The following is a 57,671-nucleotide window of genomic DNA, read 5'->3' on the forward strand; positions in this document are numbered from 1 at the left end:
ACGCGCCGCGCGGGCGATCGCCACGACCGCCTTCTCCAGGGCGTACTCCGGGTCGTCGCCGCCGCCCTTCACGCCCGCGTCGGCCTCGGCCACGGCCCGCAGCGCGTACGCGACACCGTCCGGGGTCCAGCCCCGCATCTGCTGCCGCACCCGGTCGATCTTCCAGGGCGGCATGCCCAGCTCCCGCGCCAGGTCGGCGGGGCGCCCGCCGCGCGCCGACGACAGCTTGCCGATGGCCCGCACGCCCTGGGCGAGCGCACTGGTGATCAGCACGGGCGCGACCCCGGTGGAGAGCGACCAGCGCAGCGCCTCCAGCGCCTCGGCGGCCCGCCCCTCCACCGCCCGGTCGGCCACGGTGAAGCTCGACGCCTCCGCCCGGCCGGTGTAGTACCGCCCGACCACGGCCTCGTCGATCGTCCCCTCCACGTCGGCCACCAACTGCGACACGGCGGACGCCAGCTCCCGCAGGTCGCTGCCGATGGAGTCGACCAGCGCCTGGCACGCCTCGGGCGTCGCGGACCGGCCGGTGGCCCGGAACTCCTGTCGCACGAAGGCCAGCCGGTCCGCGGGCTTGGTCATCTTCGGGCAGGCCACCTCGCGGGCCCCGGCCTTGCGCGCGGCGTCCAGCAACGCCTTGCCCTTGGCCCCGCCGGCGTGCAGCAGCACCAACGTGATCTCCTCGGCGGGCGCCGAGAGGTACGCCTTGACGTCCTTGACCGTGTCGGCCGACAGGTCCTGCGCGTTGCGCACGACGACGACCTTGCGCTCCGCGAACAGCGAGGGGCTGGTCAGCTCGGCGAGCGTCCCGGGCTGCACCTGGTCGGAGGTCAGATCGCGCACATCGGTGTCGGCGTCGGCGCTCCGCGCCGCCGCGACCACCTCCTGCACGGCCCGATCGAGCAACAGCTCCTCCTGCCCCACGGCAACCGTCACCGGGGCAAGGACATCCTCGTACGCACTCTTCCTGGCCATCGCCCCAAGGATGACACGCCCCACCGACAGCGACGGCGAGCCGTCACCCCGCCCGGGCACGGCCCGCTCACGGCTCCTCGCGCCACCCCTCCCACTCGCCCGCGAGCGCGTCCAGCTCCGCCGCGTCCAGCCGCTCCTCCGCGTCCCGCACCGGCACCAGCCACTGCGCGTCCTCCGCGTCGTCCTCCCCGGCCAACGCGTCGCGCACCACCCGCAGGTCCTCCCGCACCCCGAACCGTTCCCGCAACGCCTCCACCGCCTCGTCCGCGGCATCGCGGTCCGGCAGCACCAGCACATGTCTCACATCACTCACGCCCCCATTCTCCCGCTCACCCCGTCGCGCCCTGCCGCTCGGCTCCCCGCACCACCGGCACCCGGTCCAGCACGATCCCGAACCACTCCCGGTACGCCGCCAGCACCTCCCCGTCCCGTGCCAACTCCCGCTCCTCGACGGCCCCGTCCCCCCGCGTCACCTTCAGCCGCCGCCCGCTCAACGTCACCCTCCCCCCGTCCTCCGTCACCCGCGAGCACACCAGCGACCGCGTGAAGTGCGACGCGGGCGACGTCCGGTGCCACCACGCGCCGGCCACGAAGTCCCCCAGCGCACGGGGCCGCACCTCCAGCCGGTACTCGGGCGTGCCGTCCCGCAGGACGTCGAGGTCCCCCGCCTCCGCCACCTCCCCCGCCTCCCCGACCTCCGCGATCCGGAAGACCCCGCCCGGGTCCACTTGCTCGCCCCGCTCCTCGAAGGCCAGCGGCAGGTGGCTGTGCGCCCCGAACCCCACGTCCGCCAGCCACACGCTCCCGTCCACCGCCCGCACCCGCAGCGCCATGTGGTCGTACGGCACCCCGAGCCGGTCCTCGTTGAACACCCGCCCCGCGAGCAGCGCGACCTCGTACCCGAGCGCGCCCAGCAGCGCCCCGAACGCCCCGTTCACCTCGTAGCAGAAGCCGCCCCGGCCCGCGCCCACCACCTTGTCCACCAGCCGGTCCTCCTCCAGCAGAATCTCCTCGCCGAGGTGGATCGACAGGTTCTCGAACGGCACGCTCCTGAGGTGGCCGAGGTGCAGCTCACGCAGGGCGTCGGCGGTGGGCAGCTCGGGCCGTTCGACCCCGATGCGACGCAGATAGGCATCAACCTGTGCGGAATCCATGCGGCCAGTCTCCCGCCCGCACTCCCGCGCCCTCAATCCACCGCCACCCGCAGGTCCCCTCCCTTCCCGCTGACCGCCAACGCCCCGTCGCGGTCGGTCCGCAGCACCACCGCACCCCCGGCCCGCAGCGCCGCGACCGTGCTCGGTGCCGGATGCCCGTACCCGTTGTCCGCGCCGCACGAGATCAACGCCAGCCTCGGCGCCACGACCCGTATCAGCTCCGGGTCCTGGTAGGCCGAGCCGTGGTGCGCCACCTTCAGCACATCCACCCCGCCCAGCAGAGCGGCGGCCGGCGACCGCAACAGCGCCTGCTGGGACGGGGGTTCCAGGTCCCCGAGCAGCAACACCCGCAGCCCCGCCGACCGCACCAGCAAGGTCACGCTGGCGTCGTTCGGCCCGTCCGGCGCCGGCGGCACGGGCACCGCGTACGGGTTCTGGCTCGGGCCCGGGGGCGGGGTCGGGGGCGCGGGTGGTGGCGGCCACAGCACCTGCCAGTCCAGCGATCCGACCCTCCGCCGCTCCCCGGCCACGGCCGTCACCAGCGGCACCCTCCGCCTCGCCGCCTCCTTCCGTACGAAGTCCACCTGGTCCTCGGGCTCCGCCAGCGCCGTCGTCTCGATCGCCCCGACCGACCGCCCCCGCAACACCCCGGGCAACCCGGCCACGTGGTCGGCGTGGAAGTGCGTCAGCACCAGCAGCGGGATCCGGGTGATCCCGAGCGCCGTCAGGCACCGGTCCACCAGCGCCGGATCCGGGCCCGCGTCCACCACCACCCCGGTGCCCGGCCCGGCCGCGAGCACCGTGGCGTCGCCCTGCCCCACGTCGCACATCGCGAACCGCCACCCCGGCGGGGGCCAGCCCGTGAGCACCCGCGTCAGCGGCGGCGGCTGCACCACCACCAGCAGGAGCAGCAGCCCGCACGCCCCGCACAGCCACGGGTGCCCGAGCAGCCTGCGCCCCACGACCAGCACCCCCACCGTGACGAGCGCCAGCAGCAGCGCACCGGTCCAGCTCCCCGGCCAGTCCACCCCGCTGCCCGGCAGCGCCGCCCCGGTCCGGGCGACCCCGGCGATCCACACGGCCGGCCAACCGGCGCACCACGCCAGCGCCTCCGCCACCGGCATCGCCACCGGTGCCGCCGCCAGCGCCGCGAACCCCAGCACCGTGGCCGGCGCGACCGCGCACTCCACCAGCAGATTGCACGGCACCGCGACCAGGCTCACCCGCGCCGACAGCACCGCGACGACCGGCGCGCACAGCACCTGCGCCGCCCCGGCGGCCGCCAGCGCCTCCGCGAGCCGCCCCGGCACCCCACGCCGGCGCAACGCCTCGCTCCAGCGGGGCGCGAGCGTCAGCAGCGCGCCGGTGGCCAGCACCGACAGCAGGAAACCGTAACTGCGGGCCAGCCACGGGTCGTACAGCACCAGCAGCAGCACCGCCGTCGCCAGCGCCGGGATCAGCGACCTGCGCCGACCGGTCGCCAGGGCCAGCAGCACGATCGCCCCACAGGCGGCGGCCCGCACCACGCTCGGATCGGGCCGGCACACCACGACGAAGCCCAGCGTGAGCACCCCGCCGAGCACGGCCGTCGACCGCAGCGAGATCCCGAGCCGGGGTGCCAGACCGCGCCGCTCGACACGGTGGGCGAGTCCCGGCGGTCCGATCAGCAGGGCGAGAATGATCGTGAGGTTGCTGCCGGACACGGCCAGCGTGTGGGCGAGGTCCGTCTCCTTGAACGCCTCGTCCAGCTCGGGTGTGATCCGCCCGGTGTCCCCGACGACCAGGCCAGGCAGCAGCGCCCGCGCGTCCCCGGGAAGCCCGTCGGACGCCTCGCGCAGTCCCGCCCGCAACCGCCCCGCCAGCCGCTGTGCCGCCGACGCCTCCCCCACCACCGACGGCACCGCCTGGCCCCTGACCCGCAGCACCGCCGCGAACCGGTCCCCGCCGGTGGTGGCTGGCGCCAACCGGCCGCGCACCCGCACCCGCGTCGACGGCAGCAGGTTCAGCCACGGGGACTCCCCCGGCCCCCGCGGGCCCAGCCCTTCGGCCCCGGACCGCCCCCGCCGGGCGACGTCCACCACGAGCAGCACCGGTGTCCGCGTCACGACCTCGCTGCCGCCCGGCACCTCCAGCCGGCGCACCCGCGCGTCGATCAGCACCGAGTCCGGCATCATGTGGTCCCCGCTGATCCTCGGCCGGCTCAATCTCGGATCACCGGTCAACTCCACCTCGGCGCTCACTCCGGCGAACTCCCGGGCCAGCCCCGGAACCGGCCCCCGCCGCAGGTCCGCCCCGTGCAGCGCGGCCGACCCGGCAGCCGCGGCCACGCACAACAGCACCCCGCCCACGGTCACCCTCGACCAACAACGCCCGAACTGGTGGATCGAGCGACCGGCTGCGTCCCCGGCCGACGAGCTACCGGCTGCGTGCCCTCGTGCCAGCAGCACGGCTGCCGTCACGAGGCACGCCACGACCAGCCCGGTCACCACCACGGCGGCCGCGTCCAAGGTGAGCGCGGCGGTCGCCCAGGCCGCGAGGGCGAGCGGGACCATGCGCAGGTCGACCGGGCCGTGATCGGCGTGCGGGGTGTTTCGGTTCCGGTCATGGGACACGGTTTCCTCGGCCGCTCCGACGTGGGTTCTGCTCGTGCCACCCATGTGCGTATCCGGGTCCGTGTCCCTACCCGTGTCCGTGTCCGTACTCATGGCCGTACGAGGTTCCGCAGGTCGGCGAAGCGGCGTTCGCCGATGCCGTTGACCTCGCGCAGCTCGTCGACCGAGCGGAAACCACCGTGCCGGGTGCGGTAGTCGACGATGTGCTGGGCGAGCACGGGTCCCACGCCGGGCAGGGTGTCGAGCTGCTCGACCGTGGCCGTGCTCAGCGAGATCGGGGCCCCGGGCGCGGCTCCCGCACCGGCGCCGCCCAACCCACCCGCGACCGAGCCCGCGACGCCGCCCGCACCGGCGCCCGCGCCCGACGGCGCCCCCGGCGCTGCCCCGGGGATCCCCACTGCGACCTGCTCCCCGTCCACGAGGAACCGGGCCCGGTTGAGGCTGTCGGTGTCCGTCCCCGGTCGCACCCCGCCGGCCGCCCGCAGGGCGTCGGCCACCCGGGAGCCGGCCGGGAGGCGGTGGATGCCCGGCTTCCTGACCTTGCCACTGACGTCCACCACGATGTCGGGCGAGCTGCTGGACTGCGGGGATGGCGGCAGGCCGCCCGTCACTCCCGTCGCCGAAGCGGTCGGCCCGGCGGACGCCTTGTCATAGGGGGCCACCGCCTTCACCACTTCCGGCGCCGACACGGTCTGGGTACGCCCGCTCCAGAAGTGCTGAACGGCGAAGACGACCGCGGCGGCCAGCACGACGGCCAGCGCCATCACACTGCGCCGCTCCAGCCCGTAGCCGGTCTGCATCCACAGCGGCATCCGCTCCCGCACCGCCAACCCGAGCCGCTCTCGTCGGCTGACGGCGCCTTCGGGGTCCGTCATCGGACCCATACCGGTGCCCGTGCCCGTGCCCGTTTCCGTGGCCGTTCCCGTGTCCCGGCCCGGGTCCGAGTCCGCGCCGACGCCCGACTCCGTCCTCCTGTCCGGTGGTTGCCGTCCGTCACCGTCCCGTTCGGCGAAGAGCACCCGCGCCCGTCGCCGGAGTTCGTCCGCCGAGGCGTGTCCGGGTCGCGCCTTCGCGGTGCGCTCCCGGACCGGTGTGCGGCGGTGGTGGGTGCGGCCGTCGGAGCCGGGCTGCCGGCCGGGGCCACTGGTCGAGGTCGTGCTGACTGTGCGTGATCGAAGAGCCATGCGACGAGCATGGAACACATCGCCGCTGCGCGATGATCTTGCTCAATTTCCGTGGACGGCGCCTCAGTTGTGGACAACTCCACCACTCTCACGGGTGAAAAGCCCGCGTGAAGAGCGCGCGCCAAGCAACCCACAGAAAGCCGCCGGCACGCTCACCGCGGCGAGACCACGACCCCCAGCAACCCGGGCCCGGTGTGCGCGCCGATGACCGCGCCGATCTCGCTCACGTGCAGGTCGGCCAGCCCCTGCACCCGGGTCCGCAGCCGCTCGGCGAGGGCCGAGGCGCGGTCGGGGGCGGCCAGGTGGTGGACGGCGATGTCCACGGGGGCGCTGCCCGCCCGGTCGGCGACCAGTTCCTCGAGCCGCGCGATCGCCCGGGACGCCGTGCGCACCTTCTCCAGCAGGTCGATGCGGCCGTTCTCGAGCTGGAGGAGCGGTTTCACCGCGAGCGCGGAACCCAGCAGGGCCTGTGCCGTGCCGATGCGTCCACCGCGGCGGAGGTATTCGAGGGTGTCGACGTAGAAGTAGGCGGACGTACCGGCGGCCCGCTTCTCCGCGGCCGTGACCGCCTCGTCCACCGTGCCGCCCGCCTCCGCCGTCTCGGCTGCGGTGAGCGCGCAGAACCCGAGGGCCATGGCGACCATGCCGGTGTCGACCACCCGGACCGGCACGGGCGCCTCGCGGGCCGCGACCACCGCCGCGTCGTAGGTGCCCGACAGCTCGGCGGACAGGTGGAGGGAGACGATGCCCGTGGCGCCGGCGGCCGCGACCTCGCGATAGGTCTCGGCGAACTGCTGGGGGCTGGGCCGCGAGGTGGTGACGGAGCGTCGCTTCTGCAGTGCCTGCGCGAGGGAGCGGGTCGAGATCTCGGTGCCCTCTTCGAGTGCCTGGTCGCCGAGGACCACCGTCAGCGGGACCGCGGTGATGCCGTGGCGCTCCATCGTCCGCTGCGGCAGGTAGGCCGTTGAATCCGTGACGATCGCGACATGGCGGGACATGAGCTGGAGGTTACCTGCCGTAGCGTGCGAGGGGCAGTCCGGCCTGTCAGGGCTTGACAGCCCTTGACCGGATCAAGTGGTGCTCTCGGGGCGCGGTTTCTTCTGCCAAGGGTAAGTGGGACGCGGTGCCGGTGGAGTGATCGCGGGCCGGTCCGGCTCCTGGGCCGCACGCGCGGTCTGCCGGTCGGGCCAGGTCTGGCTGTCGGTGGCGGGATCGGAGGCGGGAGCCTCGGGCCACGGCGGAGGTGCCTGCGCGGAGGGGGGCGTGGCACCCGGGGATCCCGGGAATCCCGTGGAGGCCGCGGCGGCGGGTCCGGGGTCAGCGGTGGTCCAGTGCCGCAGCGCGCCCGTCTCCACGTCGATCTGCGCACTGAGGGTGTCCAGGTCGTCGTCGGCGAACCGGCGGGCCCGGTCGCGGGCCGCCCAGCGCAGGTTGTCCGCGGACGCGGTGATCCGCTCGGTGCGTTCCCGCAGGCCAGGAAGCCGTGCGGTGAGCGTCGCCCGGTCCGGCTCGGTCTCGAGGCGCTTGAGCTCCTGGTCGAGTTCGTGACCGTGCGCGCTCAGGCGCCGGAACAGGCCGAGGGACTCCTTGAGGGACTCGTCGTCGACGGCGCCCGCGTGCAGGGTGTCCTGGGTGGCGCGCATCGAGGTGCGCAGCTTCAGCCGGAGCTGGGCGATCTCGCCGGCCGGGCCGAACTGGGCGAAGGACTTGGCCCGCAGGGTGTGGTCCTCCACGGTGCGGCGGGCCTGGGTGAGGGTGCGGTCCACACCGCGCTTGGCCGCGCCGACCGCCTTGATCGTGGCGTAGGTGCCGAGGGCCACGAAGAGCAGGAAGAGCAGGGCGAAGACGGTGATCACTGCTTCCACGTGCTCCTCCTCGGTGCCGGCGCGGCGCGGCCGTTGCGCCGCACACCGCTGTCCTCTCCCACGGTAAACGGGAGGGGCAGGCCCGAAGTTCCATGAGAACCCCGAACCTGCCCGTAGAAGCCCCTGGCCCGTCCCGTAGGGGACACCCCGGACGCCCGGTTCACGCCGGGCGCTCAGCACCCCCGGCCCCGGCCCCGGCACACGCGGCCGTCACGCCGGAACGATGTTCACCAGCTTCGGCGCCCGCACGATCACCTTGCGGATGTCCGCACCGCCCAGCGCCTTGACGACGTTCTCGTCGGCCAGCGCCACCTTCTCCAGCTCGTCCTCGGAGATCGACGGGGGCACCTCCAGCCGCGCCTTGACCTTGCCCTTGATCTGCACGACGCAGGTCACGGACTCGTCCACCACGTAGGCCGGGTCGGCCACCGGGAAGTCCTGGTGGACGACGGAGCCGGTGTGGCCCAGCTTGCGCCACAGCTCCTCGGCGATGTGCGGGGCCAGCGGGGCGACCAGCAGCACCAGGTCCTGGGCGACGGACCGCGGTACGGCGCCGCCCGCCTTGGTCAGGTGGTTGTTCAGTTCGGTGATCTTGGCGATGGCGGTGTTGAACCGCATGCCCTCCAGGTCGCCGCGCACCCCGTCGATGGCCTTGTGCAGGGCGCGCAGCGTGTCCTCGTCGGGCTCGGCGTCGGTGACGGTCACCTCACCGGTCGCCTCGTCGACGATGTTGCGCCACAGCCGCTGCAGCAGCCGGAACTGGCCGACGACCGCGCGCGTGTCCCAGGGCCGGGAGACGTCCAGCGGGCCCATCGCCATCTCGTACAGGCGCAGCGTGTCGGCGCCGTACTCGGCGCAGATCTCGTCCGGGGTCACCGCGTTCTTCAGGGACTTGCCCATCTTGCCCAGCAGGCGGCTGACCTTCTCGCCCTCGTAGTAGTAGGCGCCGTCGCGCTCCTCCGTCTCGGCGGCCGGCACGGCGATGCCGCGGCTGTCGCGGTAGACGTAGGCCTGGATCATGCCCTGGTTGAACAGCTTGTGGAACGGCTCCGCGGAGGAGACGTGCCCCAGGTCGTACAGGACCTTGGACCAGAAGCGCGCGTACAGCAGGTGCAGCACGGCGTGCTCGGCGCCGCCGACGTACAGGTCGACACCGCCGTGCGGCAGGCCCTCGCGCGGGCCCATCCAGTACTGCTCGATCTCGGGGTCGACCAGCTGCTCGGCGTTGTGCGGGTCCAGGTAGCGGAACTCGTACCAGCAGGAACCGGCCCAGTTGGGCATGGTGTTGGTCTCGCGGCGGTACCGCTTGGGGCCGTCGCCCAGGTCCAGGGTGACGTGGACCCAGTCCTCGTTGCGCGACAGCGGCGTCTCGGGCTGGGTGTCGGCGTCGTCCGGGTCGAAGGTGCGCGGACTGTAGTCCTCGACCTCGGGCAGCTCCAGCGGCAGCATCGACTCGGGCAGCGCGTGGGCGACGCCGTCCTCGTCGTAGACGATCGGGAAGGGCTCGCCCCAGTAGCGCTGGCGGCTGAACAGCCAGTCGCGCAGGCGGAAGTTGACGGTGCCCTCGCCGATGCCCCGGCGCTCCAGCCACTCGGTGACGCGCGCCTTGGCCTCGACCACGCCCAGGCCGTCCAGGGAGACGTCCTCCTGCGCGGAGTTGACGATCGTCGCGTCGTAGGAGACGAAGGCGTCGTCCCACGTGGAGGTGTCCGTGCCGCGGCCGTCGGTCGGCTCGACGACGCAGCGGATCGGCAGCTCGAAGGCGCGCGCGAACGCGAAGTCCCGGCTGTCGTGGGCCGGGACGGCCATGATCGCGCCGGTGCCGTAGCCCATCAGGACGTAGTCGGCGATGAAGACGGGGATGCGCTCGCCGTTCACCGGGTTGGTCGCGTACGCGCCGATGAAGACGCCGGTCTTGTCCTTGGCCTCGGCCTGGCGCTCGACGTCGGACTTGGAGGCGGCCTGCGCGCGGTAGGCGGCGACGGCGTCGGCGGGCGTGGCGTGGCCGCCGGTCCACGCCTCGTGCGTGCCCTCGGGCCAGGTGTCCGGGGTGAACTTCTCGACCAGCGGGTGCTCGGGGGCCAGCACCATGTAGGTGGCGCCGAACAGGGTGTCCGGGCGCGTGGTGAAGACGGTGATGCGCTCGCCGTCGATCGGGAAGTCGACGCGGGCGCCCTCGCTGCGGCCGATCCAGTTGCGCTGCTGCAGCTTGATGGCCTCGGGCCAGTCCAGCGCGTCCAGGTCCTCCAGCAGCCGGTCGGCGTAGGCGGTGATGCGCATGTTCCACTGACGCAGCTTGGCCTTGAAGACCGGGAAGTTGCCGCGTTCGGAGCGGCCGTCGGCGGTGACCTCCTCGTTGGCCAGCACGGTGCCCAGGCCAGGGCACCAGTTGACCGGCGCGTCGGAGGCGTAGGCCAGCCGGTACTCGCCCAGGACGTCGGCCTTCTCGACGGCGCTCAGCTCGCTCCACGCGCGCGGGGAGCCGTCGGCGGCCGGGACGGGGCGCTCACCGGACGCGAACTGGGCGACCAGGTCGGCGATCGGGCGGGCCTTGCCGGCCTCCGGGTCGTACCAGGAGTTGAAGATCTGCAGGAAGATCCACTGGGTCCACTTGTAGTAGTCCGGGTCGATCGTGGCGAACGACCGGCGCTTGTCGTGGCCCAGGCCCAGCCGGCGCAGCTGGGCCTTCATGTTCTCGATGTTGGCCTCGGTGGACACGCGCGGGTGCGTGCCGGTCTGCACGGCGTACTGCTCGGCGGGCAGGCCGAAGGCGTCGAAGCCCAGGGTGTGCAGGACGTTGTGGCCGGTCATGCGCTGGAAGCGCGCGTAGACGTCGGTGGCGATGTAGCCCAGCGGGTGGCCGACGTGCAGGCCCGCACCCGAGGGGTACGGGAACATGTCCATGATGAACTTCTTGGGCCTGGCGACCAGCTCCGGATCGCCCGCCAGGTCACCCTTGGGGTTGGGCGCGGCGTACGTCCCCTCGGCGTCCCAGAAGTCCTGCCAGCGTGCCTCGATGTCGGCGGCCAGGGCCGCCGTGTAGCGGTGCGGCGCGGCCACCTCTGCGGGGGCAGCGGAGTTCGTCTCGCTCATGATCCTCAAAGCTCCATCGATCGTCTCTGCCGGCGGCTGTGCGTTCTAGAAACGAAAAATCCCCTCGCACAGGAGGGGACGCCGCGCCGATGCCGACCACGATCCGTGCGGTGGTCGGGACTGATCAGCGCGGCCCGCTAAGCAGAAGGCGTACGGCACGCATGGCGCTAGGGTACCGCAGCCCTTGAGCAAGCTGCGACGCGCTTGCGTATGCCTGGGAGACACGTCGCTCTCGGGGAGGACCGCTGGACCCAGGTCGAGGATTACTTCGCGTAACAGCCGCTAAAGGACACCAGAACCGGCGCGCCGCCCATAGATGACAACGCAATGACTCAAACCTCCTACTGATCGGTATGGCGCCACTTACAGTTCGGCAGCGGGACCGCTTTCCCGAACCGCTTCGGAGTTGCCCCCATGAACCCTCGTCGTAGTACCACCTCGCTCCCCAGGCCGGGCCGATCGGCCTACGGGGTGGCGACGGCTGTCGTCCTGCTGCTCATACCCGCGGTCGTGTTGCTCGGAGGCGACTGGCTCCAGAGGTTCCTCGACTTCGGCGCGGGCGTGCTGTCCCTGGTCAGCCTCACCTCGTCGGTGATCTGGGGACTCGTCGCCCAGGACCGGCTCATCCTCAACACGCGCCAGCGGATCGTGGCGCAGGGCGTCCACCGGGTGACCGCGGTCGCCTCGATCGCGTTCCTCCTCGTCCACATCACCATCAAGCTGGCGCTGGAGCACACCGTCCTGATCGCCGCGCTGATCCCGTTCAGCCTGGGGGTCGAGGGCAGCGGCGGCCTGATCGGCCTGGGCTCGCTGGCGGCGCTGCTCATGATCTTCGTGGGCGTCACCGGCGCGCTGCGCAACCAGTTCGCCTCGCCCGCGCCCGTGGCGGCCCGCTGGCGCGCGATGCACATGCTCGCCTACCCGGCCCTGTGCGCCGCGCTGATCCACGGCCTGTTCGCGGGCCGCGCCGCCAAGCCGTTCTTCATGTTCGCCTACGAGCTGTGCCTGGTCGGCGTCATCGGCGCGCTCGCCCTGCGCGCCGCCCCGCGCCCGTTCAAGCGCAGGGTGGCCGACCGCATCGCCGCAGTGATCGGCAGCGAGGAGCGCTCCGCGCGCGAGGAGCTGCAGGACAGCCGCGCCCGGGCCGCCGAGAGCGGCTCCGGCCTGCCCGGCTACGAGAGCCGCGGCGGCCGCGCCGACCGGTCCGGCCGCGGGGACCGCTCCGGCCGCGCCGACACGGGCTCCACGCGCGGGGCATCCCGGGCGTCGTCGCTGTTCGGCACCCCTGACCCCGAGCCGGCGAACGGCTTCGCGGCCGCCTACCGCGCCGTGGCCACGCCCCCGCGCGGGCAGCAGCCGTATCCCGACCGGACGGCCCGCACGGACGTGCCGTTCGACCTGCAGGCCACGGAGGCGATGCCGCGGGTCGACTCCGGCGGCAGCACCTCCGGGAGCTGGCCGATCCCGTCCCCGCCGCCGGTCGGTGAGGCGCCCCCGTCGGCGTACGACCCGCTGCAGGACACCGGGTACACCATCCCCGTCTATGGCAATCCGGGCGCCGCCGGATACGGCGGAAGTGACATGTACGACACCGGTGAGACGAACACCCGGTACGGCACGTACAACACGAATGACACGTACAACAGCGGTCCCGCCAATGAACCATCCCCCGGGGCGTCCTTCGACGCGCCGGGTTCGGGCGAACCTTGGAACACGCCTTCCGGAGGCTATAGGTGAACGAGGCCCTGCCCGACGTCCCGGAAGTCCGCGTGGTCGGCCTTCCGCAACTCACGTCGGGCTTCGACCTTGTGGAACGACTCGACCTGCCCATGCACCTGAAGGTGCACGGGCCGCTCGAACCCATCGGCGGCGAGAAGCTCGCCCAGCTCGCCGAGCGCATCAACCTCAGGGGCCGTGGCGGCGCGGGCTTCCCCTTCCACCGGAAGCTGCGGTCCGTCGCCGACGCGGCGATCAAGCGCGGGGTGCGGCCGGTCGTCGTCATCAACGGCAGCGAGGACGAACCGGCCTGCCGCAAGGACACGGTGCTCATCAACCGTGCCCCGCACCTCATCCTGGACGGCGCCCTGCTGTGCGCAGAGGCGCTCGGCGCCCGCACGCTCGTGGTGGGGGTCACCCGTGAGTCCACCCAGCGCTCCATGGAGGCGGCGCTCGCGGAGCGGGGCCTGAGCAACAGCCGCCGCTCCGCGCTGCGCGCCTTCGTGCAGCGCAACCCGGTGCGCATGGTCACCGGCGCCGCCGCGTCGCTGGTCCGCTCGATCGACGGCGGCCCCGCCATCCCGCCAGGCCGCAAGACCAGCGCCTCGCAGAACGGCGTGGGCGGCGCGCCGACCCTGCTGTCCAACGCCGAGACGTTCGCGCAGCTCGCCATCGCCGCCCGCATCGGCCCCGAGCGCTACGGCAACACCGGCCTGTACGACGAGCCGGGCACCGTGATGCTCACCGTCTCGGGGGCCGTCGCCCGGCCCATGGTGATCGAGGTCCCCACGGGCGTGCCGCTGCGCTACGTCCTGCAGCTCGCCGGCGCCCCGCCGGTCCCCCAGGGCGTGCTGACCGGCGGATACCACGGCAAGTGGATCGACGCGGCCACCGTCGACGAGGCGGTGGTCTCCCGCAACTCCCTGGACGCGGTGGGCGGTTCGCTGGGCGCCGGCGCCATCCTGCCGATCAGCCAGGAGACCTGCCCGCTCGGCGAGTCGCTCCGCGTGGCGCAGTGGCTGGCGGAGGAGAGCGCGGGCCAGTGCGGCCCCTGCTACCTGGGCCTGCCGGCCGCCGCGCGCGGCATGGAGGACATCATCAACGGCGGCGGTCCCGCCGCTCTCGAAGCGCTCAAGCAGGTCGCCAAGAACGTCAAGCGGCGCGGCGCGTGCTCCCACCCCGACGGCTCCGCGATGTTCCTCGAGTCGACGATCAAGGCGTTCACCGACGACCTGGCCGCCCATGTCCTGGGCAACGGCTGCGGACGGCCCGTGGAGGGCGTTCTGCCGCTCTTCGAGGGCGGCAAGGCACCCACGGGCATCCCGGGCGGCGGCGAGGCCGAGGAGAACGGCCCCAGCCGTCAGAAGATCTTCGTCGACTGGACCCTGTGCCGCGGTCACGGCCTGTGCGCCGACATCCTGCCGGAGGTCTTCCAGCTCGGCGCCGACGGCTTCCCCACGGTCGCCCAGGCCAAGGTGCCGCGCTACGCCGAGGCCAAGGCGCTGCGCGCGGTGCGCCGTTGCCCGGCGCTCGCCCTGCGCATCGAGGAGGACACCCGGGGACAGGCGCCCTCCCGCAACCTCCCCGTCCTCTCCCAGGGCCGCGGCCGGCGCGCCCTGGGCCGCTGACGCGGTACGCGCGCGTGCGGCGGGCCGCCCCTGTCCGGGGGGCGGCCCGCCGGCGTCGTCCACGGCCACGCCTACGCGCGTACGCGTGCGGACACGAAGAAGACGGGCCATCTCACGATGACCCGCCTTCACCCACTGTGGAGCTAAGGAGAATTGAACTCCTGACCTCCTGCATGCCATGCAGGCGCTCTACCAACTGAGCTATAGCCCCTTGCGCCACGCGGCCGAGCCGCGCTTTCGGCTTGTCCGCCCGGTCTCCCCGGCGGCGACGCCAACATTACACGGTCCGGGGGGTGCAACACCAAATCGGTTTCGCCGGGCCCGGACCGCCCCGCTCGCCCCTGCTCCCACGGCCGCCTAGGCCGTCACGAACGAGTAGAACCGCTTGAGGGTGCAGTGCTCCTCCAGGAGGCGCCCGTAGATCGGCTCGCCCTCGAGTTCGCGGTACGTCTCGATGGGGTCGCCTTTTATGATCAGCGCCCGCGCGCATTCCTCGCACCAGTACTGGTAGTCGGGATTGACCGGCTCCATGTCGCGGACGATCGGGTTGCCGCTCCCGCACCAGTCGCACTTCCGCCTGTGTGCACCCATCGATCAGCTCCAGCTGTGGCCGCAGGACGTGCACACGTACGAGACACCGCCGTTGTCCCCGAGGACCTGGGCCACGTGGGCGGAACCGCAGGAGGGGCAGCTGAGCCGCGTGACCGTGTCCCTTGTCGGTCCCGCGTCGAGGAGGTGACCGCCCTCCTCGAGGATGCTCGCAGGCATCGCTCCTCCCTCCCGTCGGGCCGCGCCCCCTTCCGGCCGTTTGATTCTGCCACGGCCGGGCCAATACGGTCAGCGACGCCTCAGTACCAGTCCGGACACGGCACCCAGGGCGGCCGTCGCCGCGAGCGCGGACATGCAGGTCATCAGCGCGTCCGAAGAGGTATACGCCTGCCGGGCCCCGAGTGACTCAAGCCGGTCGAAGAACAGTGTGCCGAAGGCCGCCACACCGATCAGCTGGCCGAGCTGGGTGACCGTGGCGAGCAGTCCGCTGGCGTCGGCGGCGTCCTCGGGCCGCACTCCGGCCAGGGCCCGGGCCAGCGTGGGGCTGAAGGCCAGCGCCAGCCCCGCGCCGACGCCCAAGTAGGCGAGGTAGACCCAGGCTCCGCCGTGGCTGCCGTGGCGCAGGGCGAGGCCGACACCGGCCACGGACAGCGCGGTCAGCGTGAACCCGGCCGGGATCAGCGCGCGTTGGCACACCGCGGGCCAGCGGCGCCAGGTGAGCCCGACCACACCGAACACGGCCGCGGTCGGCGCGAAGGTCAGGCCGGCGCGCAGCGCGCTGTAGCCGAGGCCGCCCTGGAGGTGCAGGGTGAGCACGAACAGGAAGCCGCCGTTGACCGCCATGACCGCGCCGATGCGCAGCACGGCCAGGCCCATGCCGGAGTGGCGCAGCACCCGGGGCGGGACCAGCGGGGCGCCGCCGCGCCGGGCCAGCCGGGCCTCGTAGCGGCAGAACAGTGCGAAGACGACCGCGCCGGCCGCCATGGACAGCCAGGACCACAGTGGCCAGTCCTCCTCCTGGCCGAGCACGAGCGGCACCGTGACCAGGGAGACGGCCGCGCCGAGCAGGACCAGGCCGGGGCCGTCCAGGGCGCGCGCCGACGTGACCCCGCCGCCCCGCGGCAGCACCCGGCGGCCCAGGACCAGCAGGACCAGGCCGACCGGCACGTTGACCAGGAACACCGGCCGCCAGCCGGTGCCCAGCAGGTCGACGCTGACCAGCAGGCCGCCGAACACCTGCCCGGCCGCCGCGCCGACGGCCAGGACCGCCGAGTAGGCGCCCACCGCCCGCAGCCGGGCCTCACCGGCGAAGGACCGCTGGATCAGGCTGAGCACCTGCGGGATCATCACCGCCGAACCGGCGCCCTGCACGAGCCGGAAGACGATCAGCTCGCTGACGCCCTGGGCCAGGCCGCAGGCGAGCGAGGCGGTGGTGAACAGGGCGAGCCCGACGAGGTGGACCCGGCCGTGCCCGAAGCGGTCGCCGAGCCGGGCCCCGGTGATCAGCAGCACGGAGTAGGCGATCACGTAGCCGGCCACGACGAGCTGCAGGTCGGCGCCGGAGGCGTGCAGGTCGGAACCGATGGTGGGGGCGGCGACGTTCACGATGAAGACGTCGAGCGAGGCCATGAACTGGGCCGTGAGCACGACGGCGAGGAGCCGCCGGGGGCCGTTGTCAGTGGCAGGGTGTTCACTGTGTGTAGCGATCGGAGCGGGCACGGAGACGGGGCCCGTTCGGGGTGTGGTCGTCATGCCGTCGAGCGTGACGACACCTCGATACGGGTGCCGAGAGCCCGCCGATGCTGGTACTGACAGCACCTGGCAGGAACGGGGAGGGGCTTCGACCATGGGGGACGTGACGACGGGCCACGTGGCCACGGGGGACGCGACGATGGGGGACGTGCGGATGCGGACGGCACGGACGACACAGCGGCGCCGGAGCGAGCTGGCGGCCTTCCTGCGCGGCAGGCGGGCCCGGGTGACACCGGCGGACGTGGGGATGCCACCGGGGCTGCGGCGGCGGACACCGGGACTGCGCCGCGAGGAGGTCGCCCAGCTCTCGGGCGTCGGGGTGACCTGGTACACGTGGCTGGAGCAGGGCCGGCCGATCAACGCCTCGGCGCAGGTGCTGGACGCCGTGGCGCGCACGCTGCGGCTGGACGCGCCCGAGCGGGAGCACCTGTACCACCTGGCCGAGGTGCCGTACACGCCGGTGCCGGGGCCGCCGGCGCAGAGCGTGGGGCCCGAGGTCCAGGGCGTCATCGACGCGCTCGTGCCGCGCCCGGCGGTGGTCTACAACGCGCGCTACGACATCCTGGCCGCCAACCAGGTCTACCGCGACCTGTTCCTGGACGGCGGCGACCTGGGCACCCCGCGGAACGCGCTGTGGACGCTGTTCACCGTGCCGGAGGAGCGCTGCCCGCTGATGTTCCGGGAGACGGAGCTGCCGATGATGGTGGCGACCCTGCGGGCGGCGTACGGGCTGCACGCCGGGGAGCCGTCCTGGGAGGAGTTCATATCCCGGCTGTCGGCGGCGAGCCCGGAGTTCGCACGGCTGTGGCGGGCCGGTGACGTGGCGAAGCGGGACCGCCGCGTGAAGGTCTTCCGGCACGCGGCGGTGGGCGAGCTGCGGATGACGTCCCTGTCGCTGTCGGTCGACGGGATGCCCGAGTGCCGGATCGTCGTCTACACGCCGGACGACGAGGAGACCGAGCGGCGCACGGACCTGCTGCGGCGCCTGTGCGGCGGGGCGCGCGAGGAAGGAGCGCCGGAGAGCGGGGTGCGGGCGGGGCAATGAAAAATCCCGCCCCTGCCGGGACGGGATCCTCTTGCGTCGATCTACGACCACGATCTTTGACAACTCAACAGAGTGCCGATCTCGATCAGGTCGATCTGTGGAGCTAAGGAGAATTGAACTCCTGACCTCCTGCATGCCATGCAGGCGCTCTACCAACTGAGCTATAGCCCCTCGTTCTTCCCGCTCGGCGGGCGAACAAGAAGAACTTTAGCCTGTGACCTGCCAGAAAGTGAAATCCGGGCCCGTCGCCGCCGCGGGGGCTCAGTCGTCGTCGCCGAGGACCGGCTCGGGCAGCGTGCCGGCGTTGTGCTCGAGCAGGCGCCAGCCGCGGGCACCCTCGCCGAGGACCGACCAGCAGCAGTTGGACAGGCCGCCGAGACTCTCCCAGTTGGGCGCGTCCAGGCCGAGCAGCCGGCCGATGGTGGTGCGGATGGTGCCGCCGTGGCTGACCACCACCAGCGTGCCGTCGTCGGGCAGCTTCTCCGCGTGCCGCAGCACGACCGGAGCGGCGCGGTCGGCGACCTCGGTCTCCAGTTCGCCGCCGCCGCGGCGCACCGGCTCGCCGCGCTTCCACGCGGCGTACTCCTCACCGTGGCGGGCGACGATCTCCTCGTGGGTGAGCCCCTGCCACACGCCCGCGTACGTCTCGCGCAGCGCCTCGTCGTGGGTCACCTCAAGGCCGGTGAGCGCGGCCAGCTCGGCGGCCGTGTCCGCGGCGCGCGACAGGTCCGAGGCGATGATCGCGTCGGGCCCGAGGGAGGCCAGCAGCCGGGCCGCGCGGCGGGCCTGGGCCACGCCGGTCTCGGTCAGCGCGACGTCGGTGGTGCCCTGGAAGCGGCGCTCCACGTTCCAGGCGGTCTGGCCGTGGCGCCACAGGATGACGCGGCGGCCCCGGCCCCTGCGGTCGCTCACCTCACCCGTGGCGCTCATGCCCAGTCACCACCCGGCTGGTCGGCGTCCTCGGCGGCCTGGAGCTTGGCGTGCTCCTCGGCCTTGCCGCGGGTCGCGCGGGCGTCCTCGGGCAGCTCGAGTTCGGGGCAGTCCTTCCACAGCCGCTCCAGGGCGTAGAAGACGCGCTCCTCGCTGTGCTGGACGTGGACGACGATGTCGACGTAGTCGAGCAGGACCCAGCGGGCCTCGCGGTCGCCCTCGCGGCGCACCGGCTTGGCACCGAGGTCCTTCAGGAGCCGCTCCTCGATCTCGTCCACGATCGACTTGACCTGGCGGTCGTTGGGCGCGGAGGCGAGGAGGAAGGCGTCCGTGATCGACAGCACGTCACTGACGTCGTAGGCGATGATGTCGTGCGCGAGCTTGTCGGCGGCCGCCTGGGCGGCCGTGTTGATGAGTTCGAGAGAGCGGTCCGTGGCGGTCACTGCGTGGCTTTCCGTAGGCGGTCACTGGACTCCAAGGGTCTCATGACCGCCCACGCCTTCCACGCGATCACCCCGGCCGCCGGAACCCCGGCCGCCCGGTCCCCCGCAGGTCCTAGGACGACGAGGGCTTGTAGTCCTTGCCGAGGACGACCGCGACGTCGGCGTTGCCGGGGACGGTGCCCTTGGTCACGGCGCCGGCGGGCAGGCCCAGGGTCTTGGCGACCTCGGTGGCGTTCTCCTTGTCGGCGGCGTCCGCGTAGAGCACCGTCGAGGTGGCCCGGTCCGTGGCGGCCGTGCCGGCCTCCACGAAGGTGAAGCCGCCGTTGAGGAGCACCACGCGCGCGTTCTCGGTGTCGGCCTTGCGGCCGCTGGCGTTCTGCACGGAGACGCTGACCGCGGCGTCCTGGTCGGGGCTCTTCGCGGTGCCGCCGAGGACGTCCTTGACCACGCTGGCGCTGGCCTCGGCGCTCAGCGTGCCGTCGGCCTGCACCGGGAGGACGGCGGTCTTGTAGTCGCCGCCCTTGGCGAGGTCGGCGAGCTTCGCGAGGAAGGTGCCGAGGTCCTTGTCGGTGAGCGAGGGGTCGAGGATCTGCGCCAGGGTCTGCACGGTGACCGTCGCCGCCTGGGCGTCCGAGGAGATCTTGCGCAGCACGCCCTGCATGACCTGGCCGAACCGCTCCAGCTGGGCGTTCTGGGCCTCGCCCTCGGCGCGGTAGGTGGCGTAGGCGACGGCCATCTTGCCGGTGAGGGTCTGGTCGCCGCCCTTGTGGACGAGGGGGGCGGAGCCCTTCTTCTTGGCGGCCGGGTCGGGGACGTCGGTGTCGGTGTCGATCTCGATGGTGCCGACGAGGTCGACGAGGTTCTGCAGGTAGGGCGTGTCCAGGCGCCAGGTGCCCTGGATGTCGGTGCCGAGGACGGTGTCCAGCGCCTCGCGGGTGCCGGAGGAGCCGTCGTCGTCGACGGACTTGGCGAGGGTCGTGGTGGTGCCGTCGTCGCCGGTCAGCACGAGGGAGTTGGGCAGCAGGACGGTGGTGCCCTGGCGGGTGGTGGTGTTGTCGACGAGCAGGGCCGTGGCGGTGCCGCCGCCCGAGGTGTCGTGCAGGTGGACCACGATCACGTCGCGTTTCTGGGCGGCCGGGGCCGTGCCGGTGCCGGTCTTCTTGCCGGCCGAGGACGACAGTCCGGGCAGCTTCCCGGCGTACCAGAGGTAGCCGACACCGCCGACGGCGACCAGCGCGAGGACGACGACGAGGGCGACGAGGCGGCTGCGGGCGCGGCGCTTGGCCTCCTCGCGGCGCTCGGTGCGGTTCTCGGTGAAGTTCAGCCAGTCGATGACGTCCTCGGACTCGGCGTCGGGGTCCTCGACGAAGGCGAACTGCTCGGTGCGGTACTCCCGTTGGGGTTCGGCCTGGTCCTGCGGCGGCTGGGTGTCCTCGTCGGCGGCGGGACCGGCCTGCTGCGGGATGTAGGCGGTCTGCTCGGCGACCCGCGATTCGGCCCGGGGCTGCCGGCCGCTCGTCGCGCCCTGCCCGTAGGGGTCGTACGGGGTGGGCGCGGACTGCTGCGGGGCGGTGCCGTAGGGGTCGTGGCCTGCGGGGTCCTGCCGGCCCGTGTCGTACGGGTCGTACGAGGGGGCGGGGGGCTGCTGGCCGGTGCCGTAGGGGTCGTAGCCGTAGCCCTGCCCGGTCTGTTGGGCGTAGCCCTGGCCTGCCTGCTGGACGTAGCCCTGGCCGTCGTGCCGGTCGTAGCCGCCCCGGCCGTCCTGCTGGTGGTAGCCGTAGGACTGCTGCTGGGCGTACGGGTCGTAGGACTGCTGCTGCGGGACCTGCTGGGGCGGGTCCTGACGGGGCGGCACCTGTCGGTAGACCGGCTGGCCGAACTCGTCGTAGCCCACGAGCTCGTACTGGTCGCCCCCGTACCCCGCGTCGTATCGGTCGTTCACCGGTACCCCTCTCGGCTCACTGGCCGCGGTACAGCTCGCGCTTGTCGATGTAGCGCACGACTCCGTCGGGCACCAGATACCAGACGGGGTCGCCCTTGGCGACTCTCGCACGGCAGTCCGTGGAGGAGATGGCGAGTGCGGGAACCTCCACGAGCGAGACACCGCCCTCCGGGAGACCGGGGTCGGCGAGGTTGTGCCCGGGGCGGGTCACGCCGATGAAGTGCGCGAGGGAGAACAGCTCCTCGGAGTCGCGCCAGGTGAGGATCTGGCCGAGCGCGTCGGCGCCGGTGATGAAGAACAGGTCCGTGTCCGGGTTCAGGGAGCGCAGGTCACGCAGGGTGTCCACGGTGTACGTGGGGCCGCCGCGGTCGATGTCGATGCGGCTCACCGAGAACTGGGGGTTCTCGGCGGTCGCGATGACCGTCATCAGGTAGCGGTCCTCGGCCGGGGAGACCGCGCGGTGGCTCTTCTGCCAGGGCTGGCCGGTGGGCACGAAGACGACCTCGTCCAGGTGGAACTGGGCGGCGACCTCGCTGGCCGCCACCAGGTGCCCGTGGTGGATCGGGTCGAACGTTCCGCCCATCACGCCGAGGCGGCGCTTGCCGGAATTCGACGGGCCGGTAGGCATGTCCTGCTCTCCCATGCGTGCAGACCCTACCGGCCCGAGCTGGGGGCTCCGGCGGGAGGAGGCCCGCAGCGCCCCGGTGCGGGCCGGCGGCGCCTCAGCGGTCGCGGTTGAAGCGGGTGGTGATCCACAGCAGGAGCAGCAGGATGAAGAACGCGCTGCCACCGGTGAGGTAGGGGCTCAGGCTCTCGTGGTTGCCGCCGTGCTCCTCGCCCTCGGCGGCAAGGGTGACCAACTGGGCTGCGGTGCTGTGGAAGCTCATCTTCGGCAGGACCTATCCGGTGTGGGCGGGATAAAGACGTCGGCCCATCGTATGCGGCGGCCCGTGCGGCGATCACCCCGACTCCGCCGAAGGGGAACCTTCGCCGGCGCTCAGTCGTCTTTCCGCTTGTAGCCCCGCAGCAGGAACCACGCGGTCAGCGCACAGCCCAGGATCATCACGACGAGGACGATCCTGAGCAGGTTCCCCGACCCCTGCTGCTGAGCTGCGGTCGCGGCCTCGGTGAGCCAGGCGGCGGGGTGGTGCTCCATGGGGCGGGACTCCTTCGGTGTAGTGCCCGTCCACCGTAACTCCGCCTAGGCTGGGCCCTGCTTCGGGGGCGCAAAGGGCCGTACAAGGGTCCGCAAAGGCCATTCTCACGCGCATGGGGGAAGACATGTCCGACGACGGTCACCAGCAGAGCGGGCACGAGAAGGTGCCGAGCAGGCAGCGCAGGCGGTTCCCGGGGATCTCCTCCCGCGCGTACGAGCACCCGGCCGACCGGTCCGCGCTGGTCGCGCTGCGCAAGCTGAGCGGCTTCGACACGGTGTTCAAGGCGCTGAGCGGGCTGCTGCCGGAGCGGAGCCTGCGGCTGCTGTTCCTGTCCGACTCGGTGCGGGTGTCGGACCAGCAGTTCGCCCACCTCAACGACATGCTGCGGGACGCCTGCTACATCCTGGACCTGGAGAAGGTCCCGCCGATGTACGTGACCCAGGACCCGCAGCCGAACGCCATGTGCATCGGCCTGGACGAGCCGATCATCGTGGTCACCACGGGGCTCGTCGAGCTGCTCGACGAGGAGGAGATGCGGGCGGTCGTCGGGCACGAGGTGGGGCACGCGCTGTCCGGCCACTCGGTGTACCGCACGATCCTGCTGTTCCTCACCACGCTGGCGCTGAAGGTGGCCTGGATCCCGCTGGGCAACCTCGCGATCATGGCGATCGTGACCGCGCTGCGGGAGTGGTTCCGCAAGTCGGAGCTGTCCGCGGACCGGGCCGGCCTGCTCGTCGGGCAGGACCTGCGGGCGTCGATGCGCGGCCTGATGAAGATCGCGGGCGGCAACCACCTGCACGAGATGAACGTGGACGCGTTCCTGAAGCAGGCCGAGGAGTACGAGGCCGGGGGCGACCTGCGCGACTCGGTGCTCAAGATCCTGAACGTCCTGCCGCGCTCGCACCCCTTCACGACCGTGCGGGCCGCCGAGCTGAAGAAGTGGGCCGAGTCCCGCGACTACCAGCGGCTCATGGACGGGCACTACCCGCGGCGCAGCGAGGACAAGGACACGTCGGTCACGGACTCCTTCCGGGAGTCGGCCGACCACTACGCCACGCACGTGAAGTCGTCCAAGGACCCGCTGATGAAGCTGGTCACCGACCTCGCGGGCGGCGCGGGCGACCTGGGCGGCCGGGTCCGCCGCGGCTTCAGCGGCTTCGCTTCCGCGCCGCCGAAGGACCGGACCTCCAAGAACGGGACCACGACGGACGAGCCGCCGGCCGACGCGCCGCCGCGCGACGAGGACTGAGCGCGGACGCGGCACCGAGCCCTCGGAAGGACGCGGCACCGAGCCCCTGAGGGGGCACGCCTGCCGCACGCCTTCGGCCCTGCCTCACACCTTCGGCTGGGCGCTCGTCGCCAGGGTGCCGCACAGGGCCGTGGCGCTGCCGGTGGCGTAGGGGTCCGTGCCAGCCGGGCCGCCGGTCCTGGCGGTCTGGCCGGCCAGCAGCGGGCGCAGGTGGTGGGTGGAGTCGTCGGTGCAGGACATGGGGCCGGCCTGCACGTAGGAGACGATCAGCTGGGTCTGGTGCAGGCGCAGGTCCTCGCGGTCGAAGCGGAAGTGCAGCTCGCGGCGGACGGTGAACAGGGAGGCCGCGGCCTTGTCGGCGGCGCCAGCGGGGCGCAGCGCGTAGACGAAGGTGTGGTCGGCGGTCACCTCGAGGGTGGCCGCGTCCGTCTCGGCGGCCTGGAGCGTGCCCTGGACGCGGATCCTGCGGTCGGCGAGCTCGACGCGGGCCGGGTCGAAGCGGACCAGCCAGCCGGTCGGGGCGTGCCGTCCGTCGGCCATCGGGTGGGAGAAGCTCTCGTCGAACTGGTCGAGCTGGTCGGGGTCGATCAGTACCCGGGCCGGGCGGGCCTGCTCCCCGGTGAGCACCTCCGGGTAGAGCGAGGACCGCACGATGTAGTCCTTGGCCGTGGTCAGCGCGGTGACGACCTGGCTGTCGGAGAAGTGGGCGGTGCGCCGGGAGGCCGGCAGCGTGATGCCCTCCGCGCCGAGGCGGAACTGGGCGGCCGGGCTGTGCGCGTACAGCGTGTCGGTGTCGGCCGCGCCGGGGACGGCGATCTGCGGGGCGAGCGGGATGACCGTCATCCGCAGCGGCTCGACGGGCTGCCGGGCGGCCGGGCTCGGGTAGGGGTGGCGGACGCCCAGGTAGATCGCGGTGCCGAAGGCGAGGGCGATCAGGACGACCAGGGCGAGGAGCTGGCGGGTCAGGCTGCGGTGCAGGGGCGGGCGGCGGCGCACGGCGGGCGCGTGGTCGGCCATCCGCTCCGCGGCGGAGAACTCCTGGAGGCGGGCAGCACGGACGAACGATTCGTCGAACACGACGGATCGGTACTCGTCCTCGCCACCTCCGGGAGCGCCCTCGGGTGTCCCCTCCGGTGGCTCGCCAGGCCCGCCCATACTTTGAGAGTAGGTCGTGGGGAGCCCGGGTAAACGCCGGGCTGCGCGCCAACTTCTGACAGGTCCTCACCCGCCCGGAGGTGCCTTTCCGGCCGTACTCAGGGGGTGCGCGGGACCGCCGAGACGGGGGGACGGGAGAATTCGGCGGCCGCCGAAGGGGTGGCGCCGCTGCCCTGTTCGAGGCCGGTGGTGGCGGGCGGCGGGGCCTGGTCGCGGTCGCCCGAGGAGGCACCCCGGTAGACGGCGGCGAAGGCCAGCGCGACCATTCCGACGCCCATCACCAGGGCGAGCATCCAGGCGACGGGACGGTGCCAGCGGGCCACCTGTCTGCCGTGGGGACCGAAGGCGCCGTGGGGATGGTCGAGGAGGTCGGCGTCGTCCAGGTCGTCGAGGTCCGGATCGTGGCCGAAACCGCCCGGTCCGCCGGGTCCGTCGGAGCCGAAGGCGTCGTCGTAGCGGTCGGCGCGGCTGCGGGCGCGGCGGGTCTCGGCCTCGGCGGCCTCGGCTCTGGCCTGGGCGGCGGCAAGGAGGCGCTCGACGGCGGTCGGCTCGTGCACCGGGGCCGCCCGTACGAAGTCCTCGTCGAAGACCACGGAGGCGAACTCTTCGTCCGACACCCCGCGGTCGTGGTCGTCGTCGGGCTCCCAGCCGTCCGGGAACGGCGTGCCCCCCACGTCCTCCGGCACGCCTCCAGCGTAGACCTGGGGGGTCGTTTTGGGCAGACGGTCCGGAGATTATCCGTCCGGTGAGACGCCTCTCACGGACCGCCGCGCACGCCCCGCTGCACGGCTCAGCGGCGGATGTGACCGTCGCCGGTGACGATGTACTTCGTGCTGGTCAGCTCGGGCAGGCCCATGGGGCCGCGGGCGTGCAGCTTCTGCGTGGAGATGCCGATCTCCGCGCCGAAGCCGAACTGGCCGCCGTCGGTGAAGCGGGTGGAGGCGTTCACCGCGACGGTGGTGGAGTCGACCAGCTGGGTGAAGCGGCGGGCCGCCTGCTGGGAGGTGGTGACGATGGCCTCGGTGTGGCCGGACGTCCACAGCCGGATGTGCTCGACGGCCCGGTCGAGGGAGTCCACGACGGCGGCGGCGATGTCGTAGGAGAGGTACTCGGTCTCCCAGTCCTCCGGGGTGGCCTCGACGACGGTGGCCCGGGAGTCCTTGGCGTAGGCCATGACCCGCTCGTCGGCGTGCACGGTGACCCCGGCGTCGGCGAGGGCGTCCAGGGCGCGCGGCAGGAACTCGGGCGCGATGTCCTGGTGGACCAGCAGGGTCTCGGCGGCGTTGCAGACGCTGACGCGGTGGGCCTTGGAGTTGATCAGGATGTCGACGGCCATGTCGAGGTCGGCCTGGGCGTCGATGTAGACGTGGCAGTTGCCGGTGCCGGTCTCGATCACGGGCACGGTGGACTCGTTCACGACGGTCCGGATCAGGGAGGCACCGCCGCGCGGGATCAGCACGTCGACCAGGCCCCGGGCGCGCATCAGCTCGCGCACGCTGTCGCGGCTCTCCCCCGGCACGAGCTGGACGGCGTCGGCGGGCAGTCCGGCGCCGCCGACGGCGTCCCGGATCACCCGGACGAGGGCGGTGTTCGACTCGTAGGCGGACGCGGAGCCGCGCAGCAGGACGGCGTTGCCGGACTTCAGGCAGAGGGCGGCGGCGTCCACGGTGACGTTCGGGCGGGCCTCGTAGATGATGCCGACGACCCCGAGCGGCACGCGGACCTGGCGCAGGTCGATGCCGTTGGGCAGGGTCGAGCCGCGGACGACCTCGCCGACCGGGTCGGGCAGGGAGACCACGTCGCGCACGTCGGAGGCGATGGCGCGGACCCGCTCCGGGGTGAGGGTGAGCCGGTCGACGATCGCCTCGCTGGTGCCGGCCTCGCGGGCCTTGGCGACGTCCTTGGCGTTGGCCTCGACGATCTCGCTCGTGCGGACCTCCAGCGCGTCCGCGATGGCGAGGAGGGCGTCGTCCTTGACGGCACGCGGCAGCGGCGCGAGGTCGGCCGCGGCGGCCTTGGCCCGGTAGGCGGCCTGGGTGACCGGGGACATCGAGTCGTACGGCGAGAGCGTGGTCATGAGGGAAGGGTAGTGCGCCGCGCGGACGCGTTCACGGCGTGTTCCACGTCCCGAGACGGCTCCGGGACGACTCCCCCGCGCTCTTCACCAGGTCGCTCAGCACCGTCCCTCAGCACCAGGTCCCTCAGCACCAGGTCTCTCGGGACCAGGTCCTCGTCACCAGGTCGCTCAGAAGGGGTGCACGCCCACCGGCGCCGCGGGCGGCGGGCCGTAGCCCTCGGCGATGCGCTGGTGGTAGGTCTCGCGGTCGATGACCTCCAGGCCGACGATCTCCCAGGGCGGGAGTCCGGCGGACTGGCGGTGCTCGCCCCACAGCCGCAGGGCGACGGCGGCGGCGTCGTGCAGGTCGCGGGCCTCCTCCCAGTAGCGGATCTCGGCGTGGTCGCCGGCGTAGCGGCTGGTCAGGAGGAAGGGGTGGTCGTGGGCGAGCTGTTCCAGGGCGCGGCGCAGGTCCACCAGCGGGACCTCCTCGCCGGAGACGCTGAGGGTGACGTGCCACAGCCGGGGCAGGTCCTGCGGCTCCTCGTACCGGTCGCCCGCGGCCACGCTGGTCAGGGTGCGCTCCTCCCGCGACGGCCGCGATGCGGAGCCGTTCGAGGTGCGCTCCTCCCGCACCGGCCCCGGTGCGGAGCCGCTCGTGCCGCCACGGGCCGCCGGCACCCCAGGGCGCACTCGTCTCACGACGGCCTCCTTCACGCATGCGCAGCGCTCGTGCGGGGCGCGTCCCCGAGACACGTCCCTCACGACAAAGTGGAGCAGGCCGCGGGGCTCCGTGGGGCGGTTTCACGGAACGTCCCCCACCGGTACGGGCCGTTCGACTCGCCCGAAGGGCCCGTTCGACCCGTCCCCCGCCGGACCGCGCGCTACCCCTGGCCGGCCGGTCGGCGCAGCAGGACCAGGTCGTCGCGGTGGACGACCTCGCGCTCGTAGGCGGGGCCCAGCTCCCGGGCCAGGTCGTGGGTGGAGCGGCCGATGAGCTGGGGGATCTCCTTGGCGTCGAAGTTGACGAGCCCCCGGGCGACCGCGCGTCCGGCGCCGTCGCGCAGCTCGACCGGGTCACCGGCGCTGAAGTCGCCGTCGACGGCGGCGATGCCCGCGGGGAGCAGCGACGTGCGCCGCTCGACGACCGCCCGGACCGCGCCGTCGTCGAGGGTGAGCGAGCCCTGCGGGGTGGAGGCGTGCTGGAGCCACAGCAGCCGGTCGGCGGAGCGCTTGCCGGTGGGGTGAAAGTAGGTGCCGGTGTCGCCGCCGGTCAGGGCCTCGGCGGCGTGGACGGCGCTGGTGAGCACCACGGGCACGCCGGCCGCCGCGGCGATCCCGGCGGCCTCGACCTTGGTGACCATGCCGCCGGTGCCGACGCCGGCCTTGCCCGCGCTGCCGATCTCGACGTGCGCGAGGTCCTCGGGGCCGCGCACCTCGGCGATCCGGGAGGTGCCCGGCTTGCTGGGGTCGCCGTCGTAGACGCCGTCGACGTCGGACAGCAGGACGAGCAGGTCGGCGTGGACGAGGTGGGCGACGAGGGCGGCGAGGCGGTCGTTGTCGCCGAAGCGGATCTCGTCGGTGGCGACGGTGTCGTTCTCGTTGACGATCGGGAAGGCGCCCATCGCGAGCAGCTTGTCCAGCGTGCGGGAGGCGTTGCGGTGGTGGGCGCGACGGCTCATGTCGTCGCTGGTCAGCAGGACCTGGCCGACGCGGACGCCGTAGCGGGCGAAGGAGGCGGTGTAGCGGGCGACGAGCAGGCCCTGGCCGACGCTGGCGGCCGCCTGCTGGCGGGCGAGGTCCTTGGGGCGGCGGCGCAGCCCGAGCGGGGCGAGGCCGGCGGCGATGGCACCCGAGGAGACCAGGACGATCTCCTTCTCGCCGCCGCTGCGGACCTTGGCGAGGACGTCCACGAGCGCGTCGACCCGGTCGGCGTCGAGGCCGCCCGAGGCGGTGGTCAGCGAGGAGGAGCCGACCTTGACCACGATCCTGCGCGCCTGATGTACGGCCTGCCGTGCCCCTGCCACTGTGCCCACTGTCCCCTCGTCCGGCCGCCGGACCGCCCGGCCGCCCGGCGCGCCCGGCGTGGGTGCGCCCGTCGGAAAATCTACGCGAAGGGGCCGTGCCACCGCGCCGCGGTCCACGCAGCGGACAGTGCCGGGCCGCTTGCGGTGCGTGACGGTTTGCTCACCGTTCGCGTACGGCAAAAAGGTTGTACTGGTTTCAGATAGAAATTAAAGGGAAGACAAACTACTTTTGAAGTTTGTGTCTCCTACTGTTCGCCCTGTGAAGCGCCTGCTCCTGAGATCGGGGAAGAGCCCCTTCGACGTCGTCCCCGTCGAGGAAGCCATCCACCGCGACGTCATCGCCACCAACTCCGGCAATCTGATCTTCAGCGACGCCGCGCACAAGATCCTCACCACGCCGGAGACCGAGGTCGTCTCCAACGGCATGCGGACCGACGTGTCCGCGGCCGGACGGATCAACGAGGAGTTCGACGCCTTCGTCATCCCGCTGGCCAACGCGTTCCGGCCGTCGTTCGAGCCCTCCCTGCGGCGGCTGACACGGCTGATATCCAAGCTGCGCATCCCCGTCGTCATCCTCGGGGTGGGCGCCCAGGCGGGCGTCACCTACGACCCGGCCCGGCTGAAGGACATGGAGCCCACCGTGCGCGCGTTCTGCGCGGCGGTGCTGGAGCGCAGCGCGTCGATCGGGGTGCGCGGCGAGTTCACCGAGCAGTACCTCACCGGCCTGGGCTTCAAGGACGTCGAGGTCATCGGCTGCCCCTCGATGTTCCTGCACGGCGACAGACTGCCGGTCGAGAAGAAGGCCCCGGCGCTGACCGCCGGCTCGCGGATCGCGGTCAACGGCTCGCACAGCGCCATGCGCAGCGGCCTGCACCGGATCGTCGAGCGCGCCCACGCGCGCTACCCGGACCTGACCTACATCGGCCAGAACATCCAGGACGCCCGGCAGCTGCACTGGCGCGACGTGAACTCCGCGGCCGGGCGCATCACCGAGATGCCGACCCACCCCGACCACCCGATGTACCGCGAGGGCAAGGCCCGGGTCTACATGGACCCGGCGACCTGGATCGAGGACCTGCGCGGGTTCGACTACTCGTTCGGCTCACGCATCCACGGCAACATCGCCGCGCTGCTCGCGGGCACGCCGGCGACGGTGCTGGCGTTCGACTCGCGCACGCTGGAGCTGTGCCGCTACTTCGAGATCCCGCACCAGCGGCTCGACCAGACGCCGCCCGACACCGACCCGGCCGAGCTGTACGAGAAGGCCGACTTCGGCCCGCTGACCGGCAACCACCGGGAGCGCTTCGACCGCTTCGTGGCGTTCCTGGACAAGAACGGCCTGCCGAACACCTTCAGCCACGGCGACGGCGGTGAGGCGTTCGACAAGAAGCTGCGGTCGCTGTCCTTCCCGCCCGGCGTGCGGCCCTGGAACGACACCGACCTCGCCTCGCTGAGCACCCGTTTCGGCTGGCTCCAGCAGCGCATCACCGAGCTGGACACGCACAACGCGCAGCTCAAGCGCGAGCTGGCGAAGAGCCGGGCGGGTGCGAAGGCCCTGGTGAACGCCGCCAAGCCGGTTCCGTCGGTCTACCGCCGCGCCCGCCGGGCGATGGGCGGCCGCCTGCGCCGCGCGCTCGGCTCGGACCAGTGAGCCGGTGAGCCGGTGAGCCGGTGAGCCGGTGGGGCACTGACCCGCAGGCAGCGGCCGGCGTCGTCGCGGTCGGTCCTGGCGGCCCGCCGTCGCGGTCCGCGGCCGCGGCTCAGGCCGCGGCCGCCCCGCGCGGGGTCGTCCGGCGCGGCGACAGCAGGCGGCGCAGCTTGCGGGCCGCGCGGCGGGTGAACGACGTCGTCGGGCCCTGGCGCCAGCCGGGGTGCCCCTTGGCCTCGCGGGGCTCGGCGAGGTAGATCCGGTCGGGCACGCCCGCCGCCCGGGAGCGGAAGTGGGGGTAGGCCAGGTAGAGCCGGGTGCCGCGCTTCTCCAGCACCGGCTCCGGCTCCTTCTTGGCCCGGAGGAACTCCAGGACCTCGTCGAGCAGGTCGGGCCGCCCCGCGGCGACCAGGTGCAGCCGCAGCCGCTGCTCGACCTTCAGGCGGTGGGCCACGCCCTCGTTCCAGTGGGCGTCCAGCATCGGCTTGGCCAGCTCCAGCTTGTGCCGGCGGACCTCCTCGGTGTCCCGCAGGAACACCGGGCCGAACTGGGGCAGCAGGGTCACCAGGAAGGGCCGGACCATGAGCACGTCCCGCTTGGCGCCGGGCGGGACCAGCCGCTCGATCAGGGCCATCAGGGCGCGCGCGGAGTCGAAGCGCTTGAGGTAGCCGCCGGTCTTGGTGACGTGCTTGCCGTCGGTGCGGCCCACCAGGTAGTAGCAGGTGTAGTCGGCGATCACGGAGACGCCGTCGGCGCGCAGGTACGCCTCCATGGTGAACACCGCGTCCTCGCCGGTCCACAGCGACTCGTCGAACCGCATGGAGTACCGCTCCAGCATCGCCCGGCGGAACAGCTTCTGCGCACTGAGCGTGAACTTGATGTTGGAGGAGTAGACGTCCGTGCGGTCGAGGGTCTTGCCCCACATCGAGCCGGGCGGCTTGCGGTTGATGCCCTCGACCCGGCCCAGCACGACGTCCGTGCCGTTGCGGTCGGCCATCGCGACCATGCGCTCCAGGGCCTCGGGCCCGAGCCGGTCGTCGGCGTCCAGGAAGAACACGTAGCGCCCGGTGGCCTTGGACAGGCCGACGTTGCGCGGGCCGCTGGGACCGCCGGAGTTGTCCTGGCGGATGACGGTGACCGGCATGGGGACGCGCGCGGCGAACTCCTCCAGGTACGCGCCGGTGCCGTCGGTGGAGCCGTCGTCGACCGCGATGACCTCGATGCGCTCGGGGGCGAGCGTCTGCGCCTCGACCGACGCGAGGCACTCGACGAGGTACGGCATCGCCTCGTACGCCCCGATCACCACGGTGACGTCCGGCTGAGCGACGGTCACGAGACCCCCTGGTCCTGGTAAGTGCGCCTCATACTTCTATGGCTACCTGATAGACGGGAAATCGTGACGGCGCGTTCACCCACTCAATGTGACCCGGGGCACGCCAAGAGCACCCGAAGGACAGGCCAAGACCCTCCCAAATCGGGCGGCAGCACGCCGCCGGACCGCCCGGAAGCACCGCAGGGCCCGGCCTGGGAGGCCGGGCCCTGCGATGAGGCCGAACGGGTGACACCGCGGCCGGCGCCTCAGCCGGCCGGAGTCTCCTTGGTGCTCGTCAGGCCCTGGTCGTCGACTGTCGTGGCGATCCGCGCCGTCTGGCCGGCGTTGCGCGCCTCCGCCTTGAGGGCGAGGGCGGCGACCGCGGCGTTGAACCGCTCGATGGACGTCGGCTCGTCCGGTCCGAGCAGGTACTCCTTGAGCGCCTTGCGGTCCCCGGCCAGTGGATCGGCGGCCGGGTCGCGCACCGCGGCCAGCAGGGCGTCCAGACCCGTGGCGCCGTTGTCGAGGATGACCGCGGCGCGCACGGCCGTGTTCTGCCGCATGAACTCCTGCGCGCCGAGGCCCGCCGAGTCGGTCACCGCGTACGGCTTGCCGCTGGCGATGTAGTCGGAGACCACGCTGGAGATGTCGGAGACCATCGCCTCGGAGACGTTGAAGCAGTCGTACAGGCGCGGCTCGGAACCCGTGATCACGCGGTGCTCCCACTCCGGGAAGGAACGCCAGTAGGCGTCGTTCCACTCGGCGCGCAGCCGGGCGACCTCCTCGTGCCGGCGGAAGTCGACGAGCCCGTCACGGGCGGTCTGGGCCTCGTCGCCGCCGCCCTCGCGGGTGCGGGCCAGCTCGGCCAGGCGCTGCTCGATCCGGGCCAGCTCCGCCTTGGCGGCGGCCTGGGCGGCGGTGTCGGGGGTGAAGCGGGGGTCCATGGCGCGCTCGGCGGCGGCCTTCTTCACCAGCGCCTCGACCCGGCGGTGGGCGGCGCCGGCGCGGGCGCTGCGGGTGCCGGTGAAGGGGTGCGGCTTGTACAGGACGCGCACCGGCGGGTCGGCGGCGACCAGGCGCTCGACGATGTTCACGCCGGCCAGGATCAGCGAGGTGTTGCCGGGGTTGTCGTCCCAGCCCTCCCAGGTCGGGGCGTAGAGCACCGTCGGCACGCGGCCCGCCGGGACCTCGCGGCGCGGCTGGATGGGCGCGAGCTGCGGGCGGCCCACCTCGACGATGTCACCGTCGAGGATGCCGACGTCCGCGATGGCGTAGCGGTCGCGGCCGGCCCGGCCCGCGGTCCACACCTCGTCGTAGACCTTGCTGAACGGGTTGACGCTGGCGAGCTTGTCGCTGTCGCCGTGGCCGATGAAGACGTGCTTCATGGTGGGCACGCGCAGCAGGTGGATGTTCTTGCCGACGTTCGCCGCGTAGAGGGCGACCCGCACCGTGGACAGGTCCAGGTTCATCAGGTGCACTCCCCCGGGCACGCTGATGACGGGGACCGTGGTCGGGGTGAGCTTCTCCAGGATGACGTGCTCGCGCAGCAGGACGAGCGGGCGCGAGTCGAGCTGCTCCATGGTTTCCAGCCACATGTTGACCTGGTACGCCGAGTCGGCGGAGCCGGAGAAGTACAGCACCGTCTCGGGGCGGTACTCGCGCAGCCAGGCGCTGACGGCGGAGAGCACCTTGTCGGCCCGGGGCGGGAGACGCTTGGCGCGCAGGTACGGCACCAGCGCGAGGACGTAGAGCAGGCCCAGGCCGAGGGTGACGCCGATGCCGGCGTAGGCGACGGCGGCGGGGCCGCCCCCCGCCCAGACGAGCAGGCCCACGACGGCCGGCAGGTCCAGGTGCAGCACCTTCTCGCCGGCGTTGCGCAGCAGCAGCCGCGGCGGGGCGTCGGGGATGCGGATGCGGGAGACCAGGTCGACGTTGCGGGTCTGGACGGGCATCGAACGGCGCTTGCCGATCAGGGTCACCAGGGCGCCGTGCGGGGCCTGGAGGCCGAAGAAGACCGTGAAACAGGCGATGGCCGCGTAGAACGCCGGGGCCTCGGAGAGGTCCAGGCGGGCCAGGAGCAGCAACAGCAGCAGCTCGCGGACGAGGAATCTGATCGACAGACCCGCACGCACCTTGGTGAGCAGCTGGACGAGGTAGCTGCGCCTGCGGTGGAGGTAGAGGTCCGCGAGGTACGTCACGGCGGCCACGGCCGCGAAGGCGGGGACGCTCGGGAGGAGCGCGGTCAGCATGAGGCAGGGGTAGCCCAGCATCATGAGGGCCGCCGCGGCCAGCTCAGCAGCGCTGCCCACACGGGCGACGCGGATGGCTTTGGTTATCACGGGTGAACCTGCTCTGGGAGGGGGAGGCCGGTCAGCCGGGTCGGGGGCGGTGTTCGGTTCTTCGGTCCTTCGATTCAGCCGATCGGGGCCGTACGGGCCGAAACGGAATGGACCCTGTGTATCGGCTGAGAGAGTTCGGGGCGATTTCTACGGATTCAGGCCCCTGCGTGCTCCGGTAAACGGGGAGCCACAGAGGCCTGAAATTCGTATGGCTATTTCTGGCTGATTATGCCACGCCGTCGTGGCGGTCCAGCACACCGGCCAGCGCCTGCTCGAACCCGGACGCCTGGCCGGCACTGGCCGTGGGGTCCTGCTGGCGGACGTCGATGACGTGCCCGGTGAGCTCGGAGAGCAGCACGTCGAGCGAGGTGCGGGCGACGGCCTCGGAGGACAGCAGGGAGCCCGCGGGCTCCTGGCCGAACGCCTTGGTCCGCATGGGGGTGGCCGTGCGCTCGGGGTTGATGCAGTTCACCCGGACACCGTCGCCGGCCCACTCGTCGGACAGGGCCTGGGTGAGGTTCACCATGGCGGCCTTGGTGGAGGAGTACAGGCTGTACTCGGCGCGGCCGCGGGTGTAGCTGCTGGAGGTGTACAGCAGGAGCTGGCCCTTGGTCTCGGCGAGGTACTTGTAGGCCGAACGGGCGATCTGCACCGGGGCCAGGTAGTTCACCTTCAGCGCTTCCTCGATGGTCGCGTTGTCGGTCTCGGCCAGCTTGCCGATGCGCAGTACGCCCGCGGTGTTGACGACGTAGTCGATGCGCCCGGTCTCGGCGTACGCCTTGGACAGGGCGTCGTCGACCTCCTCCGGGTTCTCCACGTGGGTGCCGGTGGTGGAGCGGCCGAGCGCGTACACCGTGGCGCCGTAGCCGCGGGCGAGTTCGGCGATGTCCTTGCCGATGCCGTACGAGCCGCCGAAGACGACGAGGGTCCGGCCGGTGAGCAGTTGGCGGTAGTCCTCCTCGCCGTTCTGCTCGGGGGCGGCGGTCGAGGCGAGCTGGAAGAGCTTGTCGGCGATGAAGACGTCGACGGGCTGGGTGACCTTCATGTTGTACTCGTCGCCCGCGACGACGTGGATCGGCACGTGCGGCAGGTAGCGCAGGACGACCGTGCAGTCGTCGGTGGCCTGGAAGTTGGGGTCGCCGGCCGCGACCTCGTAGGCCCGGCGGATGGTGGAGAGCTTGAACGCCTGCGGGGTCTGTCCGCGGCGCAGCCGAGAGCGGTCGGGGATGTCGGTGATGAACTCCCCGTCCTCGCCGTGGGTGCGCGTGACGATGATGGTGTCCGCGGAGGGGATGGCGACGTCGACGGCCTGGTAGCGCTCCAGCGCGGCGACGCAGTCGTCGATGACGCGCCGCGACAGCAGGGGGCGCACGGCGTCGTGGAACAGGACGTTGGCGTCCTCGCCCTCGGCCAGCCCCTCGCCCAGGACGGAGATGGCGCGCTCGGTGGTCTCGTTGCGCGTGGCGCCGCCCTCGATGATCCGGGAGACCTTGCGGAACCCGGCCTTGGCGACGATCTTCTCCACGTCCGGGACGTAACCCGGCGCCATGAGCACGATGACGTCGTCGATGGAGTCGGCGTGCTCGAAGGTGGTCAGGGTGTGCTCGATGACTGCCTTGCCGGCGATCTTCAGCAGCTGCTTGGGGATCTGCAGACCCACGCGCTGACCGGTACCGCCGGCCAGGATCACTGCGGTCGTACGGGGCTTGGCTATGTGCTGGGACACAGGGTGACCTACCTTGGGGCGACAGGGAACGGGGAAAGGTTCCCACTTGCGGTTACCGCGATGCAAGGCGAGCGTCCCTCCCTGCATATGCAGGCGCTACCTGCCATTCACCTTGCGTGCCGGTGCCGGCGAGTATGCGGAGTCGTTCTGTGGGCACTGTCTGGAAATCCTGTGAGGTGCTCCACAGGAGTGTTTTACAGCCCGAGCGTCACGAGCTTAACGCCGACCGGACCGTCGGCACGCCCGGAGGCTCCTCCCCCTCGTCTGCCCGGCGCCGCGGCCGGCACACCCGCCGCGGCGGACCACACCGGCGCCCCGGGGGCCGCGACTCCTCCGGGACCCGGAGCGCGGGGGAGATCTTCACGTTTGGGGAATTGCGGCAGGAATGCGATTCGGCGGGAAGGTCATTGCCGCCCGTCCCCGTCGGAACGAACTGCGATGCCTCCCCGGGCATGAGCCGCAAAAGGCCTACGGGCGATCCGCCACTCCCCTAAGATCACCGTCGTTTGGACCATGCACCTGACATTCGCCCACTTCGGTGGAAGAGAGACGGGACTTTCATGCGTCGCATCATCAGGGCAGTCGGTCTGGCCGCCGCAGTGGCGGGCACCCTCCTGCTCGGCGCCGGGCCCTCGGTCGCACAGCCCCTCTGGCAGGCGTGGGTCACGCCGAGCGACTACTCGTGCGGGAAGACCATCCACCACGACAAGTCGAACTACGTCTTCTTCCAGACGTGCATCATCCACGGCTCCGGTCACTACATCCAGCCCGTGCTCGTGGTGTCGAACACGTCCGACAAGACGGTCGGGATCTTCGGCGAGACCTACGCCAACTGGGAGTCCGACGGCGGCATGAGCTTCTGCCACGACGACCACATCCCCCCCAACGGCCGCAAGGCGTGCTACGGCGAGACGTCGTCCGGCCGCACCGGGGTGAACACCGCCTACAGCATCTTCTACATGAACGGCGTCGACATCGGCACCTACAGCCCCACCGCGAGCTACACCCTCTTGTGACGCCGGCGCACCACGGTGCGCCAACAGCCCGGGGCCGCCCGCCGTACCGGCGGGCGGCCCCGGACGTGTGGCGGCTAGAAGGGTTCGAAGCCGTCGAACTCGCGGTGGGACTCGTCGTGTTCGGCCTGGCGGTCCCGGCGGCGCTGGGCCGCGGGGCGCGGGGCCTCGAAGCGGTGGTCCTCGCCGCGGCGGCCGAGCATCTCGGCGCCGGCCACCACGGACGGCTCCCAGTCGAAGACCACGGCGTTCTCCTCGGGGCCGATGGCGACGCCGTCGCCGGAGCGGGCGCCCGCCTTCATCAGCTCCTCCTCGACACCGAGGCGGTTGAGACGGTCGGCGAGGTAACCCACGGCCTCGTCGTTGTTGAAGTCGGTCTGGCGCACCCAGCGCTCGGGCTTCTCGCCGCGCACGCGGAACAGCGGCTCGCCGTCGACGTCCTCACGGGTGACGGTGAAGCCGGCGTCGTCCACGGCCTGGGGCCGGATGACGATGCGCGTGGCCTCCTCGCGGGGCTTGGCGGCGCGGGCGCGCGCGACCAGCTCGGCGAGCGCGAAGGACAGCTCCCGCAGGCCCGTGTGGGCGACGGCCGACACCTCGAAGACGCGGTAGCCGCGGGCCTCCAGGTCGGGCCGGACCATCTCGGCCAGGTCCTTGCCGTCCGGTACGTCGATCTTGTTGAGGACGACGATCCGCGGACGGTTGTCGAGGCCGCCGTACTGGCGCAGCTCCTCCTCGATGATGTCGAGGTCGGAGACGGGGTCGCGGTCGGACTCCAGGGTCGCCGTGTCCAGCACGTGCACCAGGACGCTGCACCGCTCGACGTGCCGCAGGAACTCCAGGCCCAGGCCCTTGCCCTGGCTGGCGCCGGGGATCAGGCCGGGGACGTCGGCGATCGTGTACACGGTCGAGCCGGCGGTGACCACGCCGAGGTTGGGCACCAGGGTGGTGAACGGGTAGTCGGCGATCTTCGGCTTCGCGGCGGACAGCACGGAGATCAGCGACGACTTGCCGGCGCTCGGGTAGCCGACGAGGGCCACGTCGGCGACGGTCTTCAGCTCCAGGACGATGTCGCGCAGGTCACCCGGCTCGCCGAGCAGGGCGAAGCCGGGCGCCTTGCGGCGGGCGCTGGCCAGGGCCGCGTTGCCGAGACCGCCGCGGCCGCCCTGGGCGGCGACGAAGGAGGTGCCGTGGCCGACGAGGTCGGCGAGGACGTTGCCCGCCTTGTCCAGGACGACGGTGCCGTCCGGCACGGGCAGGACCAGGTCCTGGCCGTCCTTGCCGCTGCGGTTGCCGCCCTCGCCCGGCTTGCCGTTGGTGGCCTTGCGGTGCGGGGAGTGGTGGTACTCGAGGAGCGTGGTGACGGACTGGTCGACGGTGAGGATCACGTCGCCGCCGCGTCCGCCGTTGCCGCCGTCGGGCCCGCCGAGCGGCTTGAACTTCTCACGGTGGACGGAGGCACAGCCGTGGCCTCCGTTACCCGCGGCGACGTGAAGTTCGACGCGGTCCACGAAGGTGGTCATGATGGGTGCCTCCAGCACTTCGGTCTGCCGTACGTACGGGTGTTTCTCCGGGCGCGGGTGTGGCGCCGCGCCCTTCTCCTGCGTAACACGCGAAAGGCGGACCCGCCTTCCCGCCCGGGAAGTGAGGTCCGCCTCGCGAAGAGTTTCGATCAGCCCGCTCAGGCGACCGGAACGATGTTCACGACCTTGCGGCCGCGGTGGGTACCGAACTCCACCGCACCGGCCTGCAGCGCGAACAGCGTGTCGTCGCCGCCGCGGCCGACACCGGCGCCCGGGTGGAAGTGGGTGCCGCGCTGGCGGATCAGGATCTCACCGGCGTTCACGACCTGACCGCCGAAGCGCTTCACGCCGAGCCGCTGGGCATTGGAGTCGCGACCGTTCCGGGTGGACGATGCGCCCTTCTTGTGTGCCATTTCTCCTCAGTCCCTTACTTCGCGGCCGTGGGGATCGACGTGACCTTGATCGCCGTGTACTGCTGGCGGTGGCCCTGACGACGGCGGTAGCCGGTCTTGTTCTTGTAGCGCAGAATGTCGATCTTCTGGCCCTTGTGGTGGTCCACGACCTCGGCCTGGACCTTGATGCCGGCCAGCACCCACGGGTCGCTGGTCACGGCGTCGCCGTCGACAACGAGCAGGGTCGAGAGCTCGACCGTGTCGCCAACCTTGGCGGTGGAAATCTTGTCAACCTCAACGATGTCGCCGACAGCAACCTTGTGCTGGCGACCACCGCTGCGCACGATGGCGTACACGCGGATCTCTCTTTCGCTCGGAGAACGGCACCCCCGCAGGCCAGCCGCCCGGCGCACGAGCAGCCTCTCCGGACCGACCCGTGCGGGCCTGCCCGGAGGAAGAGGTTTACGGGGATGTGGCGCGTCAGGGGACACGCCGACGGTCAAGGTTACGGGGCCCGGCTTGAGGGGTCAAACCGGGCCCCGGTCGCTCGGGCACGACGTGCCTCACGTCCTCCGTGACGATGGTGCCGGCGGTCACGCGGACCGTCTCCTCGCGGCCCCCCACCGCCTTCTGTCTCGCGCCGGCCGGTGTCTCCGTGGCCTCCGTCAGGCCCGGACGAGCCGCGCCGCCCGCCGGACTACTGCCAGCCGAAGTCGTCGGCGACCGCCACCGGGCCCTGGGCCGTCTGGCGGCCGAGGTCGTCGGCGACGGCGGGGGCGAGGGCGATGGAGGCGAGAGCAACGACTGCGGCGGTCTTCGCGAGGGCGGAGAGCATGGGATCGGCCTTCCTGGGTCCGGTCGACGGGCGGGAACGTGATCCGGTTCAGGTCCCGCGGTGACCCCTCCGGCGCCGCCCGGCTCTCGGGCCGTGGCGACGAGAACTACCTTCTCCGCAGGTCAGACCCCATGGAAGAGCTTCCCGATGGCCCCAACGGGCCTTGGCCCAATAGGGCCAGCCGGCACCAGCCGCCCCTCCAGCCCCCGCACGGGCGTGCGATCATGCCGTTGCTTTACGTGGAGGAGGGGGAACGTGCTGTCAGCACTCGGACTCGATGAGCAGACGGAGACCGTCTACCGGGCGATGCTCATGCATCCCGCGGAGGGCGTGGCGGGGTTGGGCCACCGGCTGGGGCTGCCCGAGAGCGCCGTGCGCCAGGCGCTGGACCAGCTCAGCGAGTTGGCCCTGGTGCGGCCGTCGTACGAGGAACCCGGCCGGCTCACGGCGGTCAGCCCCGACGTCGGCATGGAACTGCTGCTGGCCCGCCAGCAGGCCGAACTCGCCGCCCAGCAGCAGCGCGTCGAGGCGTCCCGGGCCGCCGCGGCCCAACTCATCGCCGAGTACGCCGACTTGCGGCCGACCGCGGGGACGCCCGGCGTCGAGCACCTCGTCGGACTCGACGCGATCAGGGACCGGTTGACGCGGCTGCAGCGCGAGGTCCGCGAGGACGTCATGATCTTCGCGCCCGACGGCGAGCAGACCCCCGAGAACCTGGAGGCCTCCCGTCCCCTCGACGAGGCCCTGCTGAGCCGCGGGGTGCGCATGCGCACCGTCTACCTGGAGAGCGTGCGCAACAGCCCCCACACCCTGGAGTACGCCCAGTGGCTGTCGGGCCTGGGCCGCGAGGCCCGTACGGTGGCGACGCTGCCGATCCGCATGATCATCGTGGACAGGGCCACCGCGGTCATCCCGGTGAACGGCGAGGACAGCGCGTCCGGTGCCGTCGTCCTCACCGGCCACGGCACCCTGGCCGCCCTGTGCGCCCTGTTCGAGACCGTGTGGGCGAACGCCACGCCGTTCGGTGCCGTGGCCTCGCGCGACGAGCACGGACTGACCGAATCGGAGTCGGCGACCCTGCAGTTGCTGGCCGCCGGCCACACCGACGAGGCGATCGCCAAGCGGCTCGGGGTCTCCCACCGCACGGCACGCCGCATCGCCACGTCCCTGATGGAGCGGCTCGGTGCGCGCAGCCGCTTCGAGGCCGGGGTGAAGGCCGCGCACCGGGGCTGGCTGTAACGCTCTGGACGTAACGGGCCAAGGCCAGTTGCGTCCACCCGAAAGCCCTTCCCGCCCCGCTGACCTGCGAAGAAAGTAGTTCCTGCCACCGGCCGCCCGGCTGGGGCCGGCCCCCTCGGCCGCACCGCGAGCGGTGTCCACGGGGGGCCGGCGCACCCCGGCGTCCGTTCGATCCCGTCAGCGCAGGAGCCTTTCCATGAAGATCACGCACGCCCTCCGCCGCACCCTGGCCACCCTCGCCGTCAGCGCCCTCTCGGTCGGCGGCCTGACCCTGGCGACGGCCGCTCCCGCCCACGCCGTCGCCTCGTGCACGGGGGACGTGTCGGTGTACGGCACGCTGGCGGACGGCCGGCTGACCTACAGCCAGATCGAGCCGAACACCGGTGACCGGGTCAAGACACTCATCGGCCCGAACCTCGGTTTCACGCCCAAGGCGATGGCGACGCTCAACTTCAACACGGTCCTGGTCACGTCGACCGCCGGTGATCTGTACAGAGTCGACGTGCAGACCAACAACACCTCGCTGACCCTCGCCGGGGTCAGCAAGATCTGGGACGGCGGCTGGACCTTCGACAAGATGGTGTACGACGGCTACGGCCACCTCTACGGCACCGTCGAGGGCCAGCTCCACCAGTACGTCGTCTCCCAGCCCAAGCCGACCGGCTCCGCGCACATCGGCCAGCACGTCGTGATCGACACCGGGTTCGTGCTCAAGACCCTGGCCGCCGCGGGCGACGACCGGCTCGTCGCCTCGACCCAGGACGGCCGGCTGCTCAGCTACAAGATCAACGGCGTCGGCGACTGGGACCGCTCCGTGCTGCAGGCCGACGGCTGGTCGGCGGTGGACTCGCTCTCCTCGCCCGGCGGCGGTCTCTACTACGGCCGCACCAACGGCGGCCTGTACTGGTACCACGACGTCGACCCGACCGACGGCGACGGCTCCGACATCGCCTACCACCCCAACGACCCGGTGGACGCCTCCGGCTGGACCCAGACCCTGCTGTCGGCCTACGGCAACAACTGCGCCTACGTGCCGCCCGCCCCGCCGACGTCCAACCAGGGCGGCACGATCTACCGCAGCGAAGTGATGTCCCGCGCCAAGGACTGGTACGGCCGTGACGTGCAGTACAGCCAGAGCGCCTCGGCCAAGGACGTGGACGGCGACCACTCCTACCGCACGGACTGCTCCGGCTTCGTCTCCATGGCCTGGCACCTCACCTCCTCGCTGACGACCTACACGCTCCCCAGCGTGAGCACGCAGATCTCGAAGTCCTCCCTCCGGCCGGGCGACGCGCTGAACTACAGCGACCAGCACGTGGTCCTCTTCGCCGGCTGGAAGGACCAGGACGCGGGCACCTTCTACTACTACTCGCTGGCCAACCCGACCACGGACATGAAGTACTCGACCGCGAACGTCTACAGCGGCACGATCGACAGCTGGCCGGCCTCGTCGTACGTCGCCCTGCGCTACGACAAGATCGCCTGACACCCGTCCCCCGCCCCGAGGGCCCCGCCGACACCGGCGGGGCCCTCCGGCGCTCCCTCCCTCCGTGACCAAGGAGTCCGACACGTGCTGAAGTCCAAGAGCAGCCTCCTCGCCGCCGCAGCCGCCTCCGCAGGCTGCCTGATCCTGGCCGCCGCACCGGCCGGGGCGGCGCCGTACTGGCAGAGCGTCTCCACCAACTCGACCTGGAGCTGCGCTCCCACCGTGGTGCACACCGCCAGGGCCGGGGTCGGTTTCCAGGCCTGCCTGGTGCGCAGCGCCCTCGACAACGCCCAGGTCGTGCTGGTGGTCGTGAACAACTCGCCGTCCGCAGTCACCGTCTCCGGCACGGTCACCGCGGACTTCGCAGCGGAGGCCGGCTGCTCCTCGTACACCCTGGCGGCCGGCGAGCGCCGCGGCTGCTTCGGTACGACGGCGCACGTGCCGGACTGTCTGTTCGGTGCCGGCTACCCGGACGAGCAGACGTACGGCGGCACCGTACGCCTGACCGTGAACGGGGTGGCCGATACGACGCAGTCCCCGCGGACCGACTGCGTCGCCACGGCGTGAGCACGCGAACGGGCGGCGCCCCCTCGGTGTCGAGGGGGCGCCGCCCGTTCGTGGCTGCTGCGGACGCGGCCTAGTACCAGTTGTTGGCCTGCCAGAAGTTCCAGGCGTTGCACGGCGAGCCGTAGCGGCCGTCGATGTAGCTCAGGCCCCACTTGATCTGGGTGAGCGGGTTGTCCTTCCAGTCGTCACCGGCGACGTCCATCTTGGTGGCCGGGAGCGCCTGCGGGATGCCGTACGCCCCGGAGGACGGGTTGGTGGCGTTCCACCGCCAGTTGCTCTCGTGGTCCCAGAGCGTCTCCAGGCAGGCCCACTGCGTGGAGTTGGCCCAGGCCGCGTCCTTGTCGTTCATCATCTGCCGGCCCGCGGCCTTGACCTGGGTGATGTTGTCGCGGTCGACCGTGCTGGTCGAGGTGGTGCACGTGTAGGTGCCCGGCTGCGCGGAGAGCAGCTTCTGGGTCCAGCCGCTGGTGTTGACCGGGTCGTCGAGGTGGTAGGTGATGTCGCTGCCCGAGCCGTCGGTGGGGTTGGCGTCCTTGTACCAGTACATGGCGCCGGTGGAGAGCCGGCCGTAGTACAGGCCGCCGCCGGGCGAGACGAGCTGGTTGAAGCCGGACCAGCCGGCGGACTTGAGTACGTTGCTCTTCCACGAACCGGCCCCGGCCACCGTGTAGTCCAGCAGGCGGCCGTCCTCCGTCGTGGCGCTGAGCCGGTCGTCGCCGGTGGCGGTGAGGGTCTTCAGGACGAAGCCCGTGTCGATCTCGGTGCGGACGCCGATGTGCTGGGACCCGGCCGGCTTGTCCTCGGTCACGTTGTAGCGCAGCAGCAGGCCGGCCGACGTGGTGCCGTAGAGGTGACCGTGCCCGTCGTAGGTGAGCTTGTCGTGGATCCAGCCGCTGTCGGCGATCTTCACGGGCGCGTTCAGCAGGGCGAGGCTGGTGTTGTTGGTCCTGATGTCGACGCGGTACAGGGCGCCGGACGTCGAGGTCACCAGGACGGTGTTGAAGTTGAGCGTCGCCATGGCCTTCGGCTCGAACCCGAGGTCCGGGCCGACGAGCACCTTGGCGAGGTCGCCCGTGGCCGGGTTGATCGAGCTGAAGGTCAGCCTGCCGTCGTCGAGCACCCCGTAGATGTTCACGCCGCCCGAGCAGGTGGTGGCCGCCTGCGCGGTTCCGCCCGCGGCGGCGGTGAGCAGTCCGGTGCTCAGCACACCGGCGGCGAGCATGCCCATGACACGGCGGCCGGGCTTGCGGATGTTCCTCACTTCGTTCCCCCCAGGGGTGGTGATCGTCGGACGAGCGATCACCACCTTCGCCCCTGCCCGGAGCCGGCAGAAGGCTTCCCGGCTGGCCGGAAGGGGACCTGGACGATTGTGTCCAGCGGGCCGCCGCGGCCCTCGGCGGACGCGGGCTCAGTCCCGCAGGGAGCTCGGCGCGAAGGCCTCGGAGATCAGGGGCACGCCCACGCCCACCAGCCGGGCCGCGCCCAGTTGGGGCACCGCGGACAACAGCCGGCGGCAGACCCGCTCGGCGTGCGCCTCCGCCTCGCCCAGCGCGTCGGCCAGCACGAAGAACCCCAACGTCAGCCAGGGGGCGCGGGGATGGACCGCGAGATGCTCGACACGGTCCTCCGGCCGCAGTGCGCGGCGCACCGCCTCGCGGACGTCCGGCGGCATGTCCGCGTCCGCCGGCATCGCCAGACGCGCGTGAACCAGGTACATGCACTCATGGTTCCAGCGGCCCGGCCCGTGATGCCTGTTTTCGGCTGGCCGGATGAGGTCGGGGCCGATACCGGCCACCCCGTATGCTCCCTGGTCGAAGACCGACACCGGAAGGCATGAGAGTGAACTACAGGGTCCAGCCCAGCGCCCAGGTCGACGAGAGCGCCGAGATCGGCTCCGGAAGCAGCGTGTGGGACCTCGCCCAGATCCGCGAGAACGCCCGCCTCGGCGAGGGCTGCGTGATCGGCCGCGGAGCGTACGTGGGCTCGGGCGTCCGCATGGGCGACAACTGCAAGCTCCAGAACTACGCGCTGGTCTACGAGCCCGCCGAGCTGGGCGACGGCGTGTTCATCGGCCCCGCGGTGGTGCTCACCAACGACCACAACCCGCGCTCCGTGGACCCGGAGGGCAAGCAGAAGCGGGGCGGCGACTGGGAGGCCGTGGGCGTGAAGATCGGCGACGGCGCCTCGATCGGCGCGCGCTCGGTCTGCGTGGCACCGATCACCATCGGCCGCTGGGCCATGGTGGCCGCGGGCGCCGTCGTCACCCGTGACGTCCCGGACTTCGCGCTGGTGGTCGGAGTGCCGGCGCGGCGGATCGGCTGGGTCGGCCACGAGGGCGTCCGGCTGGTCGAGCGGGCGGGCGAGGCAGGCGTGTGGGAGTGCCCCAAGTCCGGCCGGCGCTACCGGGAGACGGCGGAAGGTACGCTCACCGAGGCGTGAGTGCGCGAGATCCCAGGGGGCCGGCGGATCAGGGGGCCTGGAGATCCCACCCACGTCGACACCCTGGCGGCCGCGCCACCACGACACACGACGAGGACGACACATGTCCCAGACGGACATCAAGGTTCCGGCCCAGCCGGACGCGCAGGACGGTTCCGGCAGCGCGCCGCCGCGGGCCCCCCTGCCACGCCTGTACGCACTGGACGCCCTGCGGGTCATAGCCGCCCTGTCCGTGCTGGTGTTCCACTTCACCGGTGTGGACGCGGCGACCGACGCCAACTGGGGGGTCAACCCGAAGGCGCTGTTCCCGTCGATCTTCCCGTACACCTCGTACGGCTCCTACGGGGTGCAGCTCTTCTTCATCATCAGCGGCTTCGTCATCTGTCTGTCCGCCTGGGACCGCACCCCGGGGCAGTTCGTGCGCGCCCGTTTCCTGCGCCTGTTCCCGGCGTACTGGTTCTCGGTGCTCGTCGCCGTCGTCGTCTGGCGCGCCCTGCCCGACGGCGAGCGCAAGGCGCCCAGCGTCAGCGACTCCCTGACCAACCTGACGATGTTCCAGGTCCCGCTCTCCGCCCGGCACCTGGTCGGCGCCTACTGGACGCTCTGGGTGGAGCTGACGTTCTACCTGATCTTCCTGGTGGTGCTCTGGAAGGGCCTGGACTACACCCGCGTCTCGGTCTTCTGCTGGCTGTGGCTGCTGGCGAGCATCCTGGTGCAGCAGGACGACGTGCCCCTGCTCGGCATCTTCGCCCAGCCGTTGAACACGGCTCTGTTCGTGTCCGGCATCGCGATGTACCTGATGTACCGCTTCGGGCCCGACCTCAAGCTGTGGGGGCTGCTCGGGGCGAGCTGGCTGGTGATGCAGAGCGACCTCGTCCAGCACGCCGACCACCTGCGCCACGACAAGGGCATGGACCGCAACCCGTACGTCGCGCTCGCCCTGGTCACGGTGTTCTACCTGCTGGTCCTCGCCGTGGCCCTGCACAAGCTCGACCGCATCGGGTGGAAGTGGCTGGCGTCGGCGGGCGCCCTGGTCTACCCGCTGTACCTGCTCCACGAGGAGCTGGGCTGGGCGATGATCCGCACCCTCTACGGCCGCACGGGCGCGTGGGCCACCCTCGCCCTCACCACGCTCATGCTGCTGGTGCTGTCCTGGCTGGTGCACCGCTTCGTGGAGAAGCCGTCCCAGCGGTGGCTGCGCGCGAGGCTGGCCGAGGAGTCGCGGCGGGGCACCCCGCGGGACCTCCCCGGCTGACCGCGCCACCGCGCCCCGCACGCACGAGAGGGCCCGCCCGGACGAATCCGGGCGGGCCCTCTCGCGTGCGAACCGGCGGGTCAGCCGCCGATGACGACCCGGCGGACGCCCTTCCATGCCTCGGGGTCGGTGGTGCGGCGGCCGTCGACGAGGACCGTGACGTCCGGCAGGTCGGCCGGGGTCAGCGTGCGGTACTCGGCGTGGTCGGCCTGGAGGATCGCCGCGGTGACCGTCTCGCCCTGGTGCGGGGGCAGCCCGTGCGCGGCGAGCTCCTCGGCCGTGTACATCGGGTCCGAGACGTACGGGTGGGCACCGCGCGCCCGGAGCGCCTCCACGGTCGGGAAGACGCCCGAGAAGGCCGTCTCCTTGACGCCGCCGCGGTAGGCGGCGCCCAGCACCAGCACGTTGACGCCGGTCAGGTCGCCGTAGGCGGCGGCCAGCAGGTCCACGGCGTACTCCGGCATCGCGGCGTTCGCCTCGCGGGCGGAGCGCACCACGGTGGCGGACGGGTCGTTCCACAGGTACATCCGCGGGTAGATCGGGATGCAGTGGCCGCCGACGGCGATGCCCGGCTGGTGGATGTGGCTGTACGGCTGCGAGTTGCAGGCCTCGATGACCTTCTTGACGTCGATGCCGTTCTGGTCGGCGAAGCGCGCGAACTGGTTCGCCAGGCCGATGTTGACGTCGCGGTAGGTCGTCTCGGCGAGCTTGGCCAGCTCGGACGCCTCGGCGGTGCCCAGGTCCCACACGCCGTTCGGCTGGGGCAGGTCCTCGCGGTCGTCGAAGTCGAGGACCTGCTCGTAGAACTCCACACCGCGCCGCGTCGACGCCTCGTCGATGCCGCCGACCAGCTTGGGGTAGCGGCGCAGGTCGGCGAAGACCCGGCCGGTCAGCACGCGCTCCGGGGAGAACACCAGGTGGAAGTCCTCACCGGCGGTCAGGCCGGAGCCCTCGGCCAGCATCGGCGCCCAGCGGGTGCGGGTGGTGCCGACGGGCAGCGTGGTCTCGTACGACACCAGCGTGCCGGGCTTGAGGCCCTGGGCGATCGCCTTGGTCGCGGCGTCCATCCAGCCGAAGTCCGGCACGCCCTCGGCGTCCACGAACAGCGGGACGACCACCACGACGGCATCGGACTGCGCGACCGCGGACGCGGTGTCCGCGGTGGCGGTCAGCAGGCCGGCGTCGACGGCCTGCTTGAGCTTGACGTCCAGGTCGTGCTCGCCGGGGAAGGGCTCGACACCGGCGTTGACCAGCTCGACGACCTTGTCGTTGACGTCGGCGCCGATGACCTTGTGGCCCTTCGACGCGAACTGCACGGCCAGCGGAAGCCCGATCTTGCCGAGCGCTACTACACAGATGTTCATGGACAGTGGCTACTTCCTACGGGACTTCAGCTTGCGCTTCACCTGGCCCGCGAGCGTGCGCACGGCCCGGTAGGCCAGGGCGCGCTTCGGGGGGTCTATCTGGGCCAGGTGGAGGACCACCCGCCCCTTGTTGTTGACGAGGGCCGACGCACGGTAGGGATCCTCTTCGCGGCCCCAGCGGCAGGCGAGCGGCATGGGCTTGCCCTCACCACGCACCGGGATCTCGTACGTCGAGCCCGCGACGTCCACGTAGAGGCGGACGCCGAGTTTGACAGTACGCGGTTGCAGCGGGATGCGGGCGCGCACGATGCTGGAGGCGCCGTCCTCCGTCGGCTTCGCCTCGCACGCGCCCGAGGCGCTGGGCAGCTCGCGCCCCGGAGACAGACGGCGGGCCCCGGCCTTGTCCGCCGACGCCGGGAGGGAACCCTTCACCAGGCGCAGGCTGACACTCTGCGCGCCCAGCACGGGCACCCGCACCGACGCCGTGTACGCCAGGTCGTCGCCCGACTGCTCCCAGGCGGACTCCAGCAGATCGGTGCCCTGGGCGAGCTGCGCGGCGACCGACTCGCCCAGCACCTCGAAGGTGCGGTCGGGCAGCGGGAGCGCCGGCGCCCGGAAGCCGGGGTAGCGGGCGAAGGCCCGCGCGCCCTCGAGCAGGAACGACGGCGCCCGGCGCTCCGTGTCGGCGGTGATGGCCGCGGTCAGCTCGTCGACGGCGCCGGCCTGGGCCAGGGCTATGCGCACCCGGCGCTTGACGTCCATGGCGTCGCGGATGCCGTCGGTGAAGTAGGCGTCGGCGAGCCGGGCGATGCCCGCGCACAGGTCTTCCCGCAACGGGCGTCCGAGCCCCGGGAAGTCGTCCTGGAGGAGCTTGGCCAGCTCCCAGGTGAAGTGCCGGCGCAGCACGGCGTCGCGGGTCGGTCCCGCCTCGATGAGGCCGGCCGTGAACTCCATGATGTCGGCGGTGCAGCGCAGCCGGGACAGGTGGTCGGCGCGGTAGGTGATGTTGCTGGCGTCGCCGCGCTTGACGGCGTAGTAGCAGACGTAGTCGGCGACCACGGAGATCCGGCGGGCGCGCACGCACGCCTCGATGGTGAACGGCTGGTCGCTGCCCACGGGCAGGTTCTCGGGGAAGCGCAGCTTGTGCTTCTCCACCAGCTCCCGGCGGAACAGCTTGGTGTTGGCCAGGGTGAACGGCAGCGCGGAGTCCTCCAGGGTGACGTCCCGGTTGCCGTCCTTGTACAGCGCCTGGTGCACGTAGCGCCCGTTGGTGCCGACCATCCGGCCGATGACGACGTCCGCGCCGCGCCGGTCGGCCTCCCCCACCATGCGCTCCAGGGCTTCCTCGCCCAGGTAGTCGTCGGCGCCGATGAAGTACACGTACCGCCCGGTGGCCACCTCCAGCGCCCGGTTGCTGGGTGCGGCGGGGCCGCCGGAGTTGGCCTGGTGGATCACCTTGACGGTGTCCGGGTAGCGCTGCGCGAACCGATCGAGTTCGCGGCCGCTGTCGTCGGTGGAGCCGTCGTCGACCGCGACGATCTCCAGCCGGCCGAGACCGATGCTCTGCCCCACCAGGGAGTTCAGGCACTCCGTGAGGTAGGGCATGGTGTTGTACACGGCCATCACGACCGTGACGTCAGGAGCCCCCGTGCTCGTGGTCATTTATCCGCCTCAGAGGATTCGGTGAGGAGCCTCGTGTACAGCCCGTCGAGCACCTCGGCCTGTGCCTCCCAGGTCCAGGTGTCGAGCAGTCCCGGCTTGTCGTAGGCGGCCGTGTACTTCTCCGGGTCGGCCAGCACGGCCTTGATGGCCCGGGCCAGGTCGTCGACGTCCTGCGCCCGGCACACCTCGCCCTGACCGGTGGAGCGGGTCACCTCGGACATCGTCTTGACGTCGCTGACCACCAGCGGCAGCCGCGCGTGGGAGTACTCGAAGAACTTGGTGATCAGGGCGATCTCGTGGTTCGGCCAGTGGTGGATCGGGATGCAGCCGGCGTCGGCCGCGGACAGGAAGCGCACCACCTGCCAGTGCTTGACGTACGGCACGGCGTGCAGACGGTCACCGACGCCCAGCTCCTGGGCACGCCGCAGCAGTCCCTGGATGTAGCCGGCCGCGGGCGAGGGCACCACGAACGCCATGTGGACGCCGTCCAGTTGCGGCAGGGCCTCGACCATGTCGCCCAGGCCGCGCTGGGGTCCGGGGGAACCGCTGTACACGACCAGCGGGACGTCCGGTCCGATGCCGCACAGGGCGCGCAGGTCCGGCTCCGGCTCGACGTCGACCAGGGCGGGGTCCCGCTCGACGGGCCGGTCCGGCGCGTTGAGGACCACCGTCGGCTGCTCCTTGAGCCCGTGCCGCTCCCTGAGCAGGTCGCCGAGCCCCGCGGAGACGGTGACCACGGCGTCGGCGAACGGGGCGTACTCGCTCTCGTGGGCGGTGTTGCCGGGGATCCAGTGGGCGTTGTCCTCCCAGGGGCGCACCCCGGGCAGGAACTCGTGGGCGTCCCAGACCAGCTTGACCTGGCGGCCCTTGGCCCGCGCCCGTACCGCGGCGCGGGCGCCGACGCCCAGCATCCGGAAGTCGTTGGCGTGGATGATGTCCGGCCGCAGCGCGTCGATCTCCTTGCCGTAGGTCAGCTCGTAGTCCCACAGGACGGGCTCCAGGCGCCGCCAGGCCCGGTTCCCCTTGGCGGCCCGCCACAGGGCGGTGAACGTGCGGTCCAGGGGGCCGCGCAGGGCCCGGCCTGCCTTCTGGGCCTGCGCCGCCTGGCGCGCCCGGAACTCGACCCACTTCTGCAGGAACCTGGACGCCGGTCCCGCCATCAGCAGACGCAGCGCCTCCACCCGGCGGAACGCCGGGCCGCCGACGGCCTGCGGGGCGACCCGCAGGGCCGCGCGGCGCGTCGCCAGGTCGACCCGCCAGGCCTTGACCCACTGGCGGCGGTAGGCGGCCATCGGCCCCGGGGGGTAGGCGAACGGCCGGCGCAGGAGCGAGCGATGGCGCTCCGCGTGCCGCTTGGCCAGCGGAGTCTTCAGCGGCAGCAGCCGGACCTCGGCGTCACCGAGCTTCCAGGTGCGTCCGCTGCCGCTGCGGACCAGGCCGAGCAGCACCACGTCCCAGCCGGCTGCGGCCGCCGACTCCGCGGCCTTCTGCACCCGCGAGTCGCCCTCGACCTTGTTGTCGACCAGCATGACGACCCGGCCCTTGGGGCGGCGGGGAGTCCCGGCGCTCTGCGCTTCCATGAACAGCCTTTCTGGAACCGTTACTTCAGGAATTCGCTCAAGACCTGAGCCGTCCAGGTCCCGTCGTGGTAGGCCCGGGCGAACTCGGCGGAGCGCCGGCCCGTCTCGGCCGTGCCCGCGCGGTCCTCGACCAGGCCCTCGACGACCTCCCGGAGGGTGTCGGGGGTGGCGGTCACGATGGGCAGGGCGCCGTCCGTCGCCGCCTTCACCCCGTCACTGATGTACGCGACCACCGGCTTGCCCGCGGCCATCGCCTCCACCGCGAAGGTTCCGTACGCGCCGGTGGTGAACTGGTCGAGGACCAGGTCGCTGCTCTGCACCAGCTCGCGCATCTGCGCCCAGGGGATGCCTTCGGCGAGGCGGAACTCGATGAGCCCCTTGTCGTGCAGCTCGGTCATCACCGGCACGATCCGGTCCGTGCCCTTCGTCCACCGCTTCGACGGTGCGTGCAGGACCAGGGGGCGCTTGCGCTCCATGACCGGCAGGTCCGTGGCCCAGCTGTCCACGTCCACCACCAACGGCACCCACTTGGCCGTCGGCAGGTCCTCCAGCAGGTCGGGCGTGGTCACGTACAGCGGCAGCCCGGCCTCGGACGCGATGCGCTTGTTCGTCTCCGCTTTGACCTGCAGCCGCTTGGCGATGCCGTCGGGGGCGTCGTGGAAGAGGGAGAACGCGTGCCGCGCCATGTGGTGGGCGGGGTGCCGGATCTCGCTGCCGTGGGCCAGCAGCGCCACCTTGATCCCGGCCTGCTTCAGCGCGTCCAGATCCCCGGCGATGGTCGTGCCGTTGAGGTGCCCGAAGACCGGCATGAAGGCGTCGACCAGGAGGTGGGTGAAGCGGCCGATGACCCGCTCCATCTGCTGCATCTGGACGTCGAGGTCGCGCAGGCGGTCCGCGTCGACGTACACGTCGGCCGGGTAGTCGAAGGACTCCGGCCGCTTGTTCATCACGACCTCGGCCGAGACGTCGCGGTTGAGACGGGTGATCGCCTGCGCGAACGCGGCGCCCTGGCCCGCGTAGTTGGCGGGACCCAGACCGAGCCGCACCTTGGTGCCGCCGAGCTTGCGCCACAGCGGCCGGCCCTCGGCGTCGGTGTTGTCCGCCGTCCTCACCGCGTCGGGCGTCTCCTGCACGGTCCAGGAGACCGTCCTCGGGCCGGACGGCGCCTTGTGGGCCAGGTCCCGGTAGAGCTGGAGGAGCTTGGCGCTCTGCGCCTCCCAGGACAGGTCGGTGAGCACGTCCTGCGTGATGGCGTCCGCCAGCTTCGCGCGGTTGCGCATGGCCCGGGCCGCGGCTTCGGCGAACGTCTTGGGGTCGTCCCAGGTCCACACCTCGCCCAGGCCGTGCTCCTCGACGTACGACTTGATCACCTTGACGTCGCTGGTGACCAGCGGCAGCCCGGCCTGCAGGTACTCCGAGACCTTCGTCGGCAGCGAGACCTCGCAGTTCGGCACCCGCCGGAAGGGGGTCAGACCGAGGTCGGCGGAGGAGAGGTAGTCGGCCACCTCGTGCTGCTGCACGTACGGCACCAGGTGCACGCGGTCGCGCACCCCCAAAGACTCGGCGCGCGCCAGGAGTTGCTCGAGCAGCGGCGTCATCCGGCCGTGCACCAGGGCCAGGTGGAACCCCGGCAGGTCGGGCAGCCCGTCGATGACGGCGTCCACGCCGCGCTCCGGGCCGATCCAGCCCGAGTACACCATCAGGGGCACGTCCGGCGCGAGACCGCAGGCCTCCCGCACGGAGGAGGTGGCGCGGCCGCCGCCGATCACCTCGCGCACCGGAGCGTTGCCCACCACCAGCGGCAGGGCCGGCAACTTGTGGTCGTCCCGCAGCAGTTCGGCCATCTGCGGGGAGACGGTCACCACGGCGTCGGCGCGCTGGATGAACTCGGCCTCCACGGCCGGCAGCGCGAAGGCCTGGCGGCGGTGCGGCCACTCCACGCCCCGGACGTACTCGTGCGCGTCGTACAGCCAGGCGCACTGGTGGTCGCGGGCGCGCAGCCGTGCCGCGCTGAGGGCGGCCGTCACGATCATCGTCACGTCGTTGGCGTGGATGACGTCGGGCTCGATCTCCTCGATCACCGGACCGAACGCCAGGTCGAGATCGACCAGTTGCGGCCAGTCGACCCGCCAGTCCCCCACGGGCGCGGGGTCCTTGGGCCGGCGCCGCTGCTCCCACTTGTAGGCCTTCACCCGCAGCCGGTGGACCGAACGGCGGGCCCGCAGCGCCGCCTTGATGGAGGCCCGGTGCGGCGGGGTCGCCCAGTCGCTCTCGGCCGACTTCTGGCGTACCCACGCCCGGTAGGACGCCGTGTAACGGTTCAGCGCCGTCTGATCGGGAAGGTGGAACTGGGTGACGGCCGCCCGCAGCGTCTTGCCGCGCCGCGCGTTGACCCCCCGCAGGTACTCGGAGCCCACGGGAACGCGGATCACCTCGATGGGCCCCATCTTGGAGCGCTGGACGCTCTTGGTGTCACTCCTGCCGATCAGCGTCACGTCCCAGCCGTCTCGCGCCGCCGCGATGGCGGTCTTCTGAACCCGAGAGTCGCCGGTGATGCCGTTGGCGACGATCACTGCGAGCCTCGGCCTGCGAGCAGCGGTTTCCATCTGGTACTTCCTCCGAGTGGGACAGGAGCGCGGCCCCCCCTGATGTCAGGGAGGGCCGTTGAGCCATGGAAGGCTGGTATACGAGCCTATAGGGCGGCTGTGACATCTTCGAGGTCGATGTGCACCGTACCGCTCTCGCTCGCCGACCGGAGGACGGCCGCCGCCACCTCCACCGTGCGCAGACCCTGGCGCAGGGTGCAGATGTCCCTTTCCTTCCCGAGGACCGCGTCCCGGAACAGCTCGTGTTCGACCTGCAGCGGCTCCCGCTTCGGGATCGCGTAGCGGATCATGTCCCCCTCGGACACACCGCGGAACGCCTGCAGCGCCTCCCACTCCGTGGCCACCGCGGCGTTGGAGTGGAACGTCAGGTCGGCCGTGAGGGTGTCGGCGATGAAGCAGCCGCGCTCGCCGGTCACGGAGGTGAACCGCTCCTTGAGCGGGCTCAGCCAGTTGACCAGGTGGTTGACCATCGTGCCGTCGTCGAGGCGGCCGACCGCGGAGACCATGTCCTCGTGCTCGCGGCCGCTCTTGGAGACGGTGTGGGCGGCGATCGACACGTACTGGCGGCCGGTCACCCAGCCGGTGAGGTCGATGTCGTGGGTGGCGAGGTCCTTGACCACGCCGACGTCCGCGATGCGGTGCGGGAACGGGCCCTGACGGCGGGTGACGACCTGGTAGACGTCGCCCAGTTCACCGGCCTCCAGGCGGGCGCGCAGCGAGCGTAGCGCCGGGTTGCACCGCTCGATGTGGCCGACGCCGGCCACCAGACCGCGCGACTCGAACGCCTGCACGAGCCGGCGCGCGCCCTCGACGGTGTCGGCGACCGGCTTCTCCACCAGCGCGCACACACCGGCCTCGGCGAGCTGGAGGCCGACCTCCTCGTGCAGCGCGGTGGGGCAGGCCACGACCGCGTAGTCGATGCCGAGGGCGATGAGCTCCTCGACGGTGTTCAGCACGGGCGCGCCCTGCGCGGCACCGTACTTGTCACCGAACGGGTCGACGACGCCGACGAAGTCGACGCCCTCCAGACCGGCGAGGACACGGGCGTGGTGCCGGCCCATCGATCCGAGGCCGACGAGACCGGCCCGCAGCGGCTTCGTGCTCACAGCTGCTCCCCCAGAGCGTTCACGGCGGTGACGATGCGGTCCAGGTCCTCGCGGGTCAGGGCGGGGTGGACCGGGAGGGACACGACCTCGGCGGCGGCGCGCTCGGTCTCGGGCAGGTCCCAGGTGCGGCCGGCCTTCTGGTCCGGCTCCCAGTACGGCTTCAGCCGGTGGATCGGCGTCGGGTAGTACACCGCGTTGCCGATGCCCGCCTCGGTGAGCTTGGCCATGGCGGCGTCGCGGTCCCCGAGGATGCGCACCGTGTACTGGTGGAAGATGTGCCGGGCACCCTCGGCGATCGTCGGCGTGACCACGTTCGCCGCGGAGATGTGCTCGGTGAGGTAGGCGGCGTTGGCGTTGCGCTGCTCGGTCCAGCCGGCCAGCTTGGTGAGCTGCACCCGGCCGACGGCCGCGGACACGTCGGTCATGCGGACGTTGGCGCCGACGATCTCGTTGGCGTAGCGCTGCTCCATGCCCTGGTTGCGCAGCAGGCGCAGGGTGCGGGCGAGCTGGGCGTCGGCCGTGGTGACCATGCCGCCCTCGAGGCTGTGCATGTTCTTGGTCGGGTAGAAGCTGAAGGTGCCCGCGGCGCCGAACGCGCCGACCGGGGTGCCGTTCAGCGCGGCCGCGTGCGCCTGGCAGGCGTCCTCCACGACGGCGAGGTCGTGCTGCTGCGCGATCGCCATGATGCGGTCCATCGCGGCCGGGTGGCCGTACAGGTGGACCGGCATGATCGCCGCGGTGCGCGGCGTGATGGCGGCCTCCACGGCGGCCGGGTCCAGGCAGTACGAGTCGGCCTCGATGTCCACGAAGACGACGTCGGCGCCGACCAGCCGGACCGCGTTGGCGGAGGCGGCGAAGGAGAAGGACGGGACGATGACCTCGTCACCGGGGCCGATGCCCAGGCCCAGCAGGGTCAGGTGCAGCGCGGAGGTGCCGGAGTTGACGGCCACACAGTGGCGCCCCTCGACGAGCTCCGAGAACTCCTCCTCGAAGGCGGCGACCTCCGGGCCCTGGACGACCCGGCCGCTGCGCAGGACGCGCACGGCGGCCTCGATCTCCGCCTCGTCGATCACGGGCTTTGCGGCCGGTATGAACGCGTGGGCGTCGGTCATCGACATCCCTTCCTCTACGGCGACCTCGTAGGTGCCACTTCTGCAGGGTCGGGAAGGGACCGTGTCGAGCACGGCACGTCCGCTCCCCTGGGGAGTCCGCCGGCACCTGTCGGGCGGCGAACGGCTTGTGCACAGGACCCCGCCCCCCAGAGGGTTCCTTGCGGGAAGACAGCCGTATCCGGGATGGAGGACCGGACGTGCTCAGCGGCTGCGGTCCCCGCGCACCGAAATACGGCGGCCAGGACCACAGTTCACGTTACCAGCACGCGCCCACCGGTTTTCCCAAGGGTTACCACAGCGATACGGAAGACCTGCGTGCGGTCGCTCACAGGCGGCACGCATGGTGAGCGGGCCATGAGCGCAATGTTACGTCCGGGCAACGGTCGGCGCACCGCGGGCCTAGGGGGCCGGGTGACGCAGGAGGGTGCGCGGGCCGGTCGCCCGCGCACCCTCCTGCGTCGTGCCGCTGTGCGGCCGTTCCCCGTCAGTCCTCCGTGGAGGCGGACACCGACGGGGCGCTCTGCTCCGCCGCCACCGTCTTCTTGGCCGTCGCCTTGGCCGCCTTCTTGGCCGTGGTCTTCTTGGCGGCCGTCTTCTTCGCGGCGGTCTTGGTGGCCGTCGTCTTCTTGGTGGCGGCCTTCTTCGCCGTGGCCTTCTTGGCGGTCTTGCGCGCCGTCTTCTTGGCCGGAGCGGCCTCGGCCTCGTCGGCGTCCGGCGCCTGCGGCACCTCGGCGGTGCCGGACGCGTCAGCCGTCCCGGATTCCGGCTCGGACGCCGTCGACGGGACGACCACGACCGCCGTCTCCTCGGGCGCGGTGGGCGCCGTGGCCTTGCGGACCGCGCGGCGCCGCGGGCGGGCCGGGGCCGCGCTCTCGGCGGCCGGCTCGGCCGCGGGTGCCTCGGCGGCCGGCTCGGCCGCGGCCTGCGGCTGCTCCGCCGGGGCCTCGGGCTCCTGCGGCGCGGCGGCCGGCTCGGCGACCGTCACCACGGCGGCCTCCGCCCCGGCGGGCGACCCGGCCGGCGCGGTCGCCTTGCGGGTGGCGCGACGGCGGGTACGGCCCTTGGGCGCGGCCTCCTCGGCGGCCTGCTCCCGCACGGCGGGCGTCTCCTGGACCGGGGCCTCGACGACCGGGTCCTCCACGGCGACCGGCTCGGCGTGCGCCCCGGTGGCCTCGGCCGGCTGCACCGGGCGCTCCGCCTCCGTCTCGGCGGTGACGTCCTGCGCGGTCGGCGCGTCCGCCGTGGCCACGACCTCCGCGGTGCCGCCCCGCTGGGGCGCGCCCGCCGGAGCCGAGGCGCGACGGCTCGTCCGGCGACGCGACCGGCCGCGGGAGGCGGCCGCCTCGGCCTCGGCGACGCTGCTGTACAGCTCCTCGTCCGGGGCGAAGTCCGGCGAGGGCAGCGCGACCGGCTCGTCGGCACGCTCGGTCTCCGGCGCGGACGGCGCGGTGCCGTCGGCGGTCCCGGCCGGCCCGGCGACGGCCTCGTGCTCGTGGCCGTGACCGTGGTCGTGGCCGTGCTCGTGGTCGTCGGCGCCGCGCCCGCGCTTCTTGCGCTTGCCGCCGCCACCGCCCGTGGTGGCCGGCTGGTCGAGGTGGACGATGACCCCGCGCCCGTTGCAGTGGACGCAGGTCTCCGAGAACGACTCCAGCAGGCCCTGGCCGACCCGCTTGCGGGTCATCTGGACCAGGCCCAGCGAGGTGACCTCGGCGACCTGGTGCTTGGTGCGGTCCCGGCCCAGGCACTCCAGCAGGCGCCGCAGCACCAGGTCCCGGTTCTGCTCCAGCACCATGTCGATGAAGTCGATGACGATGATGCCGCCGAGGTCGCGCAGCCGGAGCTGGCGCACGATCTCCTCGGCCGCCTCCAGGTTGTTCCTGGTGACCGTCTCCTCGAGGTTGCCGCCTTGGCCGGTGAACTTGCCGGTGTTGACGTCGA

General features: G+C 72.1%; 49 protein-coding genes and 2 tRNA genes (1 of these 51 only partly in view). 11 read left to right on the forward strand and 40 right to left on the reverse strand.

Annotated elements, in window-relative coordinates; all coding sequences use genetic code 11:
- The 8 genes from holA to leuS all read right to left on the reverse strand — a co-directional run.
- Positions 1-972, reverse strand: a 972-nt coding sequence (gene holA, locus E4U92_RS01005; RefSeq protein ID WP_137298375.1) for a DNA polymerase III subunit delta, incomplete at its 3' end; no start/stop codon positions are given.
- Positions 973-1,039: 67 nt separating this feature from the next.
- The gene (locus E4U92_RS01010) at positions 1,040-1,285 is read right to left on the reverse strand and encodes a hypothetical protein (protein ID WP_137298313.1); all 246 of its coding nucleotides are present in this window, start codon (positions 1,283-1,285) and stop codon (positions 1,040-1,042) included.
- 16 nt (positions 1,286-1,301) lie between these two features.
- The gene (locus tag E4U92_RS01015; RefSeq protein ID WP_137298314.1) at positions 1,302-2,126 is read right to left on the reverse strand and encodes an arylamine N-acetyltransferase family protein; all 825 of its coding nucleotides are present in this window, start codon (positions 2,124-2,126) and stop codon (positions 1,302-1,304) included.
- 32 nt (positions 2,127-2,158) lie between these two features.
- A complete protein-coding gene (locus tag E4U92_RS01020) occupies positions 2,159-4,831 on the reverse strand; it encodes a ComEC/Rec2 family competence protein (protein WP_137298315.1) in 2,673 nt (890 codons plus the stop codon).
- Positions 4,828-5,922, reverse strand: coding sequence for a ComEA family DNA-binding protein (locus E4U92_RS01025; protein ID WP_137298316.1), 1,095 nt, complete (start codon positions 5,920-5,922; stop codon positions 4,828-4,830). The genes E4U92_RS01020 and E4U92_RS01025 overlap by 4 nt, the downstream gene beginning before the upstream one ends.
- Before the next feature lie 152 nt (positions 5,923-6,074).
- Positions 6,075-6,920: a DegV family protein gene (locus E4U92_RS01030; protein ID WP_137298317.1), complete on the reverse strand. Its 846-nt coding sequence runs from the start codon at positions 6,918-6,920 to the stop codon at positions 6,075-6,077.
- Between the two features lie 72 nt (positions 6,921-6,992).
- Positions 6,993-7,787: a hypothetical protein gene (locus E4U92_RS01035; protein WP_137298318.1), complete on the reverse strand. Its 795-nt coding sequence runs from the start codon at positions 7,785-7,787 to the stop codon at positions 6,993-6,995.
- A gap of 210 nt (positions 7,788-7,997) precedes the next feature.
- Positions 7,998-10,880, reverse strand: a complete 2,883-nt coding sequence (leuS, locus tag E4U92_RS01040) for a leucine--tRNA ligase (RefSeq protein WP_137298319.1) — start codon at positions 10,878-10,880, stop codon at positions 7,998-8,000.
- Between the two features lie 414 nt (positions 10,881-11,294).
- On the opposite strand from leuS, the gene E4U92_RS01045 reads away from it, so the two are divergent.
- Positions 11,295-12,617 (forward strand): ferric reductase-like transmembrane domain-containing protein, encoded by a 1,323-nt coding sequence (locus E4U92_RS01045; RefSeq protein WP_174863629.1) that lies wholly within the window; start codon positions 11,295-11,297, stop codon positions 12,615-12,617.
- Positions 12,614-14,224: an NADH-quinone oxidoreductase subunit NuoF family protein gene (locus E4U92_RS01050; RefSeq protein WP_168725009.1), complete on the forward strand. Its 1,611-nt coding sequence runs from the start codon at positions 12,614-12,616 to the stop codon at positions 14,222-14,224. Before E4U92_RS01045 ends, E4U92_RS01050 begins: the two co-directional genes overlap by 4 nt.
- Before the next feature lie 138 nt (positions 14,225-14,362).
- Here the strand turns inward: E4U92_RS01050 and E4U92_RS01055 are convergent.
- The 4 genes from E4U92_RS01055 to E4U92_RS01070 form a co-directional block, all read right to left on the reverse strand.
- Positions 14,363-14,435 (reverse strand) — tRNA-Ala (locus tag E4U92_RS01055).
- A 146-nt stretch (positions 14,436-14,581) separates the two neighbouring features.
- Positions 14,582-14,815, reverse strand: coding sequence for a hypothetical protein (locus tag E4U92_RS01060; RefSeq protein WP_067241185.1), 234 nt, complete (start codon positions 14,813-14,815; stop codon positions 14,582-14,584).
- 3 nt (positions 14,816-14,818) lie between these two features.
- Positions 14,819-14,992, reverse strand: coding sequence for a hypothetical protein (locus tag E4U92_RS01065; protein ID WP_107119756.1), 174 nt, complete (start codon positions 14,990-14,992; stop codon positions 14,819-14,821).
- A gap of 69 nt (positions 14,993-15,061) precedes the next feature.
- Positions 15,062-16,420: an MFS transporter gene (locus E4U92_RS01070; protein WP_229862351.1), complete on the reverse strand. Its 1,359-nt coding sequence runs from the start codon at positions 16,418-16,420 to the stop codon at positions 15,062-15,064.
- A 244-nt stretch (positions 16,421-16,664) separates the two neighbouring features.
- Here E4U92_RS01070 and E4U92_RS01075 point away from each other — a divergent pair, with 244 nt between their 5' ends.
- On the forward strand, positions 16,665-17,570 hold the full coding sequence (locus tag E4U92_RS01075; protein ID WP_373311477.1) for a helix-turn-helix transcriptional regulator: 906 nt from the start codon (positions 16,665-16,667) through the stop codon (positions 17,568-17,570).
- Between the two features lie 98 nt (positions 17,571-17,668).
- On the opposite strand, the gene E4U92_RS01080 is transcribed toward E4U92_RS01075, so the two are convergent.
- The 7 genes from E4U92_RS01080 to E4U92_RS35755 form a co-directional block, all read right to left on the reverse strand.
- A tRNA-Ala gene (locus E4U92_RS01080) sits at positions 17,669-17,741 on the reverse strand.
- A 90-nt stretch (positions 17,742-17,831) separates the two neighbouring features.
- A complete protein-coding gene (locus tag E4U92_RS01085) occupies positions 17,832-18,500 on the reverse strand; it encodes a histidine phosphatase family protein (protein WP_137298323.1) in 669 nt (222 codons plus the stop codon).
- Complete coding sequence (rsfS, locus tag E4U92_RS01090) at positions 18,497-18,943, reverse strand: ribosome silencing factor (protein WP_137298324.1); 447 nt, start codon at positions 18,941-18,943, stop codon at positions 18,497-18,499. Before rsfS ends, E4U92_RS01085 begins: the two co-directional genes overlap by 4 nt.
- A gap of 112 nt (positions 18,944-19,055) precedes the next feature.
- The gene (locus E4U92_RS01095) at positions 19,056-20,885 is read right to left on the reverse strand and encodes an LCP family protein (RefSeq protein ID WP_137298325.1); all 1,830 of its coding nucleotides are present in this window, start codon (positions 20,883-20,885) and stop codon (positions 19,056-19,058) included.
- 16 nt (positions 20,886-20,901) lie between these two features.
- Positions 20,902-21,528 (reverse strand): nicotinate-nucleotide adenylyltransferase, encoded by a 627-nt coding sequence (nadD, locus tag E4U92_RS01100; protein ID WP_137298326.1) that lies wholly within the window; start codon positions 21,526-21,528, stop codon positions 20,902-20,904.
- Between the two features lie 79 nt (positions 21,529-21,607).
- Positions 21,608-21,772 carry a hypothetical protein gene (locus E4U92_RS35750; RefSeq protein ID WP_168218103.1) on the reverse strand — a complete coding sequence of 55 codons (165 nt, stop codon included), beginning with the start codon at positions 21,770-21,772 and terminating at the stop codon, positions 21,608-21,610.
- A gap of 110 nt (positions 21,773-21,882) precedes the next feature.
- Positions 21,883-22,041, reverse strand: coding sequence for a hypothetical protein (locus E4U92_RS35755; RefSeq protein WP_168372294.1), 159 nt, complete (start codon positions 22,039-22,041; stop codon positions 21,883-21,885).
- A gap of 125 nt (positions 22,042-22,166) precedes the next feature.
- Here E4U92_RS35755 and E4U92_RS01105 point away from each other — a divergent pair, with 125 nt between their 5' ends.
- Positions 22,167-23,291 (forward strand): M48 family metallopeptidase, encoded by a 1,125-nt coding sequence (locus tag E4U92_RS01105; RefSeq protein WP_137298327.1) that lies wholly within the window; start codon positions 22,167-22,169, stop codon positions 23,289-23,291.
- 84 nt (positions 23,292-23,375) lie between these two features.
- Here the strand turns inward: E4U92_RS01105 and E4U92_RS01110 are convergent, their stop codons facing one another.
- The 5 genes from E4U92_RS01110 to proB all read right to left on the reverse strand — a co-directional run bounded on the left by E4U92_RS01110 (position 23,376) and on the right by proB (position 28,529).
- Positions 23,376-24,446: an SCO2583 family membrane protein gene (locus E4U92_RS01110; RefSeq protein ID WP_137298328.1), complete on the reverse strand. Its 1,071-nt coding sequence runs from the start codon at positions 24,444-24,446 to the stop codon at positions 23,376-23,378.
- 98 nt (positions 24,447-24,544) lie between these two features.
- Positions 24,545-25,132 (reverse strand): SCO2584 family spore wall biosynthesis protein, encoded by a 588-nt coding sequence (locus tag E4U92_RS01115; RefSeq protein WP_174863631.1) that lies wholly within the window; start codon positions 25,130-25,132, stop codon positions 24,545-24,547.
- A 104-nt stretch (positions 25,133-25,236) separates the two neighbouring features.
- Complete coding sequence (locus tag E4U92_RS01120) at positions 25,237-26,523, reverse strand: glutamate-5-semialdehyde dehydrogenase (RefSeq protein ID WP_137298330.1); 1,287 nt, start codon at positions 26,521-26,523, stop codon at positions 25,237-25,239.
- A gap of 168 nt (positions 26,524-26,691) precedes the next feature.
- Positions 26,692-27,204: a hypothetical protein gene (locus E4U92_RS01125; protein ID WP_137298331.1), complete on the reverse strand. Its 513-nt coding sequence runs from the start codon at positions 27,202-27,204 to the stop codon at positions 26,692-26,694.
- Positions 27,205-27,386: 182 nt separating this feature from the next.
- Positions 27,387-28,529, reverse strand: coding sequence for a glutamate 5-kinase (proB, locus tag E4U92_RS01130; protein ID WP_137298332.1), 1,143 nt, complete (start codon positions 28,527-28,529; stop codon positions 27,387-27,389).
- Positions 28,530-28,788: 259 nt separating this feature from the next.
- Between proB and E4U92_RS01135 the strand changes: the two genes are divergently transcribed.
- Entirely contained in the window at positions 28,789-30,180 is a 1,392-nt protein-coding gene (locus tag E4U92_RS01135) for a polysaccharide pyruvyl transferase family protein (protein ID WP_137298333.1), read from the forward strand.
- Positions 30,181-30,289: 109 nt separating this feature from the next.
- Here the strand turns inward: E4U92_RS01135 and E4U92_RS01140 are convergent, their stop codons facing one another.
- The 3 genes from E4U92_RS01140 to E4U92_RS01150 form a co-directional block, all read right to left on the reverse strand.
- Positions 30,290-31,510, reverse strand: coding sequence for a glycosyltransferase family 2 protein (locus E4U92_RS01140; RefSeq protein WP_137298334.1), 1,221 nt, complete (start codon positions 31,508-31,510; stop codon positions 30,290-30,292).
- A gap of 245 nt (positions 31,511-31,755) precedes the next feature.
- Positions 31,756-33,798, reverse strand: coding sequence for a hypothetical protein (locus E4U92_RS01145; RefSeq protein ID WP_137298377.1), 2,043 nt, complete (start codon positions 33,796-33,798; stop codon positions 31,756-31,758).
- 256 nt (positions 33,799-34,054) lie between these two features.
- On the reverse strand, positions 34,055-35,554 hold the full coding sequence (locus tag E4U92_RS01150; protein ID WP_137298335.1) for a bifunctional cytidylyltransferase/SDR family oxidoreductase: 1,500 nt from the start codon (positions 35,552-35,554) through the stop codon (positions 34,055-34,057).
- Between the two features lie 560 nt (positions 35,555-36,114).
- On the opposite strand from E4U92_RS01150, the gene E4U92_RS01155 reads away from it, so the two are divergent.
- On the forward strand, positions 36,115-36,570 hold the full coding sequence (locus E4U92_RS01155; RefSeq protein WP_137298336.1) for a hypothetical protein: 456 nt from the start codon (positions 36,115-36,117) through the stop codon (positions 36,568-36,570).
- 74 nt (positions 36,571-36,644) lie between these two features.
- Here E4U92_RS01155 and obgE read toward each other — a convergent pair whose 3' ends face one another.
- The 4 genes from obgE to E4U92_RS35760 all read right to left on the reverse strand — a co-directional run bounded on the left by obgE (position 36,645) and on the right by E4U92_RS35760 (position 39,317).
- Entirely contained in the window at positions 36,645-38,090 is a 1,446-nt protein-coding gene (gene obgE, locus E4U92_RS01160) for a GTPase ObgE (RefSeq protein ID WP_137298337.1), read from the reverse strand.
- Positions 38,091-38,248: 158 nt separating this feature from the next.
- Positions 38,249-38,503 carry a 50S ribosomal protein L27 gene (gene rpmA / locus E4U92_RS01165; RefSeq protein WP_067241160.1) on the reverse strand — a complete coding sequence of 85 codons (255 nt, stop codon included), beginning with the start codon at positions 38,501-38,503 and terminating at the stop codon, positions 38,249-38,251.
- Between the two features lie 14 nt (positions 38,504-38,517).
- The gene (gene rplU, locus E4U92_RS01170; RefSeq protein WP_009188585.1) at positions 38,518-38,838 is read right to left on the reverse strand and encodes a 50S ribosomal protein L21; all 321 of its coding nucleotides are present in this window, start codon (positions 38,836-38,838) and stop codon (positions 38,518-38,520) included.
- 341 nt (positions 38,839-39,179) lie between these two features.
- Positions 39,180-39,317, reverse strand: a complete 138-nt coding sequence (locus E4U92_RS35760; protein ID WP_168725010.1) for a hypothetical protein — start codon at positions 39,315-39,317, stop codon at positions 39,180-39,182.
- A 255-nt stretch (positions 39,318-39,572) separates the two neighbouring features.
- Between E4U92_RS35760 and E4U92_RS01175 the strand changes: the two genes are divergently transcribed.
- The 3 genes from E4U92_RS01175 to E4U92_RS01185 all read left to right on the forward strand — a co-directional run bounded on the left by E4U92_RS01175 (position 39,573) and on the right by E4U92_RS01185 (position 42,609).
- Entirely contained in the window at positions 39,573-40,556 is a 984-nt protein-coding gene (locus tag E4U92_RS01175; protein ID WP_137298338.1) for a helix-turn-helix transcriptional regulator, read from the forward strand.
- A gap of 196 nt (positions 40,557-40,752) precedes the next feature.
- Positions 40,753-42,042: a hypothetical protein gene (locus tag E4U92_RS01180; RefSeq protein WP_137298339.1), complete on the forward strand. Its 1,290-nt coding sequence runs from the start codon at positions 40,753-40,755 to the stop codon at positions 42,040-42,042.
- Positions 42,043-42,126: 84 nt separating this feature from the next.
- A complete protein-coding gene (locus E4U92_RS01185; RefSeq protein ID WP_229862296.1) occupies positions 42,127-42,609 on the forward strand; it encodes a hypothetical protein in 483 nt (160 codons plus the stop codon).
- A 70-nt stretch (positions 42,610-42,679) separates the two neighbouring features.
- Here the strand turns inward: E4U92_RS01185 and E4U92_RS01190 are convergent, their stop codons facing one another.
- Positions 42,680-43,870: an aggregation-promoting factor C-terminal-like domain-containing protein gene (locus E4U92_RS01190; RefSeq protein WP_137298340.1), complete on the reverse strand. Its 1,191-nt coding sequence runs from the start codon at positions 43,868-43,870 to the stop codon at positions 42,680-42,682.
- 147 nt (positions 43,871-44,017) lie between these two features.
- On the reverse strand, positions 44,018-44,326 hold the full coding sequence (locus E4U92_RS01195) for a hypothetical protein (protein ID WP_137298341.1): 309 nt from the start codon (positions 44,324-44,326) through the stop codon (positions 44,018-44,020).
- Between the two features lie 122 nt (positions 44,327-44,448).
- On the opposite strand from E4U92_RS01195, the gene E4U92_RS01200 reads away from it, so the two are divergent.
- Positions 44,449-45,048, forward strand: a complete 600-nt coding sequence (locus E4U92_RS01200; RefSeq protein WP_137298379.1) for an acyltransferase — start codon at positions 44,449-44,451, stop codon at positions 45,046-45,048.
- Positions 45,049-45,151: 103 nt separating this feature from the next.
- Positions 45,152-46,303 carry an acyltransferase family protein gene (locus E4U92_RS01205; protein WP_137298342.1) on the forward strand — a complete coding sequence of 384 codons (1,152 nt, stop codon included), beginning with the start codon at positions 45,152-45,154 and terminating at the stop codon, positions 46,301-46,303.
- Positions 46,304-46,383: 80 nt separating this feature from the next.
- Here E4U92_RS01205 and E4U92_RS01210 read toward each other — a convergent pair whose 3' ends face one another.
- From E4U92_RS01210 to E4U92_RS01240, 7 genes are all read right to left on the reverse strand, one after another.
- On the reverse strand, positions 46,384-47,667 hold the full coding sequence (locus E4U92_RS01210) for a nucleotide sugar dehydrogenase (RefSeq protein WP_137298343.1): 1,284 nt from the start codon (positions 47,665-47,667) through the stop codon (positions 46,384-46,386).
- Between the two features lie 9 nt (positions 47,668-47,676).
- Positions 47,677-49,329, reverse strand: a complete 1,653-nt coding sequence (locus E4U92_RS01215) for a glycosyltransferase (protein ID WP_137298344.1) — start codon at positions 49,327-49,329, stop codon at positions 47,677-47,679.
- Complete coding sequence (locus tag E4U92_RS01220; RefSeq protein ID WP_229862298.1) at positions 49,326-50,909, reverse strand: glycosyltransferase family 4 protein; 1,584 nt, start codon at positions 50,907-50,909, stop codon at positions 49,326-49,328. The genes E4U92_RS01215 and E4U92_RS01220 overlap by 4 nt, the downstream gene beginning before the upstream one ends.
- Positions 50,910-50,929: 20 nt before the next feature.
- Positions 50,930-53,515, reverse strand: coding sequence for a glycosyltransferase family 4 protein (locus E4U92_RS01225; protein WP_137298345.1), 2,586 nt, complete (start codon positions 53,513-53,515; stop codon positions 50,930-50,932).
- An 86-nt stretch (positions 53,516-53,601) separates the two neighbouring features.
- On the reverse strand, positions 53,602-54,621 hold the full coding sequence (locus tag E4U92_RS01230; RefSeq protein WP_137298346.1) for a Gfo/Idh/MocA family protein: 1,020 nt from the start codon (positions 54,619-54,621) through the stop codon (positions 53,602-53,604).
- On the reverse strand, positions 54,618-55,733 hold the full coding sequence (locus tag E4U92_RS01235; RefSeq protein WP_137298347.1) for a DegT/DnrJ/EryC1/StrS family aminotransferase: 1,116 nt from the start codon (positions 55,731-55,733) through the stop codon (positions 54,618-54,620). The genes E4U92_RS01230 and E4U92_RS01235 overlap by 4 nt, the downstream gene beginning before the upstream one ends.
- 484 nt (positions 55,734-56,217) lie before the next feature.
- A protein-coding gene (locus tag E4U92_RS01240) for a ribonuclease E/G (RefSeq protein ID WP_137298348.1) crosses the window boundary here: on the reverse strand, positions 56,218-57,671 show its final stretch. Its footprint extends 2,812 nt past the window's final position; only the last 1,454 of its 4,266 coding nucleotides appear in the window; the start codon falls outside the window, past its right edge — the gene reads right to left on this strand; the stop codon is at positions 56,218-56,220.

The sequence above is a fragment of the Streptomyces galbus genome, assembly GCF_005280195.1.
GTDB lineage: Bacteria > Actinomycetota > Actinomycetes > Streptomycetales > Streptomycetaceae > Streptomyces > Streptomyces galbus.

Excerpts from the sequence above, each read along its gene's own strand:
- E4U92_RS01085 (WP_137298323.1), bottom strand. The coding sequence starts at position 18,500 with ATGAGCGCCACGGGTGAGGTGAGCGACCGCAGGGGCCGGGGCCGCCGC.
- E4U92_RS01215 (WP_137298344.1), bottom strand. The coding sequence starts at position 49,329 with ATGACCACGAGCACGGGGGCTCCTGACGTCACGGTCGTGATGGCCGTG.
- E4U92_RS01120 (WP_137298330.1), bottom strand. The coding sequence starts at position 26,523 with ATGACCACGCTCTCGCCGTACGACTCGATGTCCCCGGTCACCCAGGCC.
- E4U92_RS01235 (WP_137298347.1), bottom strand. The coding sequence starts at position 55,733 with ATGACCGACGCCCACGCGTTCATACCGGCCGCAAAGCCCGTGATCGAC.
- E4U92_RS01220 (WP_229862298.1), bottom strand. The coding sequence starts at position 50,909 with ATGGAAGCGCAGAGCGCCGGGACTCCCCGCCGCCCCAAGGGCCGGGTC.
- nadD (WP_137298326.1), bottom strand. The coding sequence starts at position 21,528 with ATGGGAGAGCAGGACATGCCTACCGGCCCGTCGAATTCCGGCAAGCGC.
- E4U92_RS01205 (WP_137298342.1), top strand. The coding sequence starts at position 45,152 with ATGTCCCAGACGGACATCAAGGTTCCGGCCCAGCCGGACGCGCAGGAC.
- E4U92_RS01060 (WP_067241185.1), bottom strand. The coding sequence starts at position 14,815 with ATGGGTGCACACAGGCGGAAGTGCGACTGGTGCGGGAGCGGCAACCCG.
- E4U92_RS01225 (WP_137298345.1), bottom strand. The coding sequence starts at position 53,515 with ATGGAAACCGCTGCTCGCAGGCCGAGGCTCGCAGTGATCGTCGCCAAC.
- E4U92_RS01030 (WP_137298317.1), bottom strand. The coding sequence starts at position 6,920 with ATGTCCCGCCATGTCGCGATCGTCACGGATTCAACGGCCTACCTGCCG.
- E4U92_RS01020 (WP_137298315.1), bottom strand. The coding sequence starts at position 4,831 with ATGAGTACGGACACGGACACGGGTAGGGACACGGACCCGGATACGCAC.
- E4U92_RS35750 (WP_168218103.1), bottom strand. The coding sequence starts at position 21,772 with ATGAGCTTCCACAGCACCGCAGCCCAGTTGGTCACCCTTGCCGCCGAG.
- E4U92_RS01065 (WP_107119756.1), bottom strand. The coding sequence starts at position 14,992 with ATGCCTGCGAGCATCCTCGAGGAGGGCGGTCACCTCCTCGACGCGGGA.
- E4U92_RS01110 (WP_137298328.1), bottom strand. The coding sequence starts at position 24,446 with ATGGGCGGGCCTGGCGAGCCACCGGAGGGGACACCCGAGGGCGCTCCC.
- E4U92_RS35760 (WP_168725010.1), bottom strand. The coding sequence starts at position 39,317 with ATGCTCTCCGCCCTCGCGAAGACCGCCGCAGTCGTTGCTCTCGCCTCC.
- E4U92_RS01075 (WP_373311477.1), top strand. The coding sequence starts at position 16,665 with ATGGGGGACGTGCGGATGCGGACGGCACGGACGACACAGCGGCGCCGG.
- E4U92_RS01105 (WP_137298327.1), top strand. The coding sequence starts at position 22,167 with ATGTCCGACGACGGTCACCAGCAGAGCGGGCACGAGAAGGTGCCGAGC.
- E4U92_RS01180 (WP_137298339.1), top strand. The coding sequence starts at position 40,753 with ATGAAGATCACGCACGCCCTCCGCCGCACCCTGGCCACCCTCGCCGTC.
- E4U92_RS01025 (WP_137298316.1), bottom strand. The coding sequence starts at position 5,922 with ATGGCTCTTCGATCACGCACAGTCAGCACGACCTCGACCAGTGGCCCC.
- E4U92_RS01155 (WP_137298336.1), top strand. The coding sequence starts at position 36,115 with ATGCGTCGCATCATCAGGGCAGTCGGTCTGGCCGCCGCAGTGGCGGGC.
- E4U92_RS01015 (WP_137298314.1), bottom strand. The coding sequence starts at position 2,126 with ATGGATTCCGCACAGGTTGATGCCTATCTGCGTCGCATCGGGGTCGAA.
- E4U92_RS35755 (WP_168372294.1), bottom strand. The coding sequence starts at position 22,041 with ATGGAGCACCACCCCGCCGCCTGGCTCACCGAGGCCGCGACCGCAGCT.
- E4U92_RS01045 (WP_174863629.1), top strand. The coding sequence starts at position 11,295 with ATGAACCCTCGTCGTAGTACCACCTCGCTCCCCAGGCCGGGCCGATCG.
- E4U92_RS01195 (WP_137298341.1), bottom strand. The coding sequence starts at position 44,326 with ATGTACCTGGTTCACGCGCGTCTGGCGATGCCGGCGGACGCGGACATG.
- obgE (WP_137298337.1), bottom strand. The coding sequence starts at position 38,090 with ATGACCACCTTCGTGGACCGCGTCGAACTTCACGTCGCCGCGGGTAAC.
- E4U92_RS01210 (WP_137298343.1), bottom strand. The coding sequence starts at position 47,667 with ATGAACATCTGTGTAGTAGCGCTCGGCAAGATCGGGCTTCCGCTGGCC.
- rpmA (WP_067241160.1), bottom strand. The coding sequence starts at position 38,503 with ATGGCACACAAGAAGGGCGCATCGTCCACCCGGAACGGTCGCGACTCC.
- leuS (WP_137298319.1), bottom strand. The coding sequence starts at position 10,880 with ATGAGCGAGACGAACTCCGCTGCCCCCGCAGAGGTGGCCGCGCCGCAC.